We start from the raw sequence: 57,671 nt of genomic DNA, 5'->3' as shown, positions 1-57,671 counted from the left end.
AATAAAGGTGGAAATAAGCAGGTTATAGTAACAGATTAGCGCGTTGGCTGTTTTTGAAATAAGTGTCTGACAAGTGATGTTATTCTTTATTTAACCCTGTATCGCTTGCTAAAGCAGGACTGTGTTCTTCTTTAATTAAAATTTTCGCTAAAAATAATCCTAGCTCAAACAACAACCACATCGGAATGGCGAGCATCAACATCGACACCCCATCAGGCGGTGTAACAACCGCAGCAACGGCGAAACAGCCGACAATAATATAACGGCGTTTATCTTCTAGGCTCTGAATGGAGACGACGCCCGTCAATATCAATAGCAAGGTGACGACTGGAATCTCAAAGGTTAAACCAAATACCATAAAGAGTTTGAGTGCAAAACTTAAATAACTATCGATATCGGTCATTGGCAATACGTTCTGCGGCGCGAACATAATAAAGAATTTGAGAACGCCTTTAAGGACAATAAAATAAGAGAAAGCCACACCCGCATAAAATAAAAATATAGAGGACATCAAAACGGGAATGGCGATTTTTTTCTCTTTTTTATATAAACCGGGTGCGACAAACGACCAGATTTGATACAAAATGTAGGGCATTGCAAAGAATGCTGCGACAAAAACAGTCAGGCGTATCGGTGCCATAAAGTTAGAGGTGATATCCGTCGCGATCATCGTTGCGTTGGCAGGCAACTGGGCAACCAATGGGTTGGACAAAAAATCATAGAGCTCGCGTGAAAATCCGACCAAGGCTAAAAATATTACCAGTACCGCGACGCATATCTTTATGAGATGTCTACGCAGCTCAATCAAATGCTCAGTAATCGGCATATCGCCAAGTGAGCTTAAGATATCGCCAGAGTCCTCAGTATTGCTATCGACATTACCATCAATGGTAGCTGTTGAGGTCTCGATATCTGAATCCGCGACTTTTTCTTGACGGCTTTTTTTACGTTTAAATAAGCCCACTAATGACTCTCCTGCTCATGAACAGAAGCCTGTTTAGGTAAAGGACTGTCTATATGGCTGTTTAGTAAGATATCGGCTTTATAATGTGGTAAGTAGGGCGGTTGCGGCAAACGACGCGCTTTATCATAAGCACCAAGACGAAACCACATATTTTCCCACGGTCTAGTTGTGATGGTTTGAGACACTGGATTGGCGTTATCACTACAGTCAGTTTTTAGACTATCATTATCGCCTTGTGCCGATGACTGCTCAGGGCTTTCTGGTTTCTCAGCCTGTCTATTACTGTCATAGGCGTAGTCAAACGCTTTTGGCTGCACTGGTCGATTATCATCATTCTCACTACTGGCTTGACTACTTTGACTAGGCGTATTGTCATCGCCTGGATCACGCGATGCTTTTAAATGCTGGTTTTGCGAGGATTCAAAATCTTGCATACTGCCGCGCATCTCCGCCATCTCACGCCTCATATCTGCTTCAGTCTGGCGAATTTTGGCCAGCTCTTTTTGCATAAGCTGGCGGGTCTCTGCCAAATCAAGCTCAGCTTCGATTTCAGATTGCAGGGTGGATACCGTGCGGCGAATTTTGGCATACCATTGCCCAGCGGTACGCGCTGCCTGTGGCAGTTTTTCTGGGCCCAAGACGATTAGGGCGATAACACCAAAGAGGAGTAGTTCAGAAAAGCCGATATCAAACATAATGTTCCGATGTCACTGTCTAAAAGGTCACTGTCTAGAGGCTATACATTATGCGTGTCATCAACCTTGGTGGTTGTTGGGCGCTCTTCAGTGTGTGCATTGCCATCATGATCGAGCACCACATGCTTTTTAGCATGCTCAGTATTTTCATCTTTGACCGCTTCTTTGAAGCCTTTGACTGCGCCGCCCAAATCTTTGCCAGCATTTCTAAGCTTTGAGGTGCCAAATACGACCACCACTACCACCAATAAAATCAGCCAATGCGTAATAGAAAAACTACCCATAAAGGTATCCTTGTGTCTTGGTTTTCAGTCTTTGTATGCCTACTTTGGGTGTATTGAATATCGTTATACTCAATACACAGCCTCGGTATACAATGCGGAGTAAAACAGAGCTATATTATAACCTGCACTTGTGACAAAAAGGTGAAATCAACAATAATCAAACAGGGCAATGGCCAAGCTTATAGAAACTATCGCGCCGCCTTTTCATCGATACCTGATAGACCAAAACGTCGACCTAGCTCGTTTAATACCGCATCCGACTCAATATCGAACCACGCCAGTCCAACCAATGTATGAAACCAGACATCGGCCACCTCATAGATGAGCTCGTGACGAGCGTCATCATATTGCGCTTTATTGCTATTTTCGTCGCAATTGGCAAAATCTTTGGCGGCAATGATACTTTCAGTACTTTCTTCGCCAACTTTCTCTAAAATTTTATTTAAACCCTTTGCGTATAAGCTTGCCACGTACGAGCTATCAGCATCCGCTTGTTTACGCTCTGCCAATACACCGTCAAGCTGTTGCAAAATAGAGCGATTGGTAGTTTCGTTGTCATGGTGACTGTGCTTGGCATCTGAAGGGATTACATCGTGAGCCTGCGTCTCGTTAGTTTCAGGAGTGGCTTTTTCTGCATCGCTTGAATGATAAATATCAGCAGGGTCTTTTAATACCTTATCGACGGTTTGCCATTCCGGCGTTTGGCCCGACAAATCTAAACGTTGATAGAAGCAAGACTCGCGACCAGTATGGCAAGCGATACCGCCAGCCTGAGTGACACTAAGTACAATCACGTCTGCATCACAGTCCAAGCGAATATCATGTACGGTCTGAGTATGACCCGATGACTCGCCCTTATGCCACAATTTGGCACGTGAGCGCGAAAAATAAACCGCTGTCTGCGTTTGCGCGGTTAACTGTAGTGCTTCGGCATTCATCCAAGCCATCATCAAAATACGCCCAGACTTATGATCTTGAGCAATTGCAGGAATCAAACCATCATCATTAAATTTTATGGCAGCCAGCCAAGCAGGTAAAGTCATAATATATCTGTCTTCTTGTTTATATAGAAATCAAAGGGGAATAAATGAATCGTAACTGATTCTATCTATGGTCTGAATAAAAAAGCGGTTGGCGTTAGGGCATGTCCTCAATATCAAATTCTGTAGAGATGTGGGTACAGCGCTTCTTTCATAATTTTATCAAGCGCAATGGATTTATTGAGTCGAAAGTCATAATTGACAAAATGCTGCCGCGCCTTGGCTACTGTTTCTCCAGTATGCATACGGGTAATTTTTATCACTATAGTGCCACCATTATTGTATAACGGCTCAACGCCTACTTCAAATAATAGCTCTTCACGCGCCCGTATGCGACTGACAATAATTAGTTGTAACTCATCGATAATTAAACCGTGATAATCTGCATCGATCTCTTTAATACCTTTAGAGTAAAAAAATCTTTGCCGCGCTTCACATAGCAATGCCGTCAATGATTCGAGCGTCAGGTACTGAGCCATATCAAGCTCAATATGACGCACACGCATCACTGTTTCAAAGACAAATATGTCGTTATCAAAGTCTAATTCTTGTTTTGACACGTTATCTCCTAGATTGATTGCAGGCTATGAGTGCTGCTAATCATGGTGTAGGTTGGTAGCGTCATCATCGTACGGTAGACGCTCGATAAGTGTGGTAAATAACTTTGTATTATTAACGCTCAGCTTATACTAAGGTTCAGTCTCTACTTAAGCACAGCTTAAGCTGACATTCAATCTATTTGGCGGTAAATCCGCAGTTTTATGAGTGTTTTGACTAAAATCTTTATAAATGGGCTCATACCCATTATCCACTGTCATGCGTACTAGGGCGTGTCCTCATTTTAAAAATGATGATAAGAATGAGATAAATTGCCGTCAAAAAGCGAAAATAGCGCAAATAATATCGAGATATGAATCAGCTATTTGACTTATCTTGGCAAAATTTAACCGTTTTCAGTCCATTTATTTGCTTTCGTTCAGATTGAGGACACGCCCTAGGCGAGGCGTAAAAGTTTCCTTGGCAAAACAGTGGATTATCTGCTAAAATACCGCCTCCCACCTCGAGGCAAATAGAGGTTTAGTGGGTGTTTTTACAGCCACTATTCGTTATTAACTATTTGACGACCAGGTTCTATCAAAGACAAAGAGGCAAATCATCATGAAAGTTAAGATGAAAACCAGAAGCGGTGCAGCTAAACGCTTCAAAAAAACAGCGAACGGCTTCAAGCGTAAGCAAGCAAACAAAAGCCATATCTTGACCAAGAAATCAGCTAAGCGTATTCGCCAGTTGCGCGGTCTAAAGATGGTGGACAAGTCTGACGAAGCAGCAGTTCGTCGCATGTGCCCATACATCTAGTAGGCTATCGTCATTTAGCTTTAATTAAGCGCTGTTTAATTTATAGCGACTGGATTAAAAATATCTGACTTTGCAATCTGATAGCGATGTCTACTATTCGATGACATCGTGATTCGTTTAATAATGATTAAAGAAATCTTGGAGTAATTTATGGCCCGTGTAAAACGTGGTGTACAGGCGAATCGTCGTCACAAAAAAATCCTAAAACGCGCAAAAGGCTACTACGGTGCCCGTTCACGTGTTTACCGCGTAGCGGTACAGGCAGTGACCAAAGCTGGTCAATATGCTTATCGTGACCGTCGCAACAAAAAACGTACCTTCCGTCGTCTTTGGATTGCACGTATCAATGCTGGTGCACGCTTAAACGGTTTAAGCTACAGCCGCTTTATCAATGGCATGAAATTGGCTAACATCACTGTCGATCGTCGCGTACTTGCTGACATCGCTATGCATGATGCAGCGACTTTCACAGCGTTGGTTGAAAAAGCAAAAGCGGCATTAGCATAAATATTAACCTTCCTTTAGGGTTGCTGCTTGTTTAGTCAGAATTTACAAGTAGTTATCTATATGGACAGGGATAATATTGATTAATAGTATGATATTAATAAAAGCTACCGCTGGTCGGTGGCTTTTTTTATATCACATTATCTTAATACTTCATGTCACAGCCTTGTTTTAGCACCAGCGCTAAATATGCTTTGTTGAGATAGCTTTTATTATCGTCTAAATATTCAAGCCATTCATATCACTGGTATTATTTTTGAATGACTGGGTAAATGGTTTGCAATATTTGGTCAAATCCCTACAATTACCAATCACTATTATTAATAGTCCGTTTAAATCAGGAAGAATGCATCTTATGACTACCCCTGCTGCTACCACCGATTTGTCGGCGCTACCGACCTTGTCCACAGAGCTAAGCGAGCTTAATGAAGCTCAGCTAAATGAGTTGGCCAGTGCCGCTGAAGCCTTGGTTCTACAAGTAAACGATGTGCGTGCGTTGCAAGATTTGCGTGTGCAATTGACCGGTAAAAAGAGCCCATTAACTGGCTGGTCAAAGCAGATGGGTAAACTCAGCAGCGACGATAAAAAAACCTACGGCGGCTGGTTACATCAAGTCCGTAGCCGTATTCAAGATGCGTTGACAGCGCAGCAGCAGCAGCTAGAAGTGGCGGCACTAAATGCCAAGCTTGCAAGCGAGAGCATTGATATCACCTTGCCTGCTCGCGGTGGTCAAAAAGGTCATTTGCATCCAGTGACCATGATTACCCAGCGTATGCAGCAGTATTTTATACAAGCAGGTTTCAACGTTGCTACTGGTCCTGAAGTCGAGAGTGATTACTATAACTTTGAGGCGCTTAATATTCCGTCGCATCATCCAGCACGCGCGATGCACGATACCTTCTATTTTGATGCGCACTATTTACTACGTACGCATACCAGCCCAGTACAGATTCGTACTATGGAAAAGAATGAACCGCCTATTCGCATTATTTGCCCAGGTCGCGTTTATCGCAATGACTCGGATCAAACGCATTCGCCGATGTTCCATCAGCTAGAAGGTTTAATGGTTACTGAGTCGAGCACTTTTGCTGAGTTAAAAGGCTTGATTAGTGAGTTCTTGGAGGCATTTTTTGCCAAAGAATTGACTGTACGTTTCCGTCCGTCATTTTTCCCATTTACCGAGCCGTCAGCTGAAGTGGATATCCTCGATGACAATGGTAAATGGCTTGAGGTCATGGGCTGCGGTATGGTACACCCACAAGTGCTGACCAACTGCGGTATTGATGCCGAAAAATATACTGGCTTTGCTTTTGGAATGGGGATTGAGCGCTTCGCGATGTTATATTACGGCATCGATGATTTGCGTTTATTTTTCCAAAATGACGTACGCTTTTTAAAGCAGTTTGGCTAGATTTTATTATTTAATAATACCTCTACCTTTACTCCAAAACCTTTATTATAAAATTCTGATCTGAGATATTTATGAAAATTAGCGAACAGTGGCTACGTCAATGGGTAAACCCCAACAATACTAGTGAGCAATTGGCCGAACAACTCACGATGGCAGGACTTGAGATTGATGATCGCTATGCGGTTGCCCGTGCCTTCAGTGGTGTGGTCGTCGGTGAAGTCATCAGCGTCGAGCAGCATCCAGATGCCGATAAACTGCGCGTTACGCAGGTTAATATTGGTGCAGCTGAACCGTTACAAATCGTCTGCGGCGCACCCAATGTGACTGTTGGTATGAAAGCACCCGTTGCTACCGTTGGTGCCGTATTGCCAAGCGATGACAAGAAAGGCTTCACAATTAAAAATGGCAATCTACGTGGTGTTGCCTCCAACGGTATGTTGTGCGGCGCTTCTGAAATTGATTTAGTCGATGACATTGATGGTCTGCTCGAATTGCCAGCAGATGCACCAATTGGTATGGATATCCGTGAATATCTAGGCTTAGACAATCAAATCCTAGATATCTCTATCACGCCAAACCGTGGTGATTGCTTTAGCGTACGCGGTATTGCGCGCGAGATATCAGTCATTAACGATTTGCCGATGCAAATGCCAAATATCTCTGAAAATATTGTCTCTACTCATAATGAAGCAACACCAACCGTAACAGTCAGTGCAGTTGAAGCGTGCCCACGCTATCTATTACAGTCAATTAGCAACATTGATCGTAGCATCGATACACCAAAGTGGATGCAAGATGCACTAGTGCAGTCAGGACTACGCTCGCACAACTTTTTGGTTGATGTGACCAACTATGTATTGATGGAATTGGGTCAGCCGCTACATGCTTTTGATGCCGATACTATCGAGGGCGATATCGTTGTGCGTTTGGCACAGCCTGAAGAAACGATTACTTTATTGAATGAACAAACCATTACCTTAACCGGTGATGAATTGCTCATCGCTGATGATAAAGGCGCACTTGCACTTGCTGGAATCATGGGCGGTCAGCGTAGTAGTGTGACTGATAGCACAACCAATATTGTTGTAGAAAGCGCTTTCTTTGGTCAGCTAGCTATTGCCGCGCGCGCACGCCGTTTTGGGTTACATACCGATGCCTCACAACGTTTTGAGCGTGGGGTAGACTTTGAGTTACCAGAGCTAGCACTGGCACGCGCTGTTGATTTGATTACTAGCGTTACTGGTGGGCAAGCCGGACAAATAGTAAAAGCAGAAAGCAGTGAGCATTTACCAGCTTGCGCACTGATTACTTTACCAATTGCTAAAGTTCGTGATGTCATCGGTATTGAGATTGAGCCAGCAGTCATGGTTCGTATCTTAACCCAATTGGGCTTTGAGGTAGTGCAGCAAGCCGATAGCCTGATTTGCACGCCACCTTCTTATCGCTTTGACATGAGTATTAAAGAAGACCTCATCGAAGAAATTGCGCGTATCTATGGCTATGACAATATTCCAAGCGTGTTGCCGCATTTGCAAGTCAGCATGGATTATGACGATACCGCAGACTTGACACACGAGATGAAGCTGGCGCTGGTCGATAATGGCTATATGGAGGCGATTAGCTTTAGCTTTAGTGACGCAAAAATAGAAGCCTTGCTCGATGACAAAGCCCTAGGAGAAGTACTGGCACTGGCCAATCCTATTTCTAGTGACTTAGCCGTGATGCGCCGTACTTTGCTATCAAGCTTATTGCCTTGCGTGCAATATAATCTCAATCGTCAGCAGCCACGCGTTCGTTTCTTTGAAACAGGGCTTAGTTTTGTTGGTCAAAGTATTAGTGAGTTGGTGCAGACACCAAGTATTGCGTTAGTAGCAGTTGGCGATGTCTGGGACGAGCAAGCGTATCAAAACCGTGCGTTAGACTTTTATGATCTTAAGCATGATATTGAGCAGTTATTACCTGCACAAATGGATAGCGCCCGTATTCGCTATGAGCGCAGTGAGCTTGCTTTCTTGCATCCGGGTCAAAGTGCTAAGCTCTATATTGATGATGAATATGTCGGTTGGTTGGGTCAGTTGCATCCTAACACGGCTAAGCAGTTAGATTTGCCAGCTACGTGGGTTGCTCAATTATCACTTGCGCCATTACTGACCCTTGCCCGTGAGCAGCATACCATCACCACCCCAAGCAAATTTCCACAAGTACGCCGTGATATTGCCATTTTAGTAGACAGTGAGATCAGCTTACAGACATTAGAGTCGACGATACGCGCGGCAGCTGGTGAGCTATTGGCTGATCTGTGGCTGTTTGATGTGTATCAAGGCGACAAAGTGCCAGCTGGTCAGCGCTCATTAGCTTTTGCGCTAATATGGCAAGACAATGCACAAACGCTATCTGATGACGCCATCAAAACCGCGACTGACAAAGTGGTACAAGCACTAACTGAGCAACATGCTGCAAAGTTGCGTGACAGCTAACACATAACTCTTATCATAGACATGCTCTGTAGCCTCATTCTTAAAGAGGCTATAGGGCATTGCTATTTATAAGAATTATAATTTTATAAATTTTTTTCATAAAAATAGTTAAGTGGTTATTAATAAAGGATTTTAAAGCAGTCTTTGTTAAAAAGAGGTTAGAAAACCTTTATAATAGCTAGCATTAACCCTCATACCGCTAAACCATGATATTCGACATCACGACATAGCATAGGAGTCGTACTGTGAGCACCTTAACCAAATCTGACATGATTGAGCATTTGATGAGTCATCTTGACCTAACACGCCAAGAAGGCCGCTGTTTGGTAGAGAATTTCTTTGATGAATTGTCAGAGAGTTTAATTGATGGCAAAGAGGTCAAGCTTTCAGGCTTTGGCAACTTCGAGCTTAAAGATAAAAATAGCCGTCCAGGTCGCAACCCTAAGACAGGGGAGCCAGTCGCCGTATCAGCACGCCGTGTAGTGACTTTCAAAACAGGGCAAAAATTCCGTCAACAAGTTGATGAGCGTCTATTTGACGAGTAGCAGTAACTGTCAATCGTATAAAACTGAACATATAAATATATCATGACTTCATGATGGTTGTTAAAGTTACGCTTTATTATTAATGTGAGATGGTTGATCTACATTTGATCAGAGACATTAACTATCATGTTTAGCTATGAATAACCACGAACAATGGTAAATGACGTAAATGACACGCACAAAAAAAGAGAGCTTAGGCTCTCTTTTTTTTACTACAGTATTTCTATCATATAAACGATAAAATTACTGAGCTGGTTCTTCAATAACTACAACTTCGTCAGCTGCGTCTACAGCTGGAGTTTCGCTAGCTACGTCAACGCTAGTAGTAGTACCGTCTACAGGTACTTCAGCATCGATTTCGTCAGTAGCAGTAGCAACTTGAGCATCAGCGATGTCAGCTTCAGCTTCAGCAACAGCAGCGTCAGCATCAGCAGTTACTTCGCCTTCAGCAGCAGCTTCGTTTAGCTCTTCTGATGCATCTTGCACTTCTTCTTGTGCGTCAGATAAATCTTCAGCAGCGTTTTCTTTGTTGCTGTCACAGGCAGTAAGGCCCATAGTTGCAGTCATGATACCAGCTATAGCAAGTAATTTTAAGTTCATAAGGTTTTCTCCGGGAAAATGAAATGATCAGTAGCAGCAAAAAAGGTTGAAAGCTGAGATTTCTCAGAATTCAACTAGTCTTAGTTACAGCTACTCAGCTTTCACGCATTCTATAGGATTTCTATATAAATAGAAATAGGCTGTACAATTAAGTAACAATAAAATTGTAAATAGTGTTTTACATCACTTATTCGTTATAATTTTTAATACAACGAGCCAAATTAATAGACGTATAATCAATGACATCAACCTATTTTGATGACTTTTTCGATGTCTTGATTTCTACTATGCTTTTTAAACATCTATTGTATCTATTAGGGGTTTAATAGTCATTAAATGTCTTGATTAGTGCAATATCAAGAGCCTAGTAAAGTAGCGTTTATCAAAAATACTTTGTCACTACTTACGTATCAGAAATCGGATTTGATCAAAAAATAAAGAATTGAGTCAAAATTACACTATATAAAAAATCATCAATACGAGTAGCAATATATATCGTATATTTGAGGAATGAAACAATGAAATGGCAAGGTAGACGCGGCAGTTCCAATGTGCGCACCAGCAGTGGTGGCGGCAAAATGATAGGCGGTGGTATCGGTGGTATTATTATTGCTGGCATTTTATGGCTGGTATTTGGGGTAAATCCAATGACCGCTTTACAGACGGGTCAAGTAGTAGCAGGCGGTGGCAATAGCAGTGCCTCTACCGAACCTGCGACAAGTAACGATCGAGATACGCAGTTTGTCAAAGTAGTCTTGGCTGATACTGAAGAAGTTTGGCATCAGATATTCAAAGAAGCAGGCAGCACCTATCAGGAGCCATCATTGATTCTCTTCAATGGTCAAGTTAGCTCAGCCTGCGGCAGTGCTAGCTCCGCGACGGGCCCATTTTATTGCCCAGGCGATCAGACTGTCTATCTAGACAAATCTTTCTTTGTAGAAATGCGCCAAAATCTCGGTATAACGGGTGATAAGCAAGGCTCTGGCGACCAAGATAATCAAGGTAAAGCGGGTGATTTTGCACAAGCTTATGTTATTGCGCATGAAGTTGGTCACCACGTACAGACTTTGTTAGGCATCAGTCAGCAAGTTAATGAGGCCAGCCGTCAAGTCACTCGTGCACAAGCCAATAAGCTATCCGTACTACAAGAACTGCAAGCTGATTGTTTTGCTGGGGTTTGGGCACAACGTAACCAAGAGCGTGTACAGTTTTTGGAGGCAGGTGATATCGATGAGGCCATCAATGCCGCTGGTCAAATCGGTGATGATCGTTTAGCGCGCGCTAGCGGTGGAGCAGTCGTACCTGATAATTTCACTCATGGCACCAGTCAGCAGCGTGTTCAGTGGTTCACTCGTGGTTTGGAGAGTGGCAACGTGCAGTCTTGTGATACTTTTAGCGGGGCATTATAGTCAGTATCGCTATGATATTTTAGCGTAGTAACTATCCCCTAAAAAAGGCGATCCAACAAAAAGCCTGCAATATCGATTGCAGGCTTTTTGTATTTTAGAGCGTTTTAGACATATTCAATTTAGACATATTCAATAGATTTAAAATACACACAGTTGAAATGCTTAAAAACGGTCTTAATAGCACCAAATAATCATTTAGCGATTATCTGCTGTTGTTAAGAATGTAAGCACCAGCGCCACCTACTGCAGCACCACCAAGTGCGCCACGAGCGATGTCTTTGCTATCGCCGCCACTTCTAATAAGTGCACCAGCAGCAGCGCCGGCAGCAGCACCTTTAGCGGTATTGCTCAAGCCACTATTGTATCCGTTAGTTGCACAGCCACCCATGATAAGGGCAGAGCTAGTAAGAGCAGTCATTGCGATAGTTTTAGCAAATTTCATAGTATCACCTATTAGGTTATCAAGTTAGTTTATCAAAATCAAAATACGATATTTTTATTACCACTAATTTTAATACCGGTAGTAAGCCGTATTAAAATATTTGGGCAAGTATCTTAGAATAATCTATTGTGCTACCGCAAGACATACAAAGGTCTGCATTAGTAAGGATTACATCAAGGATGTTAAATATCTCGAAAATTATACTGCTATCAACACGTGATAGCAGAGTATATCTATACTGGCTCCTATACTAACCCATATAATAATTTCTAGGCGTAGTAAAAGCGCTAAGCTTTGCAAATAGCCTGTAAAGGATGTTTCTCCACTGTATCGTTGGTAGGGGTTTTGCTTAGGGTTATTGTATTTATATTGATAGTAAGCTAACTGTTTTTGAAGATAGTACTTTTGGCGTCTAATAGTGAGGTATTAAGGTCTGTTCTCATTTTTATTGCCATTTTTAACTTCAGGACATGCCTGAATATATAAAAAATGAATACAAAACGAAAAGACCGCACGAGTGCGGTCTTTTCTACTTAAGTGGCTTATATATTGAGTATGGCAAAGCAGCACGGATCTATCATTAGTTCTGTGATTTACGCTTCATCTGTTCAAAGAATTCATCATTGGTTTTGGCTTCTTTTAAGCGATCCAACAAGAACTCAGTGGCTTGTACGCCATCCATCGGCTGTAATAGCTTACGTAAAATCCAAACCTTGCGCAGTTTATCTTCATCAAGCAGACGCTCTTCGCGGCGTGTACCAGATTTTTTGATATTAATCGCAGGGAAGACACGTTTTTCAGCCAGATCGCGCTCAAGCGTAATCTCTTGGTTACCTGTACCTTTGAATTCTTCAAAGATAACGCTGTCCATTTTACTACCCGTATCGATAAGGGCACTGGCAATAATGGTCAAGCTGCCACCTTCTTCAACATTACGAGCAGCACCGAAGAAGCGTTTTGGGCGCTCTAACGCATTGGCGTCTAGACCACCGGTTAACACTTTACCTGACGACGGAATAACTGTGTTATAAGCACGTGCCAGACGAGTAATCGAATCCAGTAAAATAACCACGTCTTGTTTGTGCTCGACCAAACGCTTTGCTTTTTCGATAACCATTTCAGCGACTTGTACATGACGCTGTGGCGGCTCATCAAAGGTAGAGGCAACCACTTCACCGCGTACCGTACGTACCATTTCGGTGACTTCTTCTGGACGCTCGTCAATCAATAGGACGATGAGATAGCATTCAGGGTTATTACGAGTAATCGACTGCGCAATGGTCTGTAGCAGCATCGTTTTACCCGCTTTTGGCGGTGCAACAATGATAGAACGCTGACCCTTACCAATCGGCGCGATTAGGTCGATGATACGACCCGTCAGATCCTCAGTGGTTCCGTTACCAAGCTCGAGTTTTAAATGCTCAGTTGGGAATAGTGGTGTCAGGTTTTCAAAAATAAGCTTATGACGTGAGCGATCTGGGGTATCAAAGTTGATTTCGCCAACTTTCAATAACGCAAAATAACGTTCAGAATCTTTTGGTGGACGAATCGTACCAGCGATACTATCACCCGTCTTCAGACTAAAGCGGCGAATTTGGCTAGGGCTGACATAAATGTCATCAGGACCGGCTAAGTATGAGCCTTCTGATGAGCGCAAAAAGCCAAAACCATCCGGAAGAACCTCAAGTACGCCGTCACCATAAATGGCTTCACCGTTCCGCGCATGGGTTTTTAGGATAGCAAAGATGATGTCTTGTTTACGGCTACGCGCCATATTATCAAGACCCATTTCTTTGGCGATAGCCAATAGCTCAGCGATTGATTTTTTCTTTAATTCAGTAAGATTCATAGATAGGTCATTAGCAATTGATCAGATGAGAGATGCCATTAGCAGCACAAGTCACGACAGTGATTAAAACAACGATAGTATGGTGATAGAGGGTGCGTGCACAGAGCTGGATTTATGTAGTTTGGATATTACGTGTCAGCTTATATACGAATTGCAATCGTTTATGCAAGGTAATAAGAAATAAGGATAAAGAAGTCTACATAAGAGTCTGCGTCAAAAACTCAATATCAGTAATTGTGTTTAGTCATTTCGTTCAGCAATGGTGTTTATAACGACGATTGTGTTTTTGTTGATAAACACGAGGAGAATAGCGATAAGACAGTTAGGAAAACCGTTAGTTTTCTGTTGTCAGCAGACTATACGGTCTTCACAATAGCATTGTCAATAAATTTTGCCAAAAAAGTCGTCTAATTGAGTTTTTTGCATAAAAAACAAGCAAAAAAGCCACTATCTACGTTAGATAATGACTTTTTCGACGGTGTTGCTGTCTCTTTAGAACGCTTATGCAAAACGAGCAAGTCTCGACTTAGAGATGCTTGTCTAACACTTTTGCCAATTCAGCTTTTGGCTGTAGACCCATCACTGAGTCAACTTTTTCGCCATCTTTAAAGACAAATAGCGTTGGGATATTACGGATACCAAAACGGCTAGCCGCTTGTGGGTTGCTATCCACATCAACTTTGACAATTTTAACTTTGCCTTGGTACTCAGTGGCTAGATCTTCTAAAATAGGGGCGATTGCTTTACAAGGACCACACCATGCTGCCCAGAAGTCTACCAATACTGGCACGTCTGATTGCAATACGTCTTTGTCAAAGTCGGCATCGGTAGTATGTAAAATAAGGTCTGACATAATTTATCTCTCTTGTTTTATTATTTCTATCGCCATCCATCAACCAATATATTTGTTGCATAATAGAATGATGAGTGACCAAAGAAGCGTTTAGAAGTGGTTAAAATGTGCCATTATATTAACATGTTTGCTCGGGGTTAACAGGTGCAGGCTGGTTAAATTGTTTAACAATTACGATTAGCACAATAAATCGACACATAACGACACAGGCATGGTTTTATCTGTCACTTGATAATACTGTCTGTGTCTTTTGCTCAAGAATATGCGGTTTATAACACTATATCTATACTCTAATATCTACCACTTAAGACAGCTTTCATATGCAAGCTCATTAATCATTCAAGCCCCTTTATATAAGTGCCCATTTTTATGCCTTTTACTGCTGAAGAAGTCAACGCCCTCAATGCTCAAGAAAACGCCTATCCGCTTGAGTTTTTTCAAGCATTTGCGCAACAGATTACTGTCTACGAAGATGATGATATTTGGGTGGTTGATAAGCCTGTAGGTCTGTTGAGTGTCGATGGCAAAACGCTCAAGGTCAGTTTGCTGGCGAGACTTGAGCGTGCCAATCCCGCAGTCAAGCTGATTCATCGTCTGGATATGGATACCTCAGGGCTGCTCATTTTTGCCAAGAATGCTGCCGCGCAAACCCATATTAGTAAGCAATTCATTGAACGTTTGCCACAAAAAAAATATCAGGCACGCGTCTTTGGAGAGTGGGAGCGTGTCGGCGCAACGGGTGAGATATCCGTACCAGTGCGCTATGAGCCAGAGACGAAACCGCGTCATATCGTCGATCCTAGCTGGTCAAAGCATGCCTTAACTTTATATGAAGTCATCAGCCATGAGCAATGTAACGGTCAGACAGTCACGCGCGTAATGCTAAAGCCGGTCACCGGTCGTAGTCATCAGCTGCGCGTCCATATGGTGCATGTTGGTCATGTGATGATTGGCGATCCTATTTATGCAGAAGGTACAGCTTTAGCGATTGCGCCAAGGCTTAATCTGCATGCCCAGCAATTGCGTCTCAAGCATCCTACGCTTGGTGCGTGGATGGATTGGGAAAGTCCAAGCCCTTTTTAAATGGATTTATGCCAAATTTTTTAAACCCATCATGCAAAAACAAGGAACGTATTATGCTTGATATGACGGCAGCCAAACAGGCAGTTAAGAAACGCTTAAAACCTCAATTGGCACTCTCAGACACACCAGTGGATTATGAAGTACTGATTATCGGTGCAGGAATTGCTGGTATTGGTATGGCGTGCCGATTGCAGCAGCAAAAACACAAAGGACTGTTTGGTTATAAAAATCCAGGTAAGCAGAAACGCAAATCATCAAAGCAACAGCAGAAAAGTGCACAGCGATTTTTGGTGTTAGAAAAACGAGCAGATTTGGGTGGTACATGGGATTTATTCACCTATCCAGGCATCCGCTCTGACTCTGATGCCTTGACGTTTGGCTACAGTTTCAGACCATGGCTAAATCATAGGATTTTGGCAAAAGGCGGTGATATTAAAAACTATATTGCTGATACGGCGCGTGAGTGTGGTATCAGCGAACATATTCGCTATCAACACGAGGTGCAGCAGCTGTCTTGGTCAAGTAGCCATCAACAATGGACGGCGATGGTAAAAAATCATGCCAGCGGTGAGGTGTTTACGGTAACAGCAAAGTTCGTCGTTGGCGCCACGGGTTACTACGATTATGAGCAAGGTTATCGTCCTTCTTTTAATAAAGAAGCAGATTTTCAAGGTGAAATCATTCATCCGCAGCATTGGCAAAATGTGGATTATGACGATAAGAAGGTAGTCATTATCGGTAGCGGTGCCACAGCGATGACATTGCTGCCAGCTTTGGTGGATGAAAAAGGTGGGCAATGCGCGCGTCACGTCACTATGTTACAGCGTTCTCCCACGTATGTGGCAAGTGTACCGGGCGATGATTATACGCTTGATTGGCTAGCAGGTAAATTTTCACCGTTGTCGAAAGAGCAGGCTTATACAGTGCTGCGTACTCGTAATGTATTGATTCAGCAAGGTACTTATCGAGCGGCTATATTGGCACCCAAGCTTATGAAAGCGTTATTAAAACGCGGTGTCAAAACAGAGCTAAAGGGTAGCGGTATCGATGTGGCGCATTTTGTACCGGACTATAATCCTTGGGACCAGCGGATATGTGCGGTGCCAGACAGTGATTTATTCAAAGCATTGCATGGCAAACGCGCCAGCGTCGTCACCGATCAAATCAGCCATTTTACCAAGACGGGCATTATGCTCGAATCGGGTAACTCTCTCGATGCTGATATCATCGTCACAGCGACAGGATTAAAGCTACAAATGCTCGGCGGTGCCAAAGTATATATTGACGGGCAGGCGATAGATATTGGTTCGCGTATGACTTATAAAGCGGTCATGATTGAAGAGTTGCCAAATATGGTGGCGCTATTTGGCTATACCAACGCCTCATGGACGCTAAAAATCGATTTGGCGTGTCAGTATGTGATGCGACTGCTGGGCTATATGCATCAGCATCGCTATCAAGTGGTATTGCCACAAGCACAGACTAAAGATGCCAAAGCGCTTACGCAGACAGATACAGTGATGGGCGCGCTATCGTCAGGATATGTCAAGCGCGCTCAACATGAGCTACCCAAGCAAGGCGATATATATCCTTGGCGGGTGACAAACAACTATCTAAGCGACCGCATCATGCTCAAACATCGCAAAATAAAAGATGATTGGTTACGCTTTAGTCGTTAAGGTCGCTTAGTTACAGTTGTTTGCTCAATGTTTTTTAATGGCTATTAATAAAATCAGCAACTTGTTTGCTTAAGATCTGCCACAAGGTTTCTTGTGCACTTTTGCTGCCCCACGCATTATGCGGGCTAAATATAACGCGCGGATGCTTGGCAATGGTCAATAAAGGGTCGTCAGCGGTGATGGGCTCTTGTTCAAACACATCGCTGGCGTAGCCGATGATTTGCTCATTGTTAATGGCATCAGTCAGTGCTTGGCTATCGACAATACCACCACGAGCGACATTGACGATGAGCGGCTGTTTGACCATTTTTGCTAAAGTATCTGCATTAATCAGGTGCTGAGTTTTCTCGTTTAATGGGCAATGTAGGCTCAGTACATCAGACTGTGCCAGTACGTCGTCAAACGCGGTATAGTCGTCATTGCGCGGTGCGCGTCCTTGCTGCTCCGCCCACAATACTGTCATTCCAAAAGCGCGTGCAATGTCGGTCACGCGTTTGCCGATGGTACCGACCCCAATAATACCTAGCGTTTTATCTTCCAAATCTATCAGCGGAATATCCAGTAGGCAAAAATTACCGTTTGCTTGCCATGTGCCATCAGCGACTTTTTGATGATAATAAATACCCGCGCGCATGGCGTTGAGCATGAGCATAAAGGTATGTTCGGGCACACTTTTAACTGCATAACCTGCGACATTATAAAGCGCCACATGGTGCTCAACACAAGCGTCTTGATCGACGTTGTTCATACCAGTAGCGGTCAGTTGAATGAGCTTGAGCTTGGGCAATTTGCTTATCACTTCAGCGCTGATTTGCACTTTATTGGTGATAATGATGTCAGCGTCTTTGCAGCGCTCTACGATAACAGCAGCATCTTTTGGGGTATCATCATAAGTGAGGTAGTCGCTGATGCCGTTTGGGGCTGGCAAGTCGATGCCATCAGAAAAAGTGCCTTTATCTAAAAAAACCGCGCGCATGGTTATTCCTTATTAAATAGTTATTTTAAAATGATTTTAATAATGATCGACTTAATGTAGCACGTTGGTGATTTTAGTCAAAAAGGTCGTTAAAAAATCCATCAAAAAGTACAAAGCAAAAAACCTCTACTTCAATATTGAAATAGAGGTTTTGTTTATTGAGACGGTGGTCTTTTGTGCTTATTTGGTTTTATGCACTTATAAAGAGAAACGCTTACGCAATTTGCCAATAAGGCTACGTACGCGACTGCTTAAATCAATACGAACGTCGTTTTCAGGGTCATGCTCGACTTCATAGCGTTTGACCAAGTCAGGGCTGGCTTTTAGCTTCGCATGATGCTGAAATGCACGGTTGACGCTAATCTCAAGCAGGCTGGCGCGCATCGGTTTCGGCAAGCAGCGATAAACCTGACCTTTATTAATCAAATCAATCAGCAAGCCAGCGTCTTGAAATTCAGTCTGTACCAAAACCACCAAATGCGGCGCATCTTGCTTTAAGGTAAAGATAATCGGCGCGATATTCTCACCGCTGACATTGATATCGGTGATACAAACACCGATATCTTCATTCGCCAAATAATCGTACGCTTCTTCTAAACTCTCAGCGTGCAGTACTTTATAACTGTGAGAAAATTGCTTACGTATTTGCTCAATCAACTCATTGGTTTCATCGATCACAAGCAGCGTTTGCTTATTACCTGAACTGTCGAATTGGTCGGCATCTTCGTCTGGATTATAGGTCAAGGCGATTTCGGTAGCGCGTCCGACCACGGTGATCAGCTCTTCAGATTTACAAGGCTTAGTCAAATAACGATAAATCTCACCATCGTTAATAGAGCCAATAATGGCGTTTAAATCGGCATAGCCCGTCAATAAAATACGCATGGTGGACGGTGAGACATCTTTTACTTCGCGTAAGATATCCACACCGACTCGCTCAGGCATCCGCTGGTCACTGACCGCCACGTGTACATGGTTGTTCTTGATATAGTCAATATACTCAGCCGGGTCGGTGGTGATAAACACGTCATGCGTTTTACGAAACAGCAGTTTCATAGACCGTAAAATGCGTTGTTCATCGTCGATAAATGCCAACTTCGGCTTTGACTCAGCGCTGCTTTCAACTGTGGTTAAGTCATTTTCTAATTCATTCATGATGATATCCTTATGATGATGAATAATAGTCGTTAAATATCTAAATATGTTCTACGTAACAGGGCAGCTGATCAAGCGCTTATGCGACTAGGTTTTGCTCTGTTAAGTTATTATTAATCGGCAGTATTAACGTAAATGTGGTGCCAACGCCTTCGGTCGATACGACTTTGATATCGCCATTATGTTGCTCCATAATTTGCTGGCTGATTGCCATACCAAGACCAGTGCCTTCGCCTGCGCCTTTGGTCGTAAAGAACGGCTCAAAGATTTGATTGAGAACTTCTGGACTCATACCTTTACCGTTGTCTATGACATCAATATAAACATGGTGATCATCGGCACGGGTGCGCACTTCGATTTTGCCATCAGGTTTTTCTCCCATAGCTTGCGCGGCATTGTTCAGTAGATTGACCAAGACTTGGTTAATTTGCGACGGTGAGCATTTCACTTCAGGCGTGGGCGCAAAATTAGTCACAATTTCTTGATGTCTAATGGAGTTGCCAGCGATTTTAAGCGAGGCTTCGATACATTCGCGCACATCGATGGTTTTTACTTTTGACTCATCAAGACGGGCAAAGTTGCGTAGGTTCAGCACCATCTCAGTGATTTGCTCGACGCCAAACAACGAATCTTTAATCAGCTCTTTTAATTCAGCTGATAGGTCATCTTCTTGTATTTCATCAGAAGCACGGATAATATCCGCCAATAGCTTGTCAATTTTGCCATCAGTCGCTGCGTCAGTTTTAACGCTTTTTAATCCTTGTACCAATTCAATCAACTCTTCGTATTGCTCAGTTAACTGGCCAATAATTTCAAGGTTATTTTGCACGTATGATAAAGGTGTGTTCACTTCATGAGCAACGCCTGCCACCATTTGTCCCAACGTTGCCATTTTTTCTGAACGAATCAATTGCAACTGCGAGTTTTTCAGCTCTTTTAGCGTTTCTTGCAGCTCAGCGGTACGTTCTTCGACTTTAATCTCTAGCTGTTGGTTAATGTTGGCAAGCTTACCTTCGTTAGACTGGATTCGGTCTAGTAGGTCATTAATAGAGCCATTCACCAGTCCAATCTCGTTGCGACCTTCTGCGAATTTAACCTCGCTCAGCTTATTGTATTGCTTATTATTAATTAAGTTTTCCGCTTCAGAGATTTTATCAGTGGTTTCTTTTAAGGGTTTGAATGCTAAGAAGGTCAGCATGAAGTAAATGACGCCAGCTGTAATCAATAGTGCTAATGCAATCCAGTTAACCAAGTTTTCGCTGAGATTATCGGCAATGGCGTTAATTTCAGCATCAGGTTGGACAACGATCAGCTTCCAATAAGTCTCAGGAATCTCAAAGACATAGGCTTGACTGCCGTTATAGTAACTGTCTTTTGCCAGCTCGAAGCTCTGTAATAAGCGGCTGTCCATGGCGTTTTGCTTGTTTTCACCATTATTTAGGTAAGCGGCGTAGTTAACAAGATAATAACCTTTTGCCGTACCAGTTTCAGCTTTATCAAGCGTGGTCAGTACCTGCTGAACTTGTGGTGAGACGCTAGCGGCGACTTGTTCGATGATCTCATTACGTTGGACATCTAAGAAATCAAGCACGGGTTGCCAAGCAGGGTCTGAGTTGATGACTTGTTTGATATCAAGCGGCGTACCCGTTTTCTCATCAATATAGCTTAAGCGTTCAGGGTTAGAGGAGGCGATCACCTTGTCACTATTATCCAAGAGTAGAATGTAGCCTGAGCCTGAGCTTTCGCTTAACTTAACGATGTTTTCTTGTAGCTGATTCAGCGTAAAGTTAACCGTACTGGCACCCCAAAACTGATTGTCACGCTCGATTGCCACACCGCAGCTCATCGCAAGCTCGCCTTTGGTTTGGCTGGCACGTACATGGTTCCAAATACAGCTCTCAGGTTTGAGCAACTTTAAGACGCTAAACCAATCTTCTTGATAATAAGGATTGGTAGGATTTGGATCGCTCAACACCGCTTGATAATCGCCGTTTTGACGAACCATCAAAAATGGATGGGTCGCGGTATTTGCCCCAAGTGCGCCTTTTTCAGGCCAAATGCCGCCACTACCCAGTAAGTTATAGTCACGCTTATCAAAGGCATTGGCAGTACTGGTTTGTAAAATAGCCTCTTCTGTGGGCAAGGTTTGCGCGCTTTGCTGTAGTAGCAAGGCACTACGCATCACCCGATTGATATCGGCTGAAATACTATTTACCGCGGTATTGCCACGTTCAGCCACCAATTTTGCAGATTCGAGGCGGATTTTCTCATAGCCCTCTTTATCAACAACATAAACGACGACCGCCAGTACGACCGCAAAAGCAATAAATAAAATAGTGGTTACTTGGGTACTGACTTGATTAAAAAAGCCAACTTTTTTGGAGGCACTCATGATGGTGATAGTCCTTGGATAATAGTGACCACGAAGAAGAGTGCCAATGCTAGGTATTGGTGGCAATCAATCAGGTGGTAATGCGTAATCTTAGTTAAAGTAGTCTGTACATAATGGCAAAAAAACTGAAATTATAATTTTACTCTTATAACTTAACCGACTTAAATATTGATGTTTTTATAACTTAAAGGACTATAAAAGGCCATACTGTGCCCATAAATCCTTAAGGATAATTAATCATGAATACTAGGCGGCAAAAGAGTATGGGTAGACGTGCGTTTGAATAATTCAGGTAAGAAAGAAGAAATGTTCTATTTCATTTCTTAACAATACAGAATCAATTTTATAATGACAATATTTTTTCTTTACTTGCGAGTCGTTATCTTATTGTTTTATATGACCAACTTATGCTTGGCGTTGATATAATCTTGCAATAATCTGCTCTTGAAAAGTCAACTTAGCGCACTCATCTAGCTGCTAACGTTATATAATGGTCGGCTTTATCTTGCGACCTAGCTAATGAGCTGACGCTACCGGTATGGCCGGTGACCTCTCAGACTATTAAGTAATGACATCGCGCTAGTGATTCACGCTAGCAACTCTCATTATGAGCTATCTATTTTTTCCTATTATCTGAGTACAAAAGACATCGCCCTATGACTATCTCTATCGCTTCATTGCACAATACTGAATTTGCCGTTGGTCAACGTTATTTATCTGATACGGAGTCCGAGCTGGGCTTGGGTGTGGTCATCGATGTAGATGACCGATGTGTGCACATTCTATTTCCACAAAGTGAAGAGACGCGCGTCTACGCCAAAAACTCCGCGCCATTATCACGCGTGGTGTTTAAAGTCGGCGATAGTATTTCTGATCAAGCGGGTAAGAGCTATACCGTAACCGCGGTCGAAGAAGTGATGGGTGTACTCAAATACAGTGTCGATGAGCATGAACGAGGCATTATGGAAACCCGTCTTGCTGCCAATATCACGCTTGCTAAGCCGCTCGAGCGTCTGCTGGCTGGTCGTATTGAGCGTGGTGATTGGTATGAGCTGCGTCAAGATATCTTGCGTATGCAGTCGGCGCTGGCAGGTCATCCGCTGAAAGGTTTGATGGGTGCGCGTGTCGATATCATTGAGCATCAGCTCTATATCGCTCATGAAGTTGGCAAACGTATCGCACCGCGTGTGTTGCTTGCAGACGAAGTTGGTTTGGGCAAAACTATCGAAGCAGGTTTGATTATTCATCAACAGCTTTTAACAGGCAAAGCTGAGCGTGTGCTCATTCTGGTACCAGATAGTTTGCAATATCAGTGGATGATTGAGCTGCGTCGTCGTTTTAATCTAAATTTTGCCTTATTTGATTTGGTACGTGCAGCAGCCATTAAAGAGCACGATCCTGAGCAAAACGTCTTTGCTACTGAGCAATGTATCATTGCGGGTATGGATTTATTACTCGATCACCCTGATTTGTACGACCAAGCGATGGATGCAGGGTTTGATTTATTGGTGGTTGATGAGGCGCATCATCTGCATTGGGATGAGGCGCAAGGCGGCAATGATAAATATGACTTGATTGCTGACTTTGCCGAAGAAACGCCAGGGGTCATGCTATTGACAGCAACGCCAGAACAGCTTGGCGCACAAAGTCACTTTGCTCGTTTGCGTTTGCTTGATCCGGATCGCTTTGATGATTTGGATGAGTTTATCAATGGTCAAGAAGCCTTTGCTGAAACGGCTGCCGTTGCTGGTGTATTGATAGAAGATAAGCCATTGAGCGACAGTCAAATTGCCGCTTTAAGCAGCTTGTTAGACATCAGTCTTGATGAGTTGGCAACGATTAATGATGACGAAAAACTGCGCACCTATGCGCTTAATGAGCTATTAGATCGTCATGGTACAGGTCGTATTCTATTCCGTAATACCCGTGAAAGTGTGAAAGGGTTTTATGGTCGTAGCAGCCAGCCGTATCCACTGGCATTGCCTGCCGCATGGAAAGACAGCTATCAAACCAATGGTAAATTGCGTGAGCAGCTATGGGGCGAAGAAAACCAACCTGATGGTGGCTGGCTAGAAGATGACCCACGTGTGCCTTGGTTGATTGATATTTTGCGCGGCGAGCTTAAGCACAAAAAAGTGCTGTTGATTGCCCGTAGTGGCGCGACGGTTGAGAGTTTGGAGGCGGTATTACGTCTGCATGCCGGTATTAAAACCGCTATCTTTACTGAGCAGATGACCTTGCTTGAGCGTGACCAAGCAGCGGCGTTCTTTGCTGATAGCGAAGGCGCACAGATATTATTATGCTCGGAGATTGGCTCGGAAGGTCGTAACTTCCAGTTTGCCAGCCAGCTGATATTGTGGGATTTGCCAGCCAATCCAGATACCTTAGAGCAGCGTATTGGTCGCCTAGATCGTATCGGACAAACGCAGCAAATCATGCTGCATGTGCCTTATGTACAGGGCACAGCACAAGAGCGACTGTATCATTGGTATCACGACGCGCTGAATATGTTTAATCAAATCTCTCCAACGGCGCAGAGCGTGCAAGAGCAGTATATCCAAGAGCTAAAACCCATGCTTGAGGGTGCGGATACTGACGAGAACCGTGCGATACTACAAGATATCATCGAAGAAGCGAAACAGACGCGATTGGGGTTAGAGGCACAGCTACAAGCGGGTCGTGATCGCTTATTAGAATACAACTCTTGTCGCCCACGTGTTGCCAAACGTATCGCTGACGCCATGCGCGATTTTGATGGTCATAATCTATTGCCGCAGTTTATTGAGCGCTTTTTTGCCTCAGCCAATATCGATCACAATATCCAGCGTGATGGCTCGTGGGTGATTGCTCCGATTGACAGCACTGAAATTAGTGATTATATCGATGGTCTGCCACTCGGTGACGAAGACGGTATGACGTTGACATTCGAGCGTGAGCAAGCACTACAGCGTGAAGATATCGAATTTATCACTCATGAGCATCCGTTGATGCGCGCGATTTATGAGTTGGCCAGTACCAGCACCTTTGGTAATACCACGGTGGCGATGCTAAAAAGTTCTGCTGTACCACAAGGTATGGTGCTGCTCGAAGTGAATTTCCGCGTTGAAGCCATTGCGCCAAGGTTGCTCAATTTACCAGCGACGCTGACCACGCAAAATATCCGTGTATTTATCAGTGAGCAAGGCAGTGATTTGTCCTCGCGTATCAGTGCGGAGATGATTATGCCGCATATTGAACGTCTGGATAAAAACCGTGCTCGCCAAGTCATCAAAGTACGCGGTGATGTAATTGAGCAGCGTTATTATGAAGCGGAAGAGATTGCCCGTCAGCAGCTTGCTGAGATTGGCGAACAAGCCAGTGCCCGTTTTAGCCAGCAGTGGTCACGTGAAATCAAACGTCTTAAGCATCTACAAACGATTAATCCTAACGTACGTCCTGCCGAGATTGAGCGCTTGGAGCAGCTAAAAGCCCAAGGTGAGCAAGCACTAGGTAGTCTGTTATTAGTCCCAGACTCCATCCGTGTGTTAGTGGCAGTGAAGCCATAAATGTAAATGATCAAAAGAACGAGATGTTTAATAGCATCTCGTTTTTTTATGATTAATATCGTTTATATTAGGACGCGCCCTAAGGCATGTTAAGCAAAAATATTAACATGATATTGCCAAGTGAGCGTCGCTCTCTAGTCAAAGCCATCGATATTGGGTAAGATGTTTATCTTTTCGATTTATAGCCCGTTTGCTATAAAAGGGTGACCGCGTCTCGTGTGAAGTATCACATATACCCTTGTACTCGATTGCTTTGTACTTCTTTTAAGCTGAAACAACGATATAATAAATGCTGGTGATAGCGCTGCTATGACCGTGTTTTTTGCGCTAAAATTTTTGTGTTAAATCTCTCTTGTGCATTTTCAGCAAGTGATTTCATATTATTTTACATTCAAATGCAAAGTGTCTTTTGTCTTTCGCGATATCATATCGATATCTTTAGGTGCGTATTTTCAGATGCTTAGCGTTTTTGATAAAAATAAGGAAACATATCGTCATGTCCGATTATTCGCAATTGATTGATGAGCTGCTAGCTACTGTAGCGCTTATTGAAGTGACCCCCGATGTCTTTGAGGGTAAGAGCCATGACTATGTTGGCAGTCGTATTTTTGGTGGACAAGTGCTCGCCCAAGCCATCATGGCGGCGGCGCATACACTGGACAAAGACAAGCCCTGTCATTCATTGCACGGGTATTTTTTGCGCGGTGGTGATATCACGCAGCCAGTGATTTATCAGGTGCGCCGCTTGCGTGACGGTCGTAGTCTGTCTGCGCGTGAAGTGACGGCGATTCAGTATAAAGAAGTGCGTGGTAAAGCACCTGTTGAGCAAGTAATATTTTCAATGATAGCCTCGTTTTCGCCCATGGAAGAGGGTTTAGAGTATCAAGAAGACATGCCTGTCTATCCGCCACCAGAGGATTTACTGGCTGAGCAAGATTTAAAAGAAGAGTATGTCGGAAAAGTCCCAGACGCGCTCAAAGCCCGCTTTATGCGCCGTCGCCATGTCGAAATTAAACCCGTTAAACCGCGTGATCCGATTCATCCAGAGCCAATGAAACCGAAGCAGGCGAACTGGCTGCGTATCCGTGAATTGGGCAATCAACCTGTTGCGATTCAACAAGCGCTATTGGCATTTTCGTCCGATTTTTATCTGGTGGGTACAGGGCTGATGTCACATGGTGTTAGCTTTATGACCAGCGGCTTACAGGCGGCCAGTATCGACCACTCGATGCATTTTCATCGTAATTTTGATCTAAACGGTTGGATGCTATACGACATGTGGAGTGATACTACGTCTAATGCCAAGGGCTTAAACCATGGGCAATTTTGGCAAGACGGTAAGCTGGTTGCTACGGTACAACAAGAAGGTCTAATGCGTTTGCGAGTGCCGAAGTCTTAGCGCTAACCGTACTACGATGACTAAAGAAAAAGCGACTCACTATTGATAATGAGTCGCTTTTTTTATTCTAAAATCTTAACCATTGCTCGTGGCAATCCAAGCGTTGCCTGAGCATCAACAGCATTTAACCAATTAATATTGATCTCTGCTGCCTGTAAGGCTTCGGTTATTTCAGCCACTTGCTTAGCATTTAAAGTGACTGATTGCGGTGTCAAATACCAATGAAAATGGGTCAGTGAATGTTTAATAGGAGCATCGTCTAATAAAGTTTTACTGACTGCTTTTGCTGTCAATTTATGCTTATCTAACCACTCATTGATAATTTGCTCGGCAGTAGTAAATTCTGCTTCGTATACTTTTTCATTACTGGTCACTTTTAATACTGTATCGTCAATTTCAGTCGTTTTTTCTGCGGCAGTTTTAGTATTCACTTTGCCTGCGGTTTTTTCAACAAACTGTAAAGGTAAACTCCACAGTCCGCCCCAAATGCCATTGTCAGGGCGTTGTAGCCATAGTATTCTGCCATCAATACCTTCAATCAATAAGGCATTGCTAAACTTGCTGGGTTTGGGCTGCTTTTTTGCTTTGACTGGATAATCCGTTTCGCGTCCTTGCTCGTGGGCTAGGCAGTCCTCTTGAAGGGGGCATAATAGGCAGGCAGGTTTGCTACCGGTGCATAACGTCGCGCCCATATCCATCATCGCTTGTGCGAATAACCCTGAGTCATCGACAGGCGTTAAACGCTCTGCCAAGGCCCATAGTTCTTTGGTGGTGGCAGACTTGGTAATATCACCATCAATCGCTGCCCAACGCGTCAAGACACGTTTGACATTACCATCACAAATGACGCCATAACGATGTAAGCCCATCGCCATAATCGCGCCAGCGGTCGATGGCCCGACGCCAGATATGGCTTCCCACCCTGCTAGCGTCTGCGGAAAGTCGCCCGTCTCATCAATGACTTCGACCAGTTGTTTCGCGCCTTTATGCAAATTACGCGCGCGCGCATAATAACCAAGTCCTGCCCAATGCTCCGCAACCGTATCCCATTCTGCAGCGGCTAAATTTTGCACGGTCGGAAAGGATGCCATAAAACGGGCAAAGTAGGGCAGCACCGTCGTTACTTGCGTCTGCTGTAGCATGACTTCGGATAGCCAGACGATATAAGGATTGGGCGCGTCGGTTTGGTGCTGCTGCCAAGGTAGGTCATGGCGACCGTTTTCGGCGAACCAATCGAGTAGGCGCGGGGCGAACGAATCGAGAGAAGTAGAGTATTGAGTAAAAGTGTTTTCTATCGTCGTGAGGTTTGCAGTGGGGGTAAGCTGAGTCATATCATCAATTTTTGGCATATTAGTGTATGAATTATAACCGATTTTTGAGAGAAGTGAGTTGATATCGCTGTCGTGCGATGTTTGAGATTACCACGATGTAAGCGTCTTTTGAGTATGAGTGTTAAAAAACAGAGTATGTAACAGAAAACTTAATGTAGAGTTGCAAATTTATAAAGTAAATCTTACAAAATTAAGTGAATTTTGTAGAAAAATTAACTTATCATTGTTGTGCTTTTTGCAAGATTATGACTCTCATTCTCGCTAGGGTCGCAAGAGCACCTTTGAGTTAACGATAACTCATTGTCTGGTTTCATCAAGTACGCTTACTAAAGCTCACTAAGCATCATTTCAAACAAACGCTCACATGTATGAGTAATATTTAGGACTCTTTATGAAGTTAATGTCGAACTACTTATCTAAAGCAATATTGGCGCTAGCAGTCATTGGCTGTTCAGCCAACGTTTTGGCCGCCAAACCAAATCTAGTATTACAACAGCCCAATGTTTCTTTAGAGCTGGCCAATGAATTAATCGATGCCACCATGGCAGCCTGTCACGCAGAGGGCAAATCTGCCGTTGTCGCGGTTGTTGATCGTGCTGGTAATTTAATCGCGCTACAGCGCGATGATAACGTTGGTCCGCACAATACTGATGCTGCTGTTCGCAAGGCATTTACGGCATTATCTACCAAAACGCCTTCACGTACGTTGGCGGATAATGCTCGCGCTAATCCAGACTCAAATAACTTGAATACGGTAAATGATTTACTGCTGATCGGCGGTGGTGTGCCGTTAAAGTTTGGCAATGATGTGATCGGCGCTATTGCAGCGGGCGGCGCAGGCGGTGCAGTACAAGACGAAGCTTGTGCGTTGAAAGCTATCGAAAAAGTCATGCCTAAACAGAAGTAGTCGATGGCTTAGATATCGCTAAATGATTTAGATATCATCGAAAAACTTCGATATCGCTATCAGTAAACAAAAAAAAAGCCCTTAGGGGCTTTTTTTGCATGAGCTCTAAAATAATTTTATGCAGCTAACATTATAGACAAAAAGGGTTGTTGATTTACTTTCGATTCTTCCGCGTTTTCAAACGACGTAAGCGTTTCTCTTCTTCTTTGGCGATTCTTTTTTCTTCTGCTGCTAAGCGTTGCTCGGCGACGACGATTTCTTCAGCTTCAGACATGGCTGGCGTCTCAAGCGTAATACGCCCAAGCTTGGCACTACGTAACTCGTTGATCAAAATCTCAGACATGCGGTAGGTATCGACTTGATTGCTACTGATTGTTCTTTTGTCTTGGCGATAGGCTGAGTCATAGAGTGTTGTGACTAAAAAGTAGGGCGGTTAGTTATACCTTATGTTAGCTTGTTCAATGAGTTGGCATTGTTTAGTTTAGGGTTAGCCGCTTAGATATTTTATTTTTTGATATATTTAAAAATAGTATGACTTGCAAGCAACCAATGTTCAATATTCTCTGTTTTTTCATATTCATCAATGGATATGTAAAGTATCGCATCCAAAATATTTAGGTACTCTATTGCTGATTTAATCGTCTCAGTAATAAAATTAATAAATCGCTGATAGTCAGGTGGATAGATTAAATCTGTATCTGAATTAAATATTCTATGTTTTCCGTTTGAATCAACAAAACTATTAATTGTGGTTTCTAATATCCAAATATTGTACAGAAACATAACTTCTGGGTCGTTAGTTTTATGAAGTAGGTATCTAAGTTCTGGTTTCCATTCAATAGCTTTAGTCAGCAAGTCTATCTTAATATGACCAACAAACTTATTTCTTATATATTTTGCAAACTCGTACTCATCATACATTTCATTAAAAATAGATGACAGATTTCTGTGTTCACTATAAATAACTCGCATAGTACGTTCAAAATCTACGAGATTTGCAATAGATATTAAAGCTTGCTTAAGTAGGATAATGCTAGACATATTTTTAAGACTACAACGTTCAAATTGATTAAGAATCTCTATTAAGTCTGATTTTATTAGCCTAGCTTTTATCAGTTTTTCCATTTTTAGTGCGCACCAATACATAATCATAACTTTGTTATAAGTACGTGAAACGCACTCTAGGCGAGACTTCTATTTAAAAAAACTAAACCCTACTTTCGATTCTTCCGCGTTTTCAAACGACGTAAACGCTTTTCTTCTTCTTTAGCGATTCTTTTTTCTTCTGCTGCTAAGCGTTGCTCGGTGACGACGAGTTCTTCAGCTTCAGACATAGCTGGCGTCTCAAGCGTAATACGCCCAAGCTTAGCGCTACGTAACTCGTTGATCAAAATCTCAGACATGCGGTACGTATCGACTTGATTGCCCGAACGTACACAGCCGCGATTACGTCCAGCTATTTCAAAAAACTCCCAATCAGTCTTTGGTAGCGCTTCAATTTTATAGCGGGTTTTTAGCAGCTCAGGATAGGCTTGCATCAAGTATTCAGCGGTATAGCTGGCAACATCAGCGAAATCAAAAGCCGTATCACGAATACCGCCCGTCGCTGCCAGACGATAGCCAGAGTTTTCGTTTTCGACTTTTGGCCATAGCATACCGGGCGTGTCATAGAGCATTATGTCATCGTCAAGTTTAATCAATTGCTGCGACTTGGTGACCGCTGGCTCATCGCCAGTTCTTGCGACAGCACGTCCAGCCAAAGTATTAATCAACGTCGACTTACCAACGTTTGGAATTCCCATAATCATGGCTTTGATTTGGCGACCCGTCCCCACTTTATTGGGCACAAGTTGTTTACAGATGGCGATGATACGTTTGACATCATTGGCTTTTTCGGTATCGCAAGCAATGGCTTTCACACCGCTTTGCTGCTCAAGATAGTCCATCCACGCTTGAGTCAATTCAGGATCAGCAAGGTCGGCTTTGTTCAGGATTTTGATGACGGGTTTTTCGCCGCGCAATGCCGCGACCATTGGGTTTTCACTACTATATGGGATACGCGCATCGATCACCTCGATGACCAAATCCATCTGCGGCATGATTTCTTTGATTTCGTTACGGGCTTTGTTCATGTGCCCAGGGAACCACTGAATACTTGCTCTCTTATCCATCTGCTTTCATAACCTTTTATAAAAAATGCGCAAAGTAAGACGATCGTCATTTACTTTTCATGGTGTCCAGTTTACTACAGAACCACCTTTCTCACGCTACAATTTCGCCCAACCAGATGCGCGGTTACTCTTGAGCTGGATTTTCTATTTCTTCGCGGGCAGGAGGTAACGGTGCAAGATAACCAATTAATAGTATTAAACTGCCTGCGCCAAGGAAAGATATCACCCGCCAAATCGCTTCGGTCTGTGACAAATCAACTATTACCAGTTTAATTACGACGACGCCTAACAGCCCAATCCCCATAAACCAAAGCGTCCGCTGCCAATAGCGACTGGCGACGATGGTGGCGACTAAAGCCAAGAGCGTCCATAAAATAGTCAATCCTGTCTGCACTTGCTCGCTATTCCATGCGCCGCCCTGAGCGCTGTCCCAAAGCGGTGTACCGATAAAGGCATGTAGCGTTCTGACCAACATACTGGAAATCAGCCAAAAGCTAATAAGTCCCAACATAACCAATAAATAATCGGCGGTAAATATACGCTTAGTTTGGGGGGCTGCACTCGATTCGATACGACTCTCATCGCGGCGATGTTGGCTCATATAATATAGACTAAAACCAACCAATAGCGTCAGCAATGAGGTAATGTCGTATAAATTCAATAGCGGAAAATATGACAGTCCCCAAATTACACCATCATAAGACCAGTTGGTAATGATGACCCAGCTTAAAGCAATGAGCGCAAAGATAGCCGCGCAGCTCAATAGCGCTTGTTGCCAATCAAACCAGTATAGTGGGCTTTGTTTTAATACCTGATTCGTGCGCTTATTTTGCTTACGATAGCTGGCATAACGATGACAGCGCCATAATCCAGCCAATATTAAAATGGCTGGCATCAAGACAGCCATCACCCCAGCGGAATCTGCGAGTCCATAGTGGGCAGCGGCAGTAATGATTAGAATGCTAGCTCCTAGCCAGCTTGCGCCATCATAGCGTGACAGCTCGGAATGGTTGTACCACGTCTTTAACCACAACTGTCCGATAATCAACCAACCAATGATTAGACCAGTCAATAGTAGCCAATCTGCTGTCTGCCATGATAAATGAAACTCGAATTTTTGCGGTAACTGTAGGACGAGCATGAGATAAAAGACGATCGATAAGCCGTGGCTAAGTTGTCTGATTTCTATCCACAAGCGATAACGATTGATTGTCCAATATATGGCAAGGCTGACCAGTGCTGCGAGTGCAATCATGGTCGTCGTTGCCAGTGTCCAACTGGCAAACCACTGGTTAAAATCAAGCAGCAGCACTTGTAGTAGCCACGCTATAGCCGTAAAGGTTAAAAACCTTATGAGTATAGGACTGTGCCAAACAAGATTAAATACTGTGCTGTGGCTGTTGATTGAGGTTAGCCATTGCTGGGCGGCATGAGTGCTAATACCTAATGCGTTGGCATAGGTTGCTATCGCATCTGGCGTGGCGTTTTGCTCTTGAGAATATGTTGAATGATTATCTAAGCTATCATTTAAGTCTTCGTTCAAACTATCATTTAGCATAGCTGGCGAGTTGTTCGTGCGTAAAATAAATACAGTGGCTAAATAAGTCATAGCGGAAATGGTTAATGCCAATGTCGGATAATCTTGAATGGCGAAGACGACTTTTACCATCAGCATACCTATACTGATTAGCTGCAATAACAAACCAAATAGCACTGACCATGCGCGTAGTGAGCGCCGTCCAAACCAGACCAGCGCCAGTCCTTGTACTGACCAGCCAAAGGCAATCCATTCAGCATCTAATGCCAAAGGGATTACCAGCGCCAAAAAACCAAATCCTAAAGCCAGCATGCCTTCGGTGATTAAGGCATAACGCTGGCTACGCTGCACAAACAACCCGCCGAGTCCTAAATAAACAGTGGCTAAAATAGCACTAGCGATGGTTAAGGCGTTAGAAATGTCATCTAATAATGCCGCAAATAAACCAAAGGCTAATATCGGCACTGAAAACAGTAAGCCAGTATCAATAGGGAATACATAGCTATTATTTCTTGCCTGAACGTTGTCTGCGCTCTCTGTCTGGATGATGTCTGTTTCATTAAGAGTATTGTAGGCAATGATTTGTTGGGCGTAGCGAATGACGACAAACAGATATAGCAATAAGTGTAAGGTGACCAGTAGGACTAAAGACCAGCGCTGCGCCTCAATGACCGTGCTCAAATTCTCACTGATGCCCCAGTAGTAAGCCAATCCAAAGGTCACAGTGACACCGAATAAATTCAGTATTTTCCATGGGCGGTAATGCGCAATAATCGCAATCGTCACGTTCAATAGTAGATAGTAACTAAACAATACCACCAAACTGCCCGTGTCTTCACTGGTCAAAATAGGCGCAAAGAAACCACCCGATAATGCCAACAACGCCAGTGGAAAAGCGTTTTGACGCACGGCGAGTGCAATGGTAATCGCAGATAATAGCCCAAGCCCAATAAAGCTCGGTAGACTAGGCAGAACTTGGTAAACGCTATAGGCAAAAAAGGTCGTTAAATACGCAATCGCTAAGCCTGCGCCTTGTAGGGTGATGCCATAAGCAAAGCGATTTTTTGCCAATTTTAGACCTAATGCTGCTAGACCTAAACCGAGGATGCCTATCGCTAAAAGCTTGGACGCTATCGACACTTCGATATAGTCGCTTAACAAGCGAAGTAGTAGCACCACACCGATAAGTAGGACGATCACGCCAACGCGTACGACTAGATTACCGCCAAAAAACCAGTTTTTGATAGAGTGAATCAATGACGTGACGATAAGCAGTGAGCGCTCATCAGGCTCTATGGGCGATGGGTTTTTTGGAGAAGGGGCTGGTTTCGGGCGAATCGTGGCAGTAGATAAAGGAGGTGCTGAGTCAAATAGCTCCTCGATAATAGGTTGGGGCGAGTGAGTCTCAGCTAGCGTTTGAGCCATTGGCTCAGTATGAACGTCTACGTCATTATCGGCGTTATTATTCATAGAGCTGACACGGTGTTGCTGCGCTTGTAACTCATCTTGCAGTTGCGTGATGTCTCGTTGAAGCTGATCAACGCGTCGCTTTAGTTTATTGTAAAAAACGATAATCACTACTAGACAAACAAGCAATACAAACCCGCTGATATCAGACATAGCGCTACCACACCGTTACTCAATATTTGATGGCTTGATGATGACTCGATTTCAAAGCAAACACAAGCAAAGCGCTCATCAAAATAAAAGGATTAGCCCAAGATTATTCGTTCACTATCATTGAGCTGACCTTGATACTTTATAAACTAAGATATTTAAGCGGCATATAATTTATGTCTTTCTGATAATGTGCATTCACGTAGGGTTAGATAATTCACCATACCTGAGACGATACCTGCAATAACACCGATAATAATTAAAGCTGAAATCAAAGATACTTCGACCGTACCTGCGTATTTTTGCCATAGTACAGCAAGAGAGGTCAATACCCCAAAGGTGAAAAATCCATGCTTTATCGTCAACCAAAAAGCGGTTGGAAAGAAGGCTACTTTTTTTTCTTTGATACCAAAATAAGCCACCATGGTCAAAATCATGGCTAACGTAATCGATAAAGTAACGGAGGTACCGAGCACCGTGTCTTCATTATTGGTAATAGAGTCAACAGATATTGCGATTGATGAGTATGTTTTTAAGAAGAAATATTGTATCCCGCCGTTAATGAAGGCATTGATTACGCCAGTAAGCATAGCGCCTTTTAGCAATTTTGCGTTTAATGTTGTTGCCATGGTTTATGTTCCAAGTCCAAGCGAATAGGTTTATGCATAAAAAATACTGAGTAGATAAAATCCTACCCAGTATGGTCGAATGCTCAACACGCCCTAGTATGTATCGTTTATAAATTTATGATTAAAATGATGGCTGAGTTTATGAGGTTGGCATTTTGCTTTTGTAAACACCGCCTCCATTGACGGTCAGTTCAGCACCAGTAATCCAAGACGCTGCATCACTTAACAAAAACGCCATCGCTTGAGCGATATCTGCTGGCACGCCACGTCGTTTTAGGACGATACCTTTGACCACATTATCGATCATCTCTTGGGTATAACCGGCTTCTTCAGAGGAAGCACCATTATCTACTGTGCCGATGATTAGTGAATTAAAGCGCACTTCAGGACCTGATGCGACCGCCATACTTTTTACCATATTTAGCAAGCCCGCTTTAGCTGTGCTGTATTCGATAAATTCTGGCGATGGTGTATTACCAACCATGGATCCAGAAAATACCACAGAGGCGTTTTCTTCTTGTTTTAAATACGGCATACATAAACGAGTCAAATGATAAGATCCCAAGGTGTTGAGCTTATACGCATTGACCATTTTTTCGGTGGTAGATTCCCATAAGGGCGTATTTGCACCCCAACCGACGTTATTGACTACTGCAGAAATCTTACCGAATTTTGCAATAGTTGCATCCACCAAGGCTGCAATTTGCGTCTCGTCAGTGAAGTCGGTTTTCATGCCTAAGGTTGCATTGCCTGTTTCTTTTTCGATATCAGCGGCAAGTTGCTTCACTTTATCTTCATTTAAATCAGCGAGGACAATGTTGCCTCCTAGTGAGCTTAAAAACCGTGCCGCCTCGCTACCAATAGCGCCTGCTGCACCACTGATAATGATGGTTTTATGATGAAAGTCGAATAGTTGTTGGATGGTTTTCATGATTTTACCTTATTATTAGTGAGTGATTAGAGAGCTATCAGCAAGTGGTGTAACTGATTATATGAATCACGACTGTGCAATAATCATGTTAGCGTCTTAAATCCTTACTAATAGTAAGCCTTTGTAAGTGTGTGATGACCAATATGGATTTGTTTACGATAAAAAAAGCAGAATGCGGCGGGCGCACTCTGCTATATGTTGGGTTAATAGATAGGGGTTAATAAATAGTGTGTTAATAACCTGAAAACAGCTATTGATATGCCTGATTCAAAGATTATTTACCTAAGTTATTTTCCATAAATTCAAGCATGTTTTCCCAGCTTTGCTTGGCAGCGGCTTCGTTGTAGCCAAGATCAACATCATTTTTAGCAGCGCGCTCATCGGCATGTGGGTTGGTAAAGCCATGCTTAGCGTTGTCATAAACATCGATAATATAGTCAACACCAGCAGCATCTAGTTCTGATTTTAGACCTTCTATTGCTTCCATGGATACCATTGAATCATCGCGACCGTGAGCAACCAATACGTTAGCGGTGAAGTTTTTATCCGCTGGCTGTTTTGGTGTTGGGTTGCCATGGAAAGTGGCGACCGCTTTTAAGGGCATACCTTCGCGAGCCATATCAAGCACGACCTTACCGCCGAAGCAAAAGCCAATCGCTGCTAGATTGTCACCATCAACGGCTAGTTGGTCGCTAAAGTCATTAAGGATTAAGCGGCAGCGTGCCATCAGCATATCTTGATCTTCTAATACTTGCTCCATCCACATATTCGCTTGTGCAGCATCGGTGGTCAGCTTGCCTTCACCGTAGACGTCCATTGCGACGGCGGCATAACCTGCTTCTGCCAAGCGCTCGACCACTGATTTTGGATGCTCAACCACGCCCCACCATTCTGGCGCTACTAAAATTCCCGCAACAGGATGGTCGTCAGATGCATTTTCTGGCAATGCCACATAGCTGATAAGCTGGACACCGTTTTCGGTGGTACTGATTAATTCAAAAGTCTTAATTGACATATTATTATCCTTTTTTATGTGAGGAGTTTTACGTTATAAAGGTTATTTGTCTGTGTTTTTGCGACATCGTTTTTCTTACTTTTACTACCTTAACGCTCAACCTAGGCAAAAACAGCTATAATACTGTAACGCTCTTTATCAAAATGCTACGGCACCTTTATGACACTAAACTTGTTAAACAACTGTGCAGCTCATCTAGACTCTGACGCAACTTTGCCGCTAAAAGTCATGGAAAAATCAGCTGTGAGCTTATTTCCTGACAGTGGTAATGAAAGCAACAGCGACCATGACAGTAAGATCAATGACACATTGCGTCCGAAATTTTGGTCGCGCTTTGCATTGTCAGAACTCAATCATAGCGAATGGGAAGCGTTGTGTGATGGCTGTGGCAGCTGCTGTTTGATTAAGTATATTGACGAAGATGAGCATGGTGATGTGGATGAAGAGTTGGTCGAGTATACCGATGTGACTTGCCAGCTAATGGACTGTACGACGGGTTATTGCCAGCATTACGCCACGCGTCAAGAGCATGTGCCCGACTGTATTCAGCTGACCATGGACAATCTGCCGCAGATGATGTGGTTGCCTTCGCACTGCGCCTATAAGCGTCTGTATAAAGGACAAAATTTGCCAAGTTGGCATTTGTTATTGACTCAAGATGCAGTGGTAACGCAGCAACAAATGCGTGCTGCCAATGTTGGCGTGGCAGGGCGCTGTGTTTCTGAGACTGGTATGTCTGATGAAGCGATGGAGGAGCGGGTGATCAGCTGGGTTAAGCCTTGGTAATACTGAGAGTTACTGAAATCGGTGACATTAGTGACGTTGGTATTATTGCAGGGTAAAAGTACAATGCTACTTGATTTTAATAAGAAACCTGAGCCGCAGATTTGGCTTTTGCCTCAGCATCTTCTTGCGTGTCAGCCAATGGCGGGATAGGAATATCCTGACGAATTTGCTCAGAGAACTCGCGGCTGTTTTTGTGACTATTAACGCCAGACTCTAGATTGATTTGATTATTGAATTCTTTAACCTTTGAGTTGATATGGGTACGCTCGTACCATGTATCCATTGACCACGGCTGTCCAGTCTTTTCTGGATTAGCGTCAAGCATACCGACATCATATAGATAATTTGGCAGCCAGCCAGAGACCCAAATCCGATAATCCCACGGCAGGCGATCGCCACTGACGATACGCGCCATATAAAAAATGATATTGGTGCAATTACTGAGTAATGTGTTATACCAAGCAGGCTTGGCATTCAATTCATCGGCAGCGGTTAAATAAGCTTCAAATAGTGACTTGACCTCGTGCTGCTGCAAGTTGCTAACGGGAAATAGATAAACTTGCTCGCCACGCGCATTCGTTCGGGTATAAATAATATCGCGCTCTTCTGCGGCAATCAGGCTCAGCTCATAGCGTCTAAAAAACCCTGCCAATGCCGAAAACGACTCGCCTTCTTCTTTACGAATCTCAAACGAGAAAGCAAGCGGTCTATCATCTTCAAAACGAAAACTGACCAACGTATGGGCAATTAGTGGACCCATCCAGTAAGAGTTGGTGACATCGACGCCAGATAGTTTGGACATATCAATGGTACGTGTGTCCCAGCGTTCGGTCGGCTCCGTGTCGGTATGCCAATCAAAGTTGCGTACATTGGTTAGGGTCACCAAATCAGGATTGGTTGCATCGCGCTCGTAAGTGACTCTTTCACTTACCTCAGCCATCCAGTCGCGCTCTTGCTGGGGTTCAATAGAAAAAAACCAGCCAACGCCTACCAACCAAATAGCGCCATATAAAGCGGTTAACCATTTATTTGCTGACTTGCTATTTATGGTTGCTTTACTGCTACATGGTTTACTGCTGTGTTGTTTATGATCAAAGCGCTGAGCTATTTTTGGCCAACAGCGAACGCCCAGTAAGGCTGTCAATACACCAACAATGAAAAGTGCGGCTAACCAAGTGATGGCAGAGCCTGCCCCAAACTGATACCAAATCGCCAGCAATAACCAGACGGCTGACAGTAGCAAGGTAATAATGATGAAAAACTGTACAAGATAATATCGCCATGTAGGTGTCGGTTGGCGACCATTCGCAGTGTTATTTTTTAAGCCGTGTCTATCCGAACCATGATTATTTGGCTCAAGCGTGTCCAAGCCGTTATCTGAACGATGGCTATGTGAGTGCGGCGTGAGCAGGCGAGAGAAAAAGGAACGTAGCGACATAGGGTGTGCTTTGGTGTGTGAAGGCTTTGACCATAGCAAAGTTTATAACGTACTGACAATACAATTTGAGTGAATTTATCGTTGAATGTCGGTGAGCCTTGCGCTAAAGTGAAGCTACTTTGATCTGCTCTATTTATAATTTAATAATCAAAGATCTGTTTTATTTGCTGTATTCATCCCCATCTACGTCTGTTATTACGTATTATTATTTTTACGTATTATTTTAATTGTTATTAACTAAAGAGGTTAAATCACATCACCATGTCTGACGACACTCCCAGCCCGAGTAGTTGGTCGATGCGCGGCTTAAAACGCTGGCTATCGACCGCCCCCGAAACCCGTGACGAATTGATTCGTCTGGTACAAGACTCGCGCCAGTTCTTAGAGCCTGATACCGTCGATATGTTAGAAGGCGTGCTGGATCTGCCTGCGACACAAGTGCGCGAAATCATGACTCCGCGCCCGCAAGTGGTTGGGCTGCACGAAAGCACCAGTCTCGCTGAGGTGATGGATATCATCCTTGAGACCACCCATTCGCGCTATCCTGTCTTTGACAGTCAAGATGATGATGCCGTCATTGGCATTTTATTGGCCAAAGATTTGATTCCTATTCTTGTGCATATGGTGCGCGATCAAGAAGATAAAATCGATAGCAAACGTTTGAGAGATCTGGTACGTCAGCCGCTATATATTAGTGAGACGGCACGTTCTGATACCTTGTTACGCTCATTGCAGCGTACCCAAGTACATATGGCGATTGTCGTCGACGAATTCGGCAACTTTGGCGGTGTCGTTACCATGGAAGACTTGCTTGAAGAGATTGTGGGTGACATCGTTGATGAGCATGATGACTTCGATGAAGACAGTGATATCAATAACATCGTCGCTGATCCTGAAAAACCAAATACGTGGCGTGTGCAAGCGTCTACCGTGATTGAAGACTGTAATGATGAGCTTGGCAGTCATTTTGATGATACGGATGTCGATACCATGGGTGGTCTAGTCATGCAGGCGCTTGGTTATGTGGGCGATTTGGAAGGTGAAAGCGTGGTGATAGATGATTGGAAAATCACTATTACTGATGTTGAAGGGCGTTTTATCCAAAATCTTGAGCTCACCAAAATCAATCCTGATCAGCAAATATTGATAGGCAGTCATTGATGTGTCGATAGCGACCTAAACATTGTTTGATATACTCAAAAAAACACGATTGCGGTCGTGTTTTTTTTGTGTTTGCTATTGGGTATTTGCTACGCAATGTTACCTATTAATGGGTTGAGACTGGTATCATGGGCGGGTTTAACTTTTAGATACTGTACGAAACACAATACGGTCTGCTTCAGCTTGGTTTTCATCTGAATGTTGACGCTTAAAATTTTGAAAAATATGGTTTTGGATAACTGCTATGCGCCTGTCTACTGTTGATTTACAAAAACGCCTGAACCCTGATAAGCCCAAGGGTTTGCCTATAGCGCTGACGGTATTGATTGCGTTGTTGGCAGGGTCGGTGTTTATATTTGCACTGGCGCCTTATGGCATTTGGCCACTGGCGCTAGTGTCGCCTGCTATTTTATATGCCTTATTGATGCCTGATATGAGTGGCAAGCGTGCTTTTCTTATCGGTCAGGCTTACGGTACAGGACTTTGGTGCGTTGGCGCATTTTGGTTATACACCTCTATTCATGTCTATGGTGATACGCCAGCATGGCTTGCGCTGATTATGATTGCGCTGATGGGGCTAGGCATGGGGTTATTCCATGGCTTTTTGGCGTTGGTTTTCAACCGTATGGTCGGTCGTCAGCCGTTGTCTTTTGCGGCGCTATGGATACTCCAAGAGTGGCTGAAAACGTGGCTGTTCACCGGATTTCCGTGGTTGTTTGTCGGTTATGCCTTTACGGAGCAGTATTGGTTATCGTCATTAGCACCAGTCGCTGGCGTCTTTGCTGTCTCCTTCGTTGCGGTATTATTGGCAGCCAGTTTGGTTGAGTTATTGCGTCGCCGTGGCGGCTATATGATTCCTTCAATAGCATTGTTGGTAATTAGCAGCGTGTTATGGTTGATTAATCCGCAATGGACAAAACCAAAAGGCACGCCTGATTTGTCCGTGTCCTTAATCCAAGGTAATATTCCACAAGATTTAAAATGGCTCACCGAATATCAAATAGAAACCTTGAAAATTTATGCAACTCTGACAAGTACTGAGTGGGATCGCGATATCGTCTTATGGCCAGAATCCTCTATTCCTATGTTTCAAGATGAAGCGATTGGCTTTATCAGTGAAATGGTTAAAATGGCCAAAGAAACAGATACCACATGGGTAACAGGTATTCCTTATCGAGATTTAGAAAACTTTGACCCAAAAACGGATAAATATCCGCCATTTTATAATAGCGTGGTTGCGCTAGGTAGTGATGCTGAGGGGATGTATAAAAAGCAGCGTCTGGTACCATTTGGTGAATATATTCCCTTCGAAGGTATGTTAGATATCTTGCCAAACCTTGCTGGTAGCCAAGAAATCATGAGCTATAGTCGTGGTAGTGACAACCAATCACCGCTGCGTGTACGTGGTCATAATTTGGGCTCAGCAGTCTGTTATGAAGTGGCTTACCCTGATACCACTCGTAAAAACGCGATTGGCACGGACTTCTTATTGACCATCTCAAACGATGCTTGGTTTGGTACGTCGGCAGGTCCATTGCAACATCTGCAAATGGTGCAGATGCGCGCGCTAGAGAATGGGCGTTGGTTTATGCGCGCGACCAATACGGGCGTGACAGCGATCATCGATCATAAAGGTCGTATCGTCGAGCGTGCACCGCAGTTTGAGCGCACAGTATTACGCGGTGATGTTCAGGCGCGGGTTGGTAATACACCTTTTATGAGCTTCGGTAATTATCCGATTCTCTTTATCATTACGCTGTTACTTGTCTTGAGCTACTTTGGTAAGCGTGGGATGCCGCAACCGCGTTTGGGTAAGTCGCTAAAATAACTGGCTATTATTACCAGTGATAATGAATCGCTCGAATGAGTTATGAGAATTAACCATAAAAGCGAGTGGCAAAGTTTGTTGATAATAAATCCTTTAAATACTTAAGGGTTTTAACAAATCGGTACGAATTGCGATATAATAGACCAATATTTTAAATATTTTGTGCAAGGTGGATAAGGTATGTCAGAACATATTGTCGAAAACAACCCTAAGAAAGAGTTCTTATTTGCTTTAGGCGGTGTTGCCTTATTTTTAGGTATCGTCTTACTTATTGGTATTTCTGGATTTTTGCGTCCAGCAGGCGAGCACATTACTGCTGAGACAACCGAAGCGTCAGCGGCGGCTGATGAAGCAGAAGCGATTGCTGCTGAAGACACTGCGCCAGCTGAAACAGCACCTGTAGCCGCGGATGCTACAGCGACTGATACTGCTGCAGATGCAAGCGTCACCCCAGCGACCGATACTGATAGCGCTGTGGTTACCGCAGAAGCGGGTACTGCAACTGCTTCTGGCACAGTCAGTCAAACTGCGGTTGCAGATGCTGATCTAACGGCTGAGCAAGCAGACGGTGATTTGGAGGCGGGTGATACCACTGATGAAGCGGTAGCCGCACAGTAATATACGTAAGTCGATGCTACCTTTTTAAATGTACGGCTCGACAAACCGCTTCGCTTAAAGCCTAAGTATTTTTGCTTAAAGCCTAAGTATTTTCGCTTAAAACCTAAGTGTTTTTGCTTAAAACCTAAGTATTATGGCAATATTATTGTAATACCATAAGCACAACAGCGTCGTCATCACTGACATTGATGCTAAAAATAAAAGCCCGCTTTCAGCCAATGATAGCGGGCTTTTTTGTGGGTATTTGTGTAATTATTGACCAATTATTTCTTTACTTGATTATATCCAAGTGAAACAATGATGCGCCTATATGACCGCTTGTCGGGATAATTATATGTTTGGTCGTTAATACAGTGGTCTTTAAAGGAATAAAGTTATGAGTACAGAATCAAAGTCAGAGGTTAGTGCTGCTGAATTGGCAGCACTAGATAATGGATTTATGGGGCATCCTAAGCCACTACGTCCATTGTTTTTCACAGAAATGTGGGAGCGATTCTCTTATTATAGTATCCGTCCACTATTAGTATTATTTATGGTAGCGACCGTCGGTAGTGGCGGTTTTGGTTTCGATGAAGTTACAGCTTCTGCTATCTATGGTATTTTTGCTGGTTCGTTATATTTAGCGGCAGTACCGGGTGGCTGGTTGGCTGATAATTGGCTCGGTCAAGAGCGTGCACTCTGGTGGGGTAGTATTATTATCGCCCTTGGTCATTTGTGTATCGCACTATCCGCTATGCTTGGGATGACGCTGTTTTTTGTGGGTTTGATGTGTATCGTTCTTGGTTCAGGCTTATTTAAAACCTGTATCTCCGTGATGGTCGGAACGTTGTATCCCAAAGGCGATGCACGCCGTGATAGTGGCTTTACTCTATTTTATATGGGTATCAATATCGGTGCGCTACTGGCTGCCCTTATCGTTGGCGTATTTAAAGAAAAAGGTATGTGGCATGTAGGCTTTGGTGTCGGCGGTCTTGGCATGTTAGCTTCACTATTGATTTATCGTTTTTCAGCTAAAAAAACCTTAAATCGTTATGCTCGTGCCAAAAACATTACGCCTGAATGGGAACAAACGACTGGACGTTTCAAAAATGTAGGTCGCTGGGTTGGCGGGTTTCTCGCGCTACTTGCTGCCATTACTGTCTTAGTGTCGACTGGTATTATGCCATTTAACCCTGAAATGGTTGCTCAGTATATGACTTACCTCATTGCAGCAGTCGTCATACTATACTTTGCTGTCATGTTTATTTCACCGCGATTGGACAAAACTGACAAGCTACGTTTGTTAATTTGTTTTATCTTAATCATCGGCTCGACGCTATTTTGGTCAAGCTTTGAGCAGCAGCCAACGTCTTTTAACCTGTTCGCTGATCGCTATACAGACCTGAATGTTTTAGGCTTTGAAGTGCCTAGTATTTGGTTTCAGTCGCTTAATCCCTTATTTATTTTAATATTAGCACCGATCATTAGCATTGTCTGGGTCAAGCTTGCCAATCGAGGCCTTGAGCCAAATAGTATGGTAAAGTTTGCACTTGGTATGTTGTTTGCCGCTGCAGGCTTTGCTTTGATGATATTTGCCTCAAAAAGCATTTTGACTAGCGATGGTGGATTGGCTTCACCTTTATGGCTAGTGGGTAGTTTATTATTGCTGACCCTTGGTGAGTTGGCGCTCAGTCCTGTTGGTCTGTCTGCAATGACTAAGCTTGCGCCAAAAGGTATGCAAGGTCAGATGATGGGGCTTTTCTTTGCTTCTCTCGCTTTAGGTAATTTGGTTGCTGCGTTCTTTGGTGGTCAAGTATCAGCAGATAAGATCGAAGGGTTGCCGGGCTTATTTACGATGATGACGATCTTTTTGGTGGTCACAGCCGTTGTCTTATTGGCATTAGCCAAACCGATCAATAATATGCTGCAAAAAAGCGAGCGTGCAGATAAGCTGAGCTAATTCAGACACACGATTAACGTGATTTAGTATCAATAGCAATACCAGCAAAAATGTTAGATGGCGAGACGTGTTACCATGATTGGTAGCACGTTTTATGGTGACACTTAGTAAGTTATTGCCCCCACGCTATTGAAAGTCCGCTTTCCGCCCAAACATCTAATAATGCTCTGCTGTAATGCTCCTAAAAATAGTTAGCCTTATCTATCTGGTCATTGACAACACTTTAATTTTTAAGACATTAAGCGTCTTACGCAGGTTGTTTAGATGCTAAGCATTCAGTGAATGATAAATAGCAAGCGCCTAAAACAGTTTACTCGCTCAAATAAGACGACTATCCATAGTCGCCTCACAATATGATTTTTCCAAATCTTATTTTTTAAAATCAATAAGGACACCTTTTATGAATAAACAAAGTATCCACGATCGTATCGACAGCCTACGTCAGGCGTTAGTAGCACAAGATCTGACCGCGATTATCGTACCGTCTGCTGATCCGCATTTATCTGAGTATTTGCCAGAATATTGGCAAGCGCGCTTATGGTTATCAGGATTCACAGGCTCAGTCGGGACGCTCGTTGTTACCGCTGATTTTGCTGGATTATGGACGGACAGCCGCTATTGGGTACACGCCGCTGATCAGCTAGAAGGCACAGGTATTAGCTTAGAGAAGCTTGCACCGGGTCAGCCAAATCATATTGATTGGCTCGCCGAGCACTTGGCTGAGGGTGATAGCGTGGCAGTCGACGGCAATGTATTGTCTATCTCTGAGCAAGATAGATTGTTAAATGCCTTTGATGCCAATGACATTACCTTAATCACTGAGCGTGACGTATTGACAGAAATATGGAGCGATCGTCCAGCGCTACCTACTGCCAGTCTATATCAACACGATGCGCAGTTTGTCGCGCAGTCTGCTACCTCAAAACTTGCCGCTGTACGCGCAGGTATGGCTGAGGCAGGCGCAACCCATCACTTGCTTTCAAGCTTAGACGATATTGCTTGGTTGACCAATTTACGCGGCGCTGATGTTGACTATAACCCTGTGTTTTTGGCACATATGCTCATTAGCGAACATGACGCGACATTGTTTATCGATAATAATAAAGTCAGTAGCGAGATAGCACAAATCTTAAAAGACAGCGGTATCACCCTTGCTGATTATGACGCTGTGCAAGATGCGTTGGGCACATTGACTGTTGATGACTTATTGCTATTAGACCCAAGTAAAGTGGCAGTGGGTACGTTATCTAAAATGGGCGATGGCATAGGTTTTATTGAGCAAATGGCGCCAAGTACGTTGCTAAAATCGGTTAAATCTGATGCTGATATCGACCATGTGCGTGAAGCCATGCGTCAAGATGGCGCGGCATTAAGTGAGTTTTTTGCCTCATTTGAGCAGCGTTTAGCAAACGGTGAGCGTTTAAGCGAGCTGGACGTTGATAGTATGCTCATCGAAGTGCGCAGTCAGCAGCCACATTATGTATCGCCAAGTTTCCCGACTATCGCAGGCTTTAATGAAAATGGTGCGCTGCCGCATTATCGCGCAACGCCTGAGAAATTTAGCTACCTTGATGTCAATGAAGGTGAAGGTGGTTTATTACTCATTGACTCAGGTGCTCAGTACCAAAACGGCACCACAGACATCACTCGTGTGGTCGGTATTGGACAGGTAAGCAGCGAACACCAACGTGACTTTACCACCGTACTCAAAGCCCATATTGCCTTAGCAAAAGCGCATTTCCCTGATGGTATCGCTTCACCACTCATTGATGCGATATGCCGTGCACCATTATGGCAGGCACAGATGGATTATGGTCACGGTACTGGTCATGGCGTTGGTTATTTCTTGAACGTCCATGAAGGCCCACAAGTGATTGCTTATAGTGCCAGCATGCCGAAAGAGCGCGCGATGAAAGAGGGCATGATCTCAAGTAATGAGCCAGGTCTATACCGTGAAGGCAAATATGGTATCCGTATTGAGAACCTGATGGTTAATAAACGCGTTGCTCAACCAGTAGAGACGGAATTTGGCGACTTTCTTAATTTTGAGACCGTCACTTATTGCCCAATTGATACTCGTTTAATTGAGTCATCATTATTGACTCAAATTGAAATTGATTGGTTGAATAATTATCATAGCCAAGTCTATGCAGAGCTAAAAGACCGTGTTGAAGGTGCGGCACTTGACTGGCTGACTGAGCGTACTAAGGCTATCTAAAGTAAACGCTCATATCGACGAATCTAAAATGAAAAAACCCCCGTAAAGTTTACGGGGGTTTTTTAGTACTAGGAATTTGTTACTAAGGATTTATTGCTAAAGGGTGATGCGTAGGACGCAGCATTTAGCTTTTTTTAGACTCTTTGTCAGTTCCTGCTTCATCTTCGCTTAGATTTTGAGTCACTTCAGCACGTAACCAAGATTTTAAATTCTCAGACATTAGCATCATTTGCTCACTGAGATAATCATCAATTTGCATTTCCAACTCACGGATCATTTCTTGATGCGTGGTACTCAGTTTCGCATCTTTCAATGCCAGTTTAATGGCGGCGCTGGCTTTGTCATTGACCGCTTTTATACTGTGGTCGTCATTGATATGCTTGTCATGAGCGACATTAGCATCTTCACTGATGGTTTTGTTCTCAGAGCTGGTAACAAAGTTATCATCAGCATTAGATTGCGTTGCAGCCGATTTGTCAACATTTTGATTTTTCTCAACCGTGTTATCAATACTGAGCGATTCTGAATCACTCGCATCATTGGCATTCATAGCGGTCGTTTTATCAGCAACATTCTTCTTTTCAGCGGCTATTTGCTCAGTTTTCTGTTGTTCTTTTTGCGCGGTATCTGCTGCTTCACGAAGTTTGGCTTCTTCTTTTAACTTAGTATTTTCTTTAAGTGTGGCATCCTCTGCCGCTTTCACTTTTTGTTGTTCTTCTCGCTGTTGTTTTTCAGCAGTCGCTTGCTCTTCGGCCTTTTTGTCAGTAATGGCTTTAGCGATGGCTTGCTCCGCTTCATGGTTTTCGTAGAGCTCATCGATGTGGGTATCCAAATCATGAGTATTAAAGACAAAGCTTTCAAATGGGGTATCGTTTTGCAGTAAGGTGGTGATGTCTTTTAGCTCTTGGGTAATTGCTGCGCGAATAGGTTCAGGCGCACACGTCCAGCGCTGGTAAAACTGATGGGAAAATGAGTAGCTTGACATGGTATCGTCCATAAATGTTCCAAAAATTACCCCTTATCATACGCAAATACGATAAGGGGCTGCAAGTGGACAAACGTAGCAAATCTGACACCAAGGTTACAACGACCGATATGGTGAGTTTTATACCTTAGTGATTCACGGGCCAGCGCGCAAATACTAACGAGCCATTGGTACCACCAAAGCCAAAGCTATTGGATACCGCATACTGTAGGTTTTCAACTTTACGCGATTGGTTGGCGACATAGTCGAGGTTACAGTTGTCTTCCACATTGTCCAAATTAATGGTGGGTGGCACATGCTGATGCTGTAGGGTAAGGACGGTGAATATGGCTTCAACAGCACCCGCGGCACCAAGCAAATGACCTGTCATAGATTTGGTTGAGCTGACCAAAATGCGGTCTTTAACTGGGGCAAAAACGGTTTCAATAGCAATCGATTCAGCGACATCACCGGCAGGGGTGCTGGTGCCATGAGCATTGACATAACCAACACTCGATGGCTCAATGCCTGCATCATTTAGGGCATTACGCATCGCTCGTGCCGCACCGCTGCCATCTTCAGGCGGTGCTGTGATGTGACTGGCATCATCACTCATCCCAAAGCCGACCAGTTCAGCGAGTATGGTTGCACCGCGTGCTTTGGCATGAGCGAGGCTTTCTAGTACCACCATACCCGCGCCATCACCGAGCACAAAGCCATCACGGTCTTTGTCAAAGGGACGCGAGGCTTTGGTCGGCTCGTCATTGCGAGTTGAGAGGGCATGCATGGCACCAAAACCTGATATGCCAAGTGGGCTGGAGCCTTTTTCACTACCACCTGCTAGCATGACATCGGCGTCACCATAAGCAATCAAACGTGCAGCGAGACCCATCGCATGGGTCGCGGTGGTACAAGCCGTCGATGTCGCAAGGTTGGGACCTTTTAAGGTATGTTTAATCGCCACTAAGCCTGCTGCCATATTCACAATAGAGCCAGGAATGATAAAGGGCGAAACTTTCAAAGCGCCTTTTTCTCGTAGCGTATCACGACTGTTTTCAATGGTTTGGATACCACCAATACCTGAGCCTAAAATAATGCCGAATCGCTCTTGATCGACATTTTGCACAGGTGCATCAGCAGCACTTACTTCATCGATAAAACCAGCGTTCTGTAATGCCATACTAGAGGCGGCAATACCATAATGAATAAATTCATCATAGCGTCGCGCATCTTTGGCATTCATATATTGCTTGGCATCGAAATCCTTGACCACGCCAGCAATTTGAGCGCGATAGCCAGTAGCATCAAAATGTGTAATTGGCGCGATGCCGCTATCACCATTGAGCAGCTTAGTCCATGAGCTATCGACGTCGAGTCCCAAAGGTGTCAACGCACCCATACCCGTAATTACGACGCGCAAGTCATCGCTACGCTCATAGTGCGGTGGTTTCTGACGCGGTTGATGCTCTGCTGTTGCGCTAGCATCATTGGTAGCTTGATCAGTAAGTGAACTGCTGTGTTGGCTCATGCGATATATCCTATACTTACAAGTCCTAAGAGGAGGGTATTTCAGAATTCATTATAAAACACATAAGTGCACGTGTGTAAACTAAAATTTGACCAGTCAGGCGAAACAAACCTGACCCAAAACCACGCCTTTACTCGCGCCAGTGACCGCAGGCAAATTACCCGTTTCACCTATTAGTGTTTGCCGTGCGAGCCATGCAAAGGCGACGGCTTCGACCCACGCTGGATTCAGCCCTAAGCTTGCGGTGGTCTCTACTGTGCAATGGGGCAGATGCGCTTGCAAGCGAGTCATCAAATAATCGTTTAATGCACCGCCACCACAGACGTAAACCGAGCTATTTTCATGAGTATTAATAAACATATTAATTTGCATACTGGCACTCATCGCTGTCAGTTCAGTAAGCGTCGCCTGCACATCCGCTGACGAATAGCGAATATGGGCAGATGCCTGATCGAACTTTTGCAGCTCATCCTGTAGCCATGCTAAGTTAAAATCTTCACGCCCAGTGCTTTTTGGATACGTTCGCGCAAAAAACGGATGTTCTATTAGCTGATTAAGTAGCGGCTCAATCACTTGTCCAGACTGCGCCCACGCGCCGCCAGTATCATAATCTTTATTAGTATGCAATGCTGTCCACGCATCGAGTAATAAATTGGCAGGACCCGTATCATAACCAATCGCAGGACTATCGTTTGCTGGCAAGACTGTGATATTGGCAATACCGCCTAAATTTAATAACACGCGCGTGCTATCAGGCGTGGCAAATAACGCTTGATGAAAAGCTGGAACCAACGGCGCTCCTTGACCACCAACCGCCATATCGCGGCGGCGGAAATCGCTGACGACGCTAATGCCAGTACGCTCAGCAATGATATTGGCATCGACCAATTGCAAGCTAAAGCCCAATTGCGGACGATGGCGTACCGTTTGACCGTGACAGCCGATCGCCAACACTGACTCTACATCAGTATTCGATTGCTGCAATAAATTATTGACCACCTCGCTGGCAAATTCAGCGTATTCTTTACTTGCCCAACCGAACCAGTCTAATTCGCTGTTTGGCTCACCCTCTGCAGGTACTAATTCTTGAACACCATTAGGCTGACATAAAGCCAATAACACTTCACGCAAACGCGGCGGAAACTCTTGGCTATGAGTTGCTAACAGTCGCATCGGTTGCTGGGTATCTATTTCAGTACTACTATCACTACTAAACTGACAAAGAACCGCATCCATTCCGTCTAAGCTGGTGCCAGACATCATGCCGATATACAAACCATCATCGAAGTTCTCAAACACCGTTTGCTCGAGTGCGTCGGTCAAAGTGGCATAGTTTAAATCGTCAATATTATCTAGACGGCTATCTAAGCTCATCTCTAAACTTAAATCTGTGTCAGGAGTATTCTGAATATCCTCAATCGATACGGGCTTGGTCATGGCAATTTACCTTAAAAAACGCTAGTATATCTCTCAAATTCTAACATCTTTTACTGGCTACGAGATTCTAAATAGCCCAAACGCGTTACCCTTTTAATAAAGACAATAAAGAGAGCATCATGACCACGCAAACCTACACCCTAGAAGAACAGCTTGCCCTGATCCAACGCGGTACACAAGAAATCCTATCTGAAGACGATTTGGTTAAGAAGCTGAAACTGAATCGCCCGCTGCGTATCAAGGCAGGCTTTGATCCCACTGCGCCTGACCTACATTTGGGTCATACCGTGCTGATTAATAAACTCAAGCATTTTCAAGATTTGGGTCATGAGATTTACTTTCTCATTGGTGATTATACCGCCAAGATTGGTGATCCGTCTGGTAAGAACAGCACCCGTCCGCCATTGACCGATGAGCAAATCAAAGTCAATGCGCAGACTTATGCTGAGCAAGTTTTTAAAATTTTGGATAAAGAAAAAACCAAGATTGTCTTTAACTCCGAATGGTTCAAGGATATGTCAGCGGGTGACATGATTCAGCTTTCTAGCCAATTGACCGTCTCACGTATGCTTGAGCGCGATGATTTCTCTAAACGCTATGCCGCGCAAACGCCAATTGCTATCCATGAGTTTCTCTACCCATTGGTGCAAGGTTATGACTCTATCGCGCTAAAAGCCGACGTCGAGCTTGGTGGTACGGACCAAACCTTTAACATCCTAATGGGGCGCACCCTGCAAGGTCGCTATGGCCAAGAGCCACAAGTTTGTATCACCGTACCAATCTTAGAAGGGCTAGACGGCGTTAATAAAATGTCTAAGTCACTCGGCAACTATGTCGGCATTTACGATGCACCGGGCACCATGTACCAAAAACTGCTGTCAATGCCAGATACCTTAATCCGTCGCTACTTTGAATTTTTAAGCTTTAAGCCAATGGAAGAAGTCGAAGCGTTAATGGCAGGGATGGAAAACGGTCGCAACCCACAAGAAATCAAACGTATTCTTGCTGAAGAATTAATCGAGCGCTTCCATGATGCCGATGCGGCTACTAATGCGCACAAATCAGCGGGTAACGTATTAGCTGATGGCGAATTACCAGTTGATTTACCAGAAGTGACGCTAGATTTAGAAGGTGCTGAGGCGCTATTTATTACTCAAGTACTCAACCAAGCTGGATTGGCTAAAAATAGCTCATCAGCTAAAGATATGATTAAGCGTGGCGCAGTAAAAGTAGATGGCGAAGTGGTCGATGCTGGCTTTAACTTAACGTCGGGTCAAACGGTCGTTATCCAAGCGGGCAAAAAGGCTTATGCGAAAGTGACGGTGGGTTAATGTGAATAATATTGAATTTCTGGAAGAGATAAGGCAAGAGTTCGAGGAGCTGAAGTATGGGGATAAAGTTGGTCTTGATAAACTGAAACGCCGTTCAGCTATGTTTATAAGCAGAATAAGCGGTGCTACTTCTAATTATTTGAGCGATTTTAAAAAAATCACTTTTTTTTCATCGATTGCATACTCAAATATGCCAGATTCTATTAATTATGATGCTTGGAACAGAGGTAGAAATAGCGCTATTAACTTAATTGAAACTATAATTGAAGAATTGAAATTATTTCCAGAGGAAGTAGATATAGAAAATATTAAAGATAAAAGCATAGACTGCTCAAAAGTCTTTATTGTGCATGGTCATGATGACGGTGCTAAAAATGAAGTAGCAAGATTCATTGAAAAGCTCGGTTTTGAAGCTAAGATTCTTCATGAACAAATTGATTCAGGTGCTACTATCATAGAGAAGTTAGAAAAACACACGGACGTAGGGTTTGCTATTGTGCTTTATACGGCTTGTGATGTTGGTGGCGTTAGATCTAAACCAGAAGATTTGAAACCACGGGCAAGACAAAACGTCGTTTTTGAGCATGGACTCTTAATTGGCAAGATTGGTCGAGCAAACGTTGTTGCACTTGTAAAAGGTGATTTAGAGATTCCAAATGATATATCTGGTGTAGTCTATAAGTCCATGGATATAAGTGGGGCTTGGAAATATAGCATTGCTAGAGAAATGAAAAGCTCTGGCTATGATGTTGATATGAATAAAGTTGAATAAGTTGAAGACAATATGAGCCAAACCATCCCCCAAGGCATTTACCGCCATTATAAAGGTAGTCTTTACCAAGTTTTGCATACCGCGCAGCATTCAGAAACCGAAGAAGCATTAGTCGTTTATCGCTGCCTATACGGTGAGTATGGCGTATGGGTACGACCGTTATCTATGTTTTCTGAAACGGTTGAAGTTGAGGGTAAGCAAGTGCCGCGATTTGAGCTGACCAAAGCATTAGCTGATTAATGCTTAAAATGCTTAAAATTTTTTGCTCAAATAAAAAGCGACCTCAACGGGTCGCTTTTTTTATATAAATGAACAACTAATCCTGTAAAAACCCTTTTAATACTTTATAAAACCCAATTGGCTCATCCATTGGTACCGCATGACCTGAACGCGGCAACACAACTTCGCGAGCATTGGGTAGCATTTGGGTGACTTGTTGCTGCCACTTAGCATCGTAGAGTTTGGAGCGCCCGCCAATCAGATTGACCACTGGAATAGTGACACGCTCTATCGCACCGCGAAAGTCATAGGGTAATGTCAAATAGGCTTGTAAGCAGCGCATTTTATGATGCCAAATACTGTGCTTATAAAGCGCAAGTTTGGGGTCATTTTTATAAGTCACCACTTGTATAAACACTTTCGAGCGCGTGCGATTGACGGATAAGAGAGAAAACAGTCGTTCAACATCCGTTGCATGACGTTTAATATAAAAGGGCAGGTGGGCAAAGCTTTTTGTTTCAGCGTAAGGCAAAGTCCTATTAATTACGTCGTGAAAGATATCGAATACTTCTTGCTGCCGCGCACCAAACAATCCACCTTGCCAATTAGCCTGATTATGGATAGCAGGACTTTGGTCAATATTCAAATAACGGCTGACTTTCGTGCAGCCATAACGCTCGAAATACGCCCACATCACTTGCGCCCCCATCGAAATAGCAGCAACTGGCAACGATGATATATTACGCGCCAAGCAAATTTGCTCAATAACGACGCTGATATCATCGGCATACTGGCGCACAAAATCAAACTGGGTAAGGTCGATATCTTTTGCGGCGCCAAATCCTCGTAAGTGCGGCAGGTAAAATGCATATTTGCCAACCAAGTGTAAAATAAATGGCAAAAACTCACGCGCATCCATGCCATAAGCATGCAGTAATATTACAGGTTTGCCGCTGCCTATGACTGACACTGGTAGCAGCGTACCGTCAGTTAAAGCAATATCAATCGTTTTCAACTGGTAGTTAGTAGGCAAGTTGATTAAGTTTTTCTTCATAAGGCAATGTACCTTGTTTTCATTAAGCGGTTTTACCAAGTCGATTGAGCCAAAATGTATCTAGCAAAAGTCTTTATCTCATTTCTAAAAGACTGCTATATTAAAGCAGGTAATTAACCATAGCATAAAAGCTGTTTAGGGTTAAAAGTAGTGACTTGTCATAGACTTTGACCAATCGAATCAAACGTCAGCAAGTAAAATATAAGGATATTAAGGTATGAACAAGCTGACGTTACCATTGCTTGATAGCAGCCTATATCCAAAATTTTGGCAGCAGCAAACATTTACCAATCCACAGGCGTTATTACTAGCGATTCTTATGGCAGAGGAGGTACCAGATGCCGCAGCATTTACACAGCAATTACTAGCCAATGAGGTTTATCAAGACTGGATTAATAGCAGCGTGTTTGGACGTTATTTGCAGCGTAATTTTACGGCGTTCTCTCAGCAAACAGAAGACAGTTTCAATAGTGATATGCCTTTGCTGTTTCGTCAAGAATTGATGCGTCACGCGCAGTATTTACCGCTAGGTCAGGTATTGTTTTTTGCAGGGGATTTACCAAAAAGCGTGCGTCAAACAAAGGTTTTAAGCACAATGGTCAATCCTGCCACAGTGATCATTAATGCTCAAAAATTAAGTGCAAAAGCTATAATGAATAATCCGACCATGATTATCAATCAGATAGTGATTAGGGGTAAGCAAGTATTAGGATTTCCGATACGCCATAATAAACGTACCAGCGAGCGCTTGCGCAATGAGGTATTGATTTTAGATTTTCAGGATTTGAGGTTGGTCAATGAGATGAATATCATAGCCAAAAAAAGAAGCAATATAGATGAGACTATATTGCTTCGGTCTTATGAGTTACGTTAATAAGCCAAACGATCAGATAAAGGTTTAAGAACCTTGCTTAGCAATCGTCAGCCCGTTATAAGTTTGCGCAACTGGCATCACTTCTAAACGATTGACGTTAATATGAGCAGGCGATTCAATCAGCCATAATAAAATATCGCCAATATCATCGCCGGTCATGGTTTTAAAGCCGTCGTAAACCTTGGCGGCTTTATCGTCATCGCCATGAAAGCGCACGTTTGAAAACTCAGTACCCGCGACATTACCCGGTTCAAGGTTGGTCACTCGCACTTGCGTACCGATGAGATCCGCGCGCAGATTGAGGCTAAACTGTTTGACAAAGGCTTTGGTCGCACCATAAACGTTGCCACCAAAATAAGGCCAGCTGCCAGCGATTGAACCAACATTGATAATATAACCGCTATCGCGCGCTACCATTGCTGGCAAGACTGCATGGGTCAGCGCCATCAACCCTTTAATATTGGTATCAGTCATACGCATCCAATCATCAAGACTGGCATTTTGCGCAGGTTCTGTACCGAGTGCCAATCCAGCATTATTTACCAAGACATCGATTTGGTTAAAACCGTCAGGCAAATCAGCGATAATTTGCGGAATAGTAGCCGTGTCACTCACATCCATGACCACAGGTAAAAATGCTTCGCCTAAAGTGTCTGCTAAAGCATTCAGCTTATCGAGGCGTCTGGCACAGCCAATCACGCGATGACCATTGGCAACCAAACGCTCGGCCAGCGCTTTACCAAAACCTGCGCTTGCTCCTGTAATCAATACGTTCATCTTATATCCTTATCATTGATGTTCTGTACATGTGTCATGGTTTATAACGACAGCTTGTCTTGATTTATTGGCGTTGTCTTACTTGTTAAATAATTGCTTACCAAAGATTTTATCGCCCGCATCGCCTAAACCTGGGATGATATAGCCATGTTCATCTAAATGGCTATCTAATGCGGCGGTATAAATGGTCACATCAGGATGCGCTTCATTGACCACACGTACGCCTTCAGGTGCCGCAACCAATACCAAGGCTTTAATGTTGGTACAGCCATTTTTCTTTAGCATCTCGATGGTCGCAACCATTGAGCCGCCAGTGGCTAACATTGGGTCAATGATAAGGGCTGGGCGTTTGTCCATATGGCTGACAAACTTTTCAAAGAACGGCACCGGTTGTAAGGTTTCTTCATCACGTTGCAAACCGACGACAGAGATTTTTGCTGTAGGAATCAAATCGAGCACCCCGTCAAGCATACCAATACCCGCACGTAAAATCGGTACAATCGTCGCCGTCTTACCGATGATTTGCTCACCTGTGATTTCACCACACCAGCCTTGCATTGGGAAGGTTTCAATTTCAAAATCACGGCTTGCTTCATACGCCATCAAGCGTGCAAGCTCTTTGGTCAAGGTGCGAAACTTATAAGTGCTACAGTCTTTTTCGCGCATAAGACTGAGTTTATGACGGACTAACGGGTGATCAATGACGGTGATTTTTAAGTCGCTCATAAGGTTTCTCTTGGTTTTTGGTCTGATGCTTGCGCAGTTACTGCGGTTGCCATTAGTATAAAAGATACAAACACTTACTGCACTTCAACCCTATATTTAGCCCATCAATAGTAAGCTTACTGCTTTGATAATAAAATAAGCCAAATATATTTATAGCAGGGTTGGTTTTATTTAAGCCGACTATGTTTGACTATAATAGCGCCTTAATAAATGAAGCAGTGTTTAGGCTTGCTATGATAGCAAAAAAACCGCTTTTCTGATGAAGAATCTTATGACTACACAACCATCTCATACCCATAATAATACGCATAAAACCGATAATAGCTTGATATTATCTGAAGCCCAAGCAGCAGAAGTAGAAACGCATCCGTTCGCTCCCGTTTTACCACCTAATGCTACGGTAATGATGATGGGTACTTTTCCACCGACCGCTGATAAATGGGCAATGCCATTTCACTATCCAAACTTTTACAATGACATGTGGCGTATTTATGGTAGTGTTTTTTTTGATGACGTGGATTATTTTAGAGTAGGGGATGAGAAGCGCTTTGATCCTGAGCGTATTCGCGCCTTTATGTTCGAGCGCGGCATTGCTTCTTGTCCAACGGTTAATCAGGCTATTCGTGAAACGGGCAATGCCTCAGATAAGAACTTAACCGTCGTCACACCCGTTGACCTAGATAGTATATTGCCACAAGTGCCAAAGGTTGAAACCTTATTTACCACGGGCGGTAAAGCAACAGAGGTGCTGCTTGGTTTATTAGCCGAGCCACCTGCTAAATCCAAGTATCCTAAGACCAATCAAAATATGGATTATCCATATCAATGGCAAAACGATAACAATCGAAAAGTCGATGTAAATAATCTTACCTTATATAGGTTGCCTTCTACCTCACGTGCCTATCCTTTGGCCTTAGATAAAAAAGTCGCTGCTTACAAAGACTTCTTCAAAAAGATAGGCAAGCTGTAAAGGTGGCATTTATAGAAAAGAGGTAAGTAATTTTAAGAGGAAAAAGCTATCCTTGCTCAAAACCCCATATACTACTACCCGATTGAAGCAAAAGTAGCGTCGCCATTCTGTCAATTTAGTCTAATAACCAAGATTATTAAAATTAAGCTAAAATAGCCCTTGACTAAAGATTCAAACCCTCTATAATACGCCCTCATCAAGACGAGCTGGACAGTTTATATGTCAATTACATATA

At 43.5% G+C, this 57,671-nt stretch carries 49 protein-coding genes; 22 read left to right on the top strand and 27 right to left on the bottom strand.

The window, feature by feature from the left end; translation table 11 throughout:
• Positions 1-79 precede the first annotated feature (79 nt).
• The 5 genes from tatC to ACI2JM_RS09510 all read right to left on the bottom strand — a co-directional run bounded on the left by tatC (position 80) and on the right by ACI2JM_RS09510 (position 3,543).
• A complete protein-coding gene (gene tatC / locus ACI2JM_RS09530) occupies positions 80-964 on the bottom strand; it encodes a twin-arginine translocase subunit TatC (protein ID WP_404643798.1) in 885 nt (294 codons plus the stop codon).
• Positions 964-1,659 carry a Sec-independent protein translocase protein TatB gene (tatB, locus tag ACI2JM_RS09525; RefSeq protein ID WP_404643796.1) on the bottom strand — a complete coding sequence of 232 codons (696 nt, stop codon included), beginning with the start codon at positions 1,657-1,659 and terminating at the stop codon, positions 964-966. The genes tatC and tatB overlap by 1 nt, the downstream gene beginning before the upstream one ends.
• A gap of 41 nt (positions 1,660-1,700) precedes the next feature.
• A complete protein-coding gene (gene tatA, locus ACI2JM_RS09520) occupies positions 1,701-1,943 on the bottom strand; it encodes a Sec-independent protein translocase subunit TatA (RefSeq protein ID WP_045445916.1) in 243 nt (80 codons plus the stop codon).
• Between the two features lie 188 nt (positions 1,944-2,131).
• Complete coding sequence (hisIE, locus tag ACI2JM_RS09515; RefSeq protein ID WP_296241193.1) at positions 2,132-2,986, bottom strand: bifunctional phosphoribosyl-AMP cyclohydrolase/phosphoribosyl-ATP diphosphatase HisIE; 855 nt, start codon at positions 2,984-2,986, stop codon at positions 2,132-2,134.
• A gap of 113 nt (positions 2,987-3,099) precedes the next feature.
• Positions 3,100-3,543, bottom strand: a complete 444-nt coding sequence (locus ACI2JM_RS09510; protein WP_270896915.1) for a thioesterase — start codon at positions 3,541-3,543, stop codon at positions 3,100-3,102.
• Between the two features lie 598 nt (positions 3,544-4,141).
• Here ACI2JM_RS09510 and rpmI point away from each other — a divergent pair.
• From rpmI to ACI2JM_RS09485, 5 genes are all read left to right on the top strand, one after another.
• A complete protein-coding gene (gene rpmI / locus ACI2JM_RS09505; RefSeq protein ID WP_010197866.1) occupies positions 4,142-4,339 on the top strand; it encodes a 50S ribosomal protein L35 in 198 nt (65 codons plus the stop codon).
• A gap of 150 nt (positions 4,340-4,489) precedes the next feature.
• On the top strand, positions 4,490-4,846 hold the full coding sequence (gene rplT / locus ACI2JM_RS09500; RefSeq protein ID WP_025651520.1) for a 50S ribosomal protein L20: 357 nt from the start codon (positions 4,490-4,492) through the stop codon (positions 4,844-4,846).
• Positions 4,847-5,198: 352 nt separating this feature from the next.
• Positions 5,199-6,254, top strand: coding sequence for a phenylalanine--tRNA ligase subunit alpha (pheS, locus tag ACI2JM_RS09495; RefSeq protein ID WP_201614997.1), 1,056 nt, complete (start codon positions 5,199-5,201; stop codon positions 6,252-6,254).
• Between the two features lie 71 nt (positions 6,255-6,325).
• On the top strand, positions 6,326-8,731 hold the full coding sequence (gene pheT / locus ACI2JM_RS09490) for a phenylalanine--tRNA ligase subunit beta (RefSeq protein ID WP_404643792.1): 2,406 nt from the start codon (positions 6,326-6,328) through the stop codon (positions 8,729-8,731).
• A 245-nt stretch (positions 8,732-8,976) separates the two neighbouring features.
• A complete protein-coding gene (locus tag ACI2JM_RS09485; protein ID WP_045445928.1) occupies positions 8,977-9,276 on the top strand; it encodes an integration host factor subunit alpha in 300 nt (99 codons plus the stop codon).
• Between the two features lie 243 nt (positions 9,277-9,519).
• Here the strand turns inward: ACI2JM_RS09485 and ACI2JM_RS09480 are convergent, their stop codons facing one another.
• On the bottom strand, positions 9,520-9,876 hold the full coding sequence (locus ACI2JM_RS09480) for a hypothetical protein (RefSeq protein WP_404643790.1): 357 nt from the start codon (positions 9,874-9,876) through the stop codon (positions 9,520-9,522).
• 518 nt (positions 9,877-10,394) lie between these two features.
• On the opposite strand from ACI2JM_RS09480, the gene ACI2JM_RS09475 reads away from it, so the two are divergent.
• Positions 10,395-11,285, top strand: coding sequence for a neutral zinc metallopeptidase (locus ACI2JM_RS09475; RefSeq protein ID WP_045445932.1), 891 nt, complete (start codon positions 10,395-10,397; stop codon positions 11,283-11,285).
• 202 nt (positions 11,286-11,487) lie between these two features.
• Here ACI2JM_RS09475 and ACI2JM_RS09470 read toward each other — a convergent pair whose 3' ends face one another.
• The 3 genes from ACI2JM_RS09470 to trxA all read right to left on the bottom strand — a co-directional run bounded on the left by ACI2JM_RS09470 (position 11,488) and on the right by trxA (position 14,429).
• Positions 11,488-11,727 carry a hypothetical protein gene (locus ACI2JM_RS09470; protein ID WP_055125335.1) on the bottom strand — a complete coding sequence of 80 codons (240 nt, stop codon included), beginning with the start codon at positions 11,725-11,727 and terminating at the stop codon, positions 11,488-11,490.
• 580 nt (positions 11,728-12,307) lie between these two features.
• Positions 12,308-13,576, bottom strand: a complete 1,269-nt coding sequence (gene rho, locus ACI2JM_RS09465) for a transcription termination factor Rho (protein ID WP_055125334.1) — start codon at positions 13,574-13,576, stop codon at positions 12,308-12,310.
• 526 nt (positions 13,577-14,102) lie between these two features.
• Entirely contained in the window at positions 14,103-14,429 is a 327-nt protein-coding gene (gene trxA, locus ACI2JM_RS09460) for a thioredoxin (RefSeq protein ID WP_060491956.1), read from the bottom strand.
• Between the two features lie 369 nt (positions 14,430-14,798).
• Here trxA and ACI2JM_RS09455 point away from each other — a divergent pair, with 369 nt between their 5' ends.
• On the top strand, positions 14,799-15,512 hold the full coding sequence (locus tag ACI2JM_RS09455; protein WP_193007340.1) for an RluA family pseudouridine synthase: 714 nt from the start codon (positions 14,799-14,801) through the stop codon (positions 15,510-15,512).
• A 53-nt stretch (positions 15,513-15,565) separates the two neighbouring features.
• Positions 15,566-17,191: a flavin-containing monooxygenase gene (locus ACI2JM_RS09450; protein ID WP_404643787.1), complete on the top strand. Its 1,626-nt coding sequence runs from the start codon at positions 15,566-15,568 to the stop codon at positions 17,189-17,191.
• Positions 17,192-17,225: 34 nt separating this feature from the next.
• On the opposite strand, the gene ACI2JM_RS09445 is transcribed toward ACI2JM_RS09450, so the two are convergent.
• The 3 genes from ACI2JM_RS09445 to ACI2JM_RS09435 all read right to left on the bottom strand — a co-directional run bounded on the left by ACI2JM_RS09445 (position 17,226) and on the right by ACI2JM_RS09435 (position 21,714).
• On the bottom strand, positions 17,226-18,167 hold the full coding sequence (locus ACI2JM_RS09445) for a D-2-hydroxyacid dehydrogenase (RefSeq protein ID WP_404643785.1): 942 nt from the start codon (positions 18,165-18,167) through the stop codon (positions 17,226-17,228).
• Between the two features lie 198 nt (positions 18,168-18,365).
• A complete protein-coding gene (locus tag ACI2JM_RS09440; RefSeq protein ID WP_404643783.1) occupies positions 18,366-19,322 on the bottom strand; it encodes a response regulator in 957 nt (318 codons plus the stop codon).
• Positions 19,323-19,401: 79 nt separating this feature from the next.
• Complete coding sequence (locus ACI2JM_RS09435) at positions 19,402-21,714, bottom strand: ATP-binding protein (protein WP_404643781.1); 2,313 nt, start codon at positions 21,712-21,714, stop codon at positions 19,402-19,404.
• A 656-nt stretch (positions 21,715-22,370) separates the two neighbouring features.
• Here ACI2JM_RS09435 and rapA point away from each other — a divergent pair.
• Both rapA and ACI2JM_RS09425 read left to right on the top strand, forming a co-directional pair.
• The gene (rapA, locus tag ACI2JM_RS09430; RefSeq protein ID WP_211181268.1) at positions 22,371-25,259 is read left to right on the top strand and encodes an RNA polymerase-associated protein RapA; all 2,889 of its coding nucleotides are present in this window, start codon (positions 22,371-22,373) and stop codon (positions 25,257-25,259) included.
• Between the two features lie 496 nt (positions 25,260-25,755).
• Positions 25,756-26,658 (top strand): acyl-CoA thioesterase II, encoded by a 903-nt coding sequence (locus tag ACI2JM_RS09425; RefSeq protein ID WP_060491950.1) that lies wholly within the window; start codon positions 25,756-25,758, stop codon positions 26,656-26,658.
• A gap of 62 nt (positions 26,659-26,720) precedes the next feature.
• Here ACI2JM_RS09425 and mutY read toward each other — a convergent pair whose 3' ends face one another.
• Positions 26,721-27,989, bottom strand: coding sequence for an A/G-specific adenine glycosylase (gene mutY / locus ACI2JM_RS09420; protein WP_404643778.1), 1,269 nt, complete (start codon positions 27,987-27,989; stop codon positions 26,721-26,723).
• Between the two features lie 391 nt (positions 27,990-28,380).
• On the opposite strand from mutY, the gene ACI2JM_RS09415 reads away from it, so the two are divergent.
• Positions 28,381-28,896, top strand: a complete 516-nt coding sequence (locus ACI2JM_RS09415) for a heme-binding protein (RefSeq protein WP_228244541.1) — start codon at positions 28,381-28,383, stop codon at positions 28,894-28,896.
• Positions 28,897-29,050: 154 nt separating this feature from the next.
• Here ACI2JM_RS09415 and ACI2JM_RS09410 read toward each other — a convergent pair whose 3' ends face one another.
• From ACI2JM_RS09410 to ACI2JM_RS09380, 7 genes are all read right to left on the bottom strand, one after another.
• A complete protein-coding gene (locus tag ACI2JM_RS09410) occupies positions 29,051-29,239 on the bottom strand; it encodes a hypothetical protein (RefSeq protein WP_404643776.1) in 189 nt (62 codons plus the stop codon).
• 161 nt (positions 29,240-29,400) lie between these two features.
• The gene (locus tag ACI2JM_RS09405; RefSeq protein WP_404643774.1) at positions 29,401-30,021 is read right to left on the bottom strand and encodes a hypothetical protein; all 621 of its coding nucleotides are present in this window, start codon (positions 30,019-30,021) and stop codon (positions 29,401-29,403) included.
• 89 nt (positions 30,022-30,110) lie between these two features.
• Positions 30,111-31,067 (bottom strand): ribosome biogenesis GTPase YlqF, encoded by a 957-nt coding sequence (gene ylqF / locus ACI2JM_RS09400; RefSeq protein ID WP_404643772.1) that lies wholly within the window; start codon positions 31,065-31,067, stop codon positions 30,111-30,113.
• 124 nt (positions 31,068-31,191) lie between these two features.
• Positions 31,192-34,224: a DUF2339 domain-containing protein gene (locus ACI2JM_RS09395; protein WP_404643770.1), complete on the bottom strand. Its 3,033-nt coding sequence runs from the start codon at positions 34,222-34,224 to the stop codon at positions 31,192-31,194.
• A 155-nt stretch (positions 34,225-34,379) separates the two neighbouring features.
• Positions 34,380-34,850, bottom strand: coding sequence for a hypothetical protein (locus ACI2JM_RS09390; protein WP_045445942.1), 471 nt, complete (start codon positions 34,848-34,850; stop codon positions 34,380-34,382).
• Between the two features lie 139 nt (positions 34,851-34,989).
• Positions 34,990-35,781, bottom strand: coding sequence for an SDR family NAD(P)-dependent oxidoreductase (locus ACI2JM_RS09385; protein WP_201554928.1), 792 nt, complete (start codon positions 35,779-35,781; stop codon positions 34,990-34,992).
• Between the two features lie 274 nt (positions 35,782-36,055).
• Entirely contained in the window at positions 36,056-36,796 is a 741-nt protein-coding gene (locus tag ACI2JM_RS09380) for a dienelactone hydrolase family protein (RefSeq protein ID WP_404643767.1), read from the bottom strand.
• 297 nt (positions 36,797-37,093) lie between these two features.
• On the opposite strand from ACI2JM_RS09380, the gene ACI2JM_RS09375 reads away from it, so the two are divergent.
• Positions 37,094-37,582 carry a YcgN family cysteine cluster protein gene (locus tag ACI2JM_RS09375; RefSeq protein WP_404644001.1) on the top strand — a complete coding sequence of 163 codons (489 nt, stop codon included), beginning with the start codon at positions 37,094-37,096 and terminating at the stop codon, positions 37,580-37,582.
• A 76-nt stretch (positions 37,583-37,658) separates the two neighbouring features.
• Here ACI2JM_RS09375 and ACI2JM_RS09370 read toward each other — a convergent pair whose 3' ends face one another.
• Positions 37,659-39,020, bottom strand: a complete 1,362-nt coding sequence (locus ACI2JM_RS09370; protein ID WP_404643765.1) for a DUF4105 domain-containing protein — start codon at positions 39,018-39,020, stop codon at positions 37,659-37,661.
• A gap of 261 nt (positions 39,021-39,281) precedes the next feature.
• On the opposite strand from ACI2JM_RS09370, the gene ACI2JM_RS09365 reads away from it, so the two are divergent.
• The 5 genes from ACI2JM_RS09365 to ACI2JM_RS09345 all read left to right on the top strand — a co-directional run bounded on the left by ACI2JM_RS09365 (position 39,282) and on the right by ACI2JM_RS09345 (position 46,784).
• Positions 39,282-40,181 (top strand): CBS domain-containing protein, encoded by a 900-nt coding sequence (locus ACI2JM_RS09365; RefSeq protein ID WP_045445952.1) that lies wholly within the window; start codon positions 39,282-39,284, stop codon positions 40,179-40,181.
• Positions 40,182-40,425: 244 nt separating this feature from the next.
• Positions 40,426-42,009, top strand: coding sequence for an apolipoprotein N-acyltransferase (lnt, locus tag ACI2JM_RS09360; protein WP_404643763.1), 1,584 nt, complete (start codon positions 40,426-40,428; stop codon positions 42,007-42,009).
• A 180-nt stretch (positions 42,010-42,189) separates the two neighbouring features.
• On the top strand, positions 42,190-42,627 hold the full coding sequence (locus tag ACI2JM_RS09355; protein WP_055125321.1) for a hypothetical protein: 438 nt from the start codon (positions 42,190-42,192) through the stop codon (positions 42,625-42,627).
• A gap of 376 nt (positions 42,628-43,003) precedes the next feature.
• On the top strand, positions 43,004-44,566 hold the full coding sequence (locus ACI2JM_RS09350; RefSeq protein WP_055125320.1) for a peptide MFS transporter: 1,563 nt from the start codon (positions 43,004-43,006) through the stop codon (positions 44,564-44,566).
• 400 nt (positions 44,567-44,966) lie between these two features.
• Entirely contained in the window at positions 44,967-46,784 is a 1,818-nt protein-coding gene (locus ACI2JM_RS09345) for an aminopeptidase P family protein (protein WP_404643761.1), read from the top strand.
• A gap of 124 nt (positions 46,785-46,908) precedes the next feature.
• Here ACI2JM_RS09345 and ACI2JM_RS09340 read toward each other — a convergent pair whose 3' ends face one another.
• The 3 genes from ACI2JM_RS09340 to ACI2JM_RS09330 all read right to left on the bottom strand — a co-directional run bounded on the left by ACI2JM_RS09340 (position 46,909) and on the right by ACI2JM_RS09330 (position 50,713).
• Positions 46,909-47,781, bottom strand: coding sequence for a hypothetical protein (locus ACI2JM_RS09340; RefSeq protein ID WP_404643759.1), 873 nt, complete (start codon positions 47,779-47,781; stop codon positions 46,909-46,911).
• A gap of 115 nt (positions 47,782-47,896) precedes the next feature.
• Entirely contained in the window at positions 47,897-49,276 is a 1,380-nt protein-coding gene (fabF, locus tag ACI2JM_RS09335; protein WP_404643757.1) for a beta-ketoacyl-ACP synthase II, read from the bottom strand.
• A 96-nt stretch (positions 49,277-49,372) separates the two neighbouring features.
• Positions 49,373-50,713: an anhydro-N-acetylmuramic acid kinase gene (locus tag ACI2JM_RS09330; RefSeq protein WP_404643755.1), complete on the bottom strand. Its 1,341-nt coding sequence runs from the start codon at positions 50,711-50,713 to the stop codon at positions 49,373-49,375.
• 119 nt (positions 50,714-50,832) lie between these two features.
• Here ACI2JM_RS09330 and tyrS point away from each other — a divergent pair, with 119 nt between their 5' ends.
• The 3 genes from tyrS to ACI2JM_RS09315 are packed head-to-tail and all read left to right on the top strand — an operon-like array spanning position 50,833 to position 53,056.
• A complete protein-coding gene (gene tyrS / locus ACI2JM_RS09325; protein WP_404643753.1) occupies positions 50,833-52,044 on the top strand; it encodes a tyrosine--tRNA ligase in 1,212 nt (403 codons plus the stop codon).
• A gap of 1 nt (position 52,045) precedes the next feature.
• A complete protein-coding gene (locus ACI2JM_RS09320) occupies positions 52,046-52,816 on the top strand; it encodes a TIR domain-containing protein (RefSeq protein ID WP_404643751.1) in 771 nt (256 codons plus the stop codon).
• Positions 52,817-52,828: 12 nt separating this feature from the next.
• Complete coding sequence (locus ACI2JM_RS09315; RefSeq protein WP_087813598.1) at positions 52,829-53,056, top strand: DUF1653 domain-containing protein; 228 nt, start codon at positions 52,829-52,831, stop codon at positions 53,054-53,056.
• Positions 53,057-53,132: 76 nt separating this feature from the next.
• On the opposite strand, the gene ACI2JM_RS09310 is transcribed toward ACI2JM_RS09315, so the two are convergent.
• Complete coding sequence (locus tag ACI2JM_RS09310; protein ID WP_404643749.1) at positions 53,133-54,089, bottom strand: alpha/beta fold hydrolase; 957 nt, start codon at positions 54,087-54,089, stop codon at positions 53,133-53,135.
• A 217-nt stretch (positions 54,090-54,306) separates the two neighbouring features.
• Here ACI2JM_RS09310 and ACI2JM_RS09305 point away from each other — a divergent pair, with 217 nt between their 5' ends.
• On the top strand, positions 54,307-54,963 hold the full coding sequence (locus tag ACI2JM_RS09305; RefSeq protein WP_201560918.1) for a hypothetical protein: 657 nt from the start codon (positions 54,307-54,309) through the stop codon (positions 54,961-54,963).
• A 24-nt stretch (positions 54,964-54,987) separates the two neighbouring features.
• Here the strand turns inward: ACI2JM_RS09305 and ACI2JM_RS09300 are convergent, their stop codons facing one another.
• A complete protein-coding gene (locus ACI2JM_RS09300) occupies positions 54,988-55,740 on the bottom strand; it encodes an SDR family NAD(P)-dependent oxidoreductase (protein WP_201560919.1) in 753 nt (250 codons plus the stop codon).
• Positions 55,741-55,818: 78 nt separating this feature from the next.
• The gene (gene upp / locus ACI2JM_RS09295; protein WP_045445969.1) at positions 55,819-56,466 is read right to left on the bottom strand and encodes a uracil phosphoribosyltransferase; all 648 of its coding nucleotides are present in this window, start codon (positions 56,464-56,466) and stop codon (positions 55,819-55,821) included.
• A 403-nt stretch (positions 56,467-56,869) separates the two neighbouring features.
• Between upp and ACI2JM_RS09290 the strand changes: the two genes are divergently transcribed.
• Positions 56,870-57,436: a DNA glycosylase gene (locus tag ACI2JM_RS09290; protein ID WP_404643999.1), complete on the top strand. Its 567-nt coding sequence runs from the start codon at positions 56,870-56,872 to the stop codon at positions 57,434-57,436.
• The last annotated feature ends 235 nt before the right edge of the window (positions 57,437-57,671 follow it).

Origin of the sequence: Psychrobacter sp. NPDC064578 (assembly GCF_044901245.1) — a bacterium.
Lineage (GTDB): Bacteria > Pseudomonadota > Gammaproteobacteria > Pseudomonadales > Moraxellaceae > Psychrobacter > Psychrobacter cibarius_C.
Note: the sequence above shows the minus strand (reverse complement) of the source record. Positions and strands in the feature narration are given on the sequence as shown.

Bases quoted from the DNA above. Each gene is read 5' to 3' on its own strand.
- tatB (WP_404643796.1), bottom strand. From the start codon at position 1,659: ATGTTTGATATCGGCTTTTCTGAACTACTCCTCTTTGGTGTTATCGCC.
- tatA (WP_045445916.1), bottom strand. From the start codon at position 1,943: ATGGGTAGTTTTTCTATTACGCATTGGCTGATTTTATTGGTGGTAGTG.
- hisIE (WP_296241193.1), bottom strand. From the start codon at position 2,986: ATGACTTTACCTGCTTGGCTGGCTGCCATAAAATTTAATGATGATGGT.
- rpmI (WP_010197866.1), top strand. From the start codon at position 4,142: ATGAAAGTTAAGATGAAAACCAGAAGCGGTGCAGCTAAACGCTTCAAA.
- rplT (WP_025651520.1), top strand. From the start codon at position 4,490: ATGGCCCGTGTAAAACGTGGTGTACAGGCGAATCGTCGTCACAAAAAA.
- pheS (WP_201614997.1), top strand. From the start codon at position 5,199: ATGACTACCCCTGCTGCTACCACCGATTTGTCGGCGCTACCGACCTTG.
- pheT (WP_404643792.1), top strand. From the start codon at position 6,326: ATGAAAATTAGCGAACAGTGGCTACGTCAATGGGTAAACCCCAACAAT.
- ACI2JM_RS09480 (WP_404643790.1), bottom strand. From the start codon at position 9,876: ATGAACTTAAAATTACTTGCTATAGCTGGTATCATGACTGCAACTATG.
- ACI2JM_RS09475 (WP_045445932.1), top strand. From the start codon at position 10,395: ATGAAATGGCAAGGTAGACGCGGCAGTTCCAATGTGCGCACCAGCAGT.
- ACI2JM_RS09470 (WP_055125335.1), bottom strand. From the start codon at position 11,727: ATGAAATTTGCTAAAACTATCGCAATGACTGCTCTTACTAGCTCTGCC.
- rho (WP_055125334.1), bottom strand. From the start codon at position 13,576: ATGAATCTTACTGAATTAAAGAAAAAATCAATCGCTGAGCTATTGGCT.
- trxA (WP_060491956.1), bottom strand. From the start codon at position 14,429: ATGTCAGACCTTATTTTACATACTACCGATGCCGACTTTGACAAAGAC.
- ACI2JM_RS09455 (WP_193007340.1), top strand. From the start codon at position 14,799: ATGCCTTTTACTGCTGAAGAAGTCAACGCCCTCAATGCTCAAGAAAAC.
- ACI2JM_RS09450 (WP_404643787.1), top strand. From the start codon at position 15,566: ATGCTTGATATGACGGCAGCCAAACAGGCAGTTAAGAAACGCTTAAAA.
- ACI2JM_RS09445 (WP_404643785.1), bottom strand. From the start codon at position 18,167: ATGCGCGCGGTTTTTTTAGATAAAGGCACTTTTTCTGATGGCATCGAC.
- ACI2JM_RS09440 (WP_404643783.1), bottom strand. From the start codon at position 19,322: ATGAATGAATTAGAAAATGACTTAACCACAGTTGAAAGCAGCGCTGAG.
- ACI2JM_RS09435 (WP_404643781.1), bottom strand. From the start codon at position 21,714: ATGAGTGCCTCCAAAAAAGTTGGCTTTTTTAATCAAGTCAGTACCCAA.
- rapA (WP_211181268.1), top strand. From the start codon at position 22,371: ATGACTATCTCTATCGCTTCATTGCACAATACTGAATTTGCCGTTGGT.
- ACI2JM_RS09425 (WP_060491950.1), top strand. From the start codon at position 25,756: ATGTCCGATTATTCGCAATTGATTGATGAGCTGCTAGCTACTGTAGCG.
- mutY (WP_404643778.1), bottom strand. From the start codon at position 27,989: ATGACTCAGCTTACCCCCACTGCAAACCTCACGACGATAGAAAACACT.
- ACI2JM_RS09415 (WP_228244541.1), top strand. From the start codon at position 28,381: ATGAAGTTAATGTCGAACTACTTATCTAAAGCAATATTGGCGCTAGCA.
- ACI2JM_RS09410 (WP_404643776.1), bottom strand. From the start codon at position 29,239: ATGTCTGAGATTTTGATCAACGAGTTACGTAGTGCCAAGCTTGGGCGT.
- ACI2JM_RS09405 (WP_404643774.1), bottom strand. From the start codon at position 30,021: ATGGAAAAACTGATAAAAGCTAGGCTAATAAAATCAGACTTAATAGAG.
- ylqF (WP_404643772.1), bottom strand. From the start codon at position 31,067: ATGGATAAGAGAGCAAGTATTCAGTGGTTCCCTGGGCACATGAACAAA.
- ACI2JM_RS09395 (WP_404643770.1), bottom strand. From the start codon at position 34,224: ATGTCTGATATCAGCGGGTTTGTATTGCTTGTTTGTCTAGTAGTGATT.
- ACI2JM_RS09390 (WP_045445942.1), bottom strand. From the start codon at position 34,850: ATGGCAACAACATTAAACGCAAAATTGCTAAAAGGCGCTATGCTTACT.
- ACI2JM_RS09385 (WP_201554928.1), bottom strand. From the start codon at position 35,781: ATGAAAACCATCCAACAACTATTCGACTTTCATCATAAAACCATCATT.
- ACI2JM_RS09380 (WP_404643767.1), bottom strand. From the start codon at position 36,796: ATGTCAATTAAGACTTTTGAATTAATCAGTACCACCGAAAACGGTGTC.
- ACI2JM_RS09370 (WP_404643765.1), bottom strand. From the start codon at position 39,020: ATGTCGCTACGTTCCTTTTTCTCTCGCCTGCTCACGCCGCACTCACAT.
- ACI2JM_RS09365 (WP_045445952.1), top strand. From the start codon at position 39,282: ATGTCTGACGACACTCCCAGCCCGAGTAGTTGGTCGATGCGCGGCTTA.
- lnt (WP_404643763.1), top strand. From the start codon at position 40,426: ATGCGCCTGTCTACTGTTGATTTACAAAAACGCCTGAACCCTGATAAG.
- ACI2JM_RS09355 (WP_055125321.1), top strand. From the start codon at position 42,190: ATGTCAGAACATATTGTCGAAAACAACCCTAAGAAAGAGTTCTTATTT.
- ACI2JM_RS09350 (WP_055125320.1), top strand. From the start codon at position 43,004: ATGAGTACAGAATCAAAGTCAGAGGTTAGTGCTGCTGAATTGGCAGCA.
- ACI2JM_RS09345 (WP_404643761.1), top strand. From the start codon at position 44,967: ATGAATAAACAAAGTATCCACGATCGTATCGACAGCCTACGTCAGGCG.
- ACI2JM_RS09340 (WP_404643759.1), bottom strand. From the start codon at position 47,781: ATGGACGATACCATGTCAAGCTACTCATTTTCCCATCAGTTTTACCAG.
- fabF (WP_404643757.1), bottom strand. From the start codon at position 49,276: ATGAGCCAACACAGCAGTTCACTTACTGATCAAGCTACCAATGATGCT.
- ACI2JM_RS09330 (WP_404643755.1), bottom strand. From the start codon at position 50,713: ATGACCAAGCCCGTATCGATTGAGGATATTCAGAATACTCCTGACACA.
- tyrS (WP_404643753.1), top strand. From the start codon at position 50,833: ATGACCACGCAAACCTACACCCTAGAAGAACAGCTTGCCCTGATCCAA.
- ACI2JM_RS09315 (WP_087813598.1), top strand. From the start codon at position 52,829: ATGAGCCAAACCATCCCCCAAGGCATTTACCGCCATTATAAAGGTAGT.
- ACI2JM_RS09310 (WP_404643749.1), bottom strand. From the start codon at position 54,089: ATGAAGAAAAACTTAATCAACTTGCCTACTAACTACCAGTTGAAAACG.
- ACI2JM_RS09305 (WP_201560918.1), top strand. From the start codon at position 54,307: ATGAACAAGCTGACGTTACCATTGCTTGATAGCAGCCTATATCCAAAA.
- ACI2JM_RS09300 (WP_201560919.1), bottom strand. From the start codon at position 55,740: ATGAACGTATTGATTACAGGAGCAAGCGCAGGTTTTGGTAAAGCGCTG.
- upp (WP_045445969.1), bottom strand. From the start codon at position 56,466: ATGAGCGACTTAAAAATCACCGTCATTGATCACCCGTTAGTCCGTCAT.
- ACI2JM_RS09290 (WP_404643999.1), top strand. From the start codon at position 56,870: ATGATGATGGGTACTTTTCCACCGACCGCTGATAAATGGGCAATGCCA.